This window comes from Rhizobium sp. BK602, from assembly GCF_014195095.1.
Classification (GTDB): Bacteria; Pseudomonadota; Alphaproteobacteria; order Rhizobiales; family Rhizobiaceae; genus Rhizobium.
The window spans coordinates 53,798-109,721 of the sequence record NZ_JACIBC010000006.1 but is presented as its reverse complement, the minus strand read 5'-3'; the positions used below and the strand labels follow the sequence as shown (position 1 = coordinate 109,721).

Below are 55,924 nucleotides of genomic sequence, written 5' to 3'. Positions count from 1 at the left end.
GGATGCGCAGGTCGACCTTGTTCGACAGCATGCCGGCAAGCGGCGCGGTGAAGAACATCGCCAGACCCGAAACGAACATCGTCTCGCCGATCTGCAGGGAATCATAGCCGCGAATACGGGCGAGATAGAGCGGATAGATATAAGTCAGGCCATAAAGACCGATCCCCATGACAAAGGAGAACATCGAGCCGAAGGAGAAATTCTTGTTGGTGAAGGCCCTGAGGTCCACCACCGGGAACTCCACGGTGAAGGCGCGATAGAAGAAGACGATCGCGCCGACGGCGGAAGCGATGGCGCCCGCCACGATGTAATTGTCATTGAACCAGTCGTTGGTGTTGCCCTCTTCCAGCACATATTCCAGCGCGCCGAGGAAGACGCCCATCGAAAATAGGCCCCACCAGTCGAACTTCTTCATCAGCGACAGCTCGGGCTTGTCGAAATCGATGAAGTTCCAGGTGACGATGGCGACGACGATGCCCGGCGGGATATTGACCAGGAACAGCCAGTGCCAGGAGAAGGCGTTGGAGAGATAGCCGCCGACGGTCGGGCCGATGGTCGGCGCCAGCGTGGCGATCAGGCCGATGATCGGCGAAACGACGTTGCGCTTCGACGGCGGGAAGATGGTGAAGGCGGCCGCGAAGACCGAGGGGATCATGCCGCCGCCGATGAAACCCTGGATCGCGCGGTAGATGATCATCTGGTCAATGTTGGTGGCGGTCGCCGCCAGCGCGCTCGCCGCGGTGAAGCCGGCGGCCGAGATCGCGAAGAGATAGCGCGTCGAGATGATGCGCGCCAGCGTTCCCGACAGCGGGATCATGATGACTTCGGCAATCAGATAGGCCGTCTGCACCCAGCCGATTTCATCCGAGCCGGCGCTCAGGCCGGCCTGAATTTCGCTGAGCGAGGCGGACACGATCTGGATGTCGAGGATCGACATGAACATGCCAAGCACCATCGCCAGGAAGGCGATGAGCTTTTTCGTATCGATGTGGTCTGCCGCGGGCGGCGCGGCGGGGCCGGCCGCACGAGGGGGCGACCCGGCTGTAGTGCTGGCGGACGACATGGCGCGTCTCTCCCGAGCTTGATCTCTTACTTGTTCGGCGCCGTGCGGGTGTCGACGTCGACAACGACGCTCAGGCCGGCGCGCAGACGACCGGTATCGAGTGCGTCCTGCGGCAGAGCGATGCGAACCGGCACGCGCTGGATGATCTTGGTGAAGTTGCCCGTCGCGTTCTCCGGCGGCAGCAGCGAGAAGACCGAGCCGGAGGCCGGCGAGATCGATTCGACGGTGCCGACGATCGGATCGTCGCTAAAGGCGTCGACATGGACCTTCACCTTCGAGCCGGGAACCAGATGCTGGATCTGCGTTTCCTTGAAATTGGCATCGATGTAGAGCTGCCGGGTCGGAACCAGCGCCATCAGCTTCTGGCCGGGCGACACGAGATCGCCTTCCTGGACCGAGCGGTTGCCGACGATGCCGTCATAGGGCGCCTTCAGGACGGTGAAGGAAAGGTCGCGCGCAGCCTTGTCGCGAGCGGCCTCGAGGCCCTTGATCGTGCTTTCGGCCTGGCGGCGCTGGGCCTGCAGCAGGTTGATGTTGGCCTGTGCCGAGGCGATGGCGGCATCGCCGCCGACGAGGTTCGCCTTGGCCTGGTCGAGCGCGATATTGGCGCTGTCGAGCGAGGCCGTGGTGCCGACCGACTTGGCCTGCAGCTCGGCGGCGCGGGTCTGGGTGATCTGCGCGCCGCGCACCGTCGCCTCAAGGGCGACCTTCTGGGCCTGCGACTGCGCAAGCGTCGCTTGCGCGGCGGCAATCTGCGCGTCGATCGTGTGCAGCGAAAGCTGTTCGGTGTCGAGCGAGGCCTGCGCCTGTTCCAGCGCCAGCTTGTAGTCGCCATCGTCGAGCACGGCGAGCACGTCGCCGGCCTTGACCTGCTGGTTGGCGACGACATTCACCTTGGCGACGTAGCCGGTGACCTTCGGCTGGATGATGGCGATATCGCCGCCGATATAGGCATCGTCGGTGGAGACCATGAAGCGGCCGGTCGTCCACCAGTCATAGCCGTACCAGCCGCCGCCGACGAGCGCCGCAACGATGATGATCGGCAAGACCAGGCTGCGCCGCTTCTTCTCGGCCGGCGGTGGGGCCACCTGTGCCGGAGATGCAGGCGCAGCCTGGGCGGGGGCTGGATTGCCGCGCGTCTCGGCGGAAGGCGCTTCGGCGGCTCCGCCGACCCCCCGCACATCCACTTCGGCATCAGCGGAATCGTTGACGATGCGCGCTACGTTGTTACCATGACTTGACGACATTGCCTTACCACCGGAAAATCTGGGTAGAATAAATCGAACTGAACGGTTCGGTTCAGTTGACATAGAGCCTTTTTCTATCCATATCAAGTGGTATCGAACCGCCCGGTTCGATTTAATTCGGGAATCTGATTAAGATTCTCAAAAAGTGATCGAGTGAAGGAGCCGATGAAAGACGAATCGCAAACTGCCGCTGTCCTGAACGCACCCGCTTCGGGCGGACGCTTCGCCGCCGGCGAAGATCCGGCCAAGCGCCAGCAGATTATGGACGGCGCCAAGCGTGTCTTCATGAAAATGGGCTTCGATGCCGCAAGCATGAACGACGTCACCCGCGAGGCCGGTGTCTCGAAAGGCACGCTCTACGTCTATTTCGCGAACAAGGAAGACCTGTTCTCCGCGATGATCGACAACGAGCGCGCGCATTTCGTCGCGAACATCCGCACGGCGCTGGCGGATGACGCCGATGTGACGGCCAGCCTCTACGAATGCGGCATGGTGTTCGTGACCCATATTACCTCCGACAAGACCATCAACGCCATGCGCACCGTCATCGGCGTGCGCGAACGCATGCCGTCCCTCTGTCAGGGCTTCTTCAAGGGCCCGGAGAACCTGCGCACCGTCCTGCGCGACTTTCTCCAGCGCCAGGCCGCATTGGGCCGCGTCGAGATCGAGGATTTCGACATGGCCGCGCGTCAGTTCCTGGAAATGGCCGGCGGCGGCTATTTCAAGCTGAGGCTGTTCGGCGACCTGGAAGCGCCTCCCGCCAAGGAGGAGATCGATTATGTCGTGCGCGGCGCCCTGCGCGTCTTCATGAAAGCCTACGGCACCCAGCCGTAAGCCCCTGCCTGACGGATCGCCGCCGGCCGCTTGAATTCCAATCCCGCAATTGCGATCAAATCTCCCGCCCGGCCGGCGTCTAGGAATGAGCCGGCAACCAGGGAGTAAAGCATGAGTGCGATCGCAAGAGCGATATGGTTCATCGAAAGCCATTTCGCATCGGATATCTCGCTGGACGAGATCGCCGACACGGCCGGCCTGTCGCGCTACCATCTCTCGCGCGTCTTCGGACTGATCACCGGCCACTCGATCAGCGGCTATATCAGGGGCCGGCGCCTCAGCCGGGCCGCTCTCGCATTGATCGACGGCTCATCGACCATTCTCCAGGTTGCCCTCGACGCGGGCTACGGCTCGCACGAGGCATTCACCCGTGCCTTTCGCGAGCAGTTCGGCATGACGCCGGATAGCTTGCGCAAACAGGGGCACGTCCGAAACCTTGTTTTGCTGGAGCCTATCAGAATGGACGATAACCGCCTTCCCAAACTCGACGCGCCGCGTTTCGAGACCCGCGCCGCAATGCTGCTTGCCGGCCTTGCGGAAACCTATGCCCATGAAGCCACACAGGGAATTCCCTCCCTATGGCAGCGGTTCAACCAGCATTTCGGCTTCATCCCGGATCAGATCGGCAACGTTGCCTACGGGGTCTGTACCCAGGAACCGGGTTCGACCGAAAGCTTCCGCTATATGTCCGCCGCCGAGATCGGCAGTGCCGACAACTTGCCGGAGGATTTCACCACCCTGCAACTGCCGGCACAGCGCTATGCCGTCTTCACCCATCGCGGCCATATTTCCGGCATCTCCGCTACCGTGCAGCAGATCTTCGGCGAGTGGCTGCCGCAATCCGGCCACCAGCACGGCGGCACCCCCGACATGATGGAACGCTACGACGATCGCTTCGATCCGCGTACCGGCATGGGCGTGACGGAAATCTGGATACCCCTGAAGGCATGAGGCTGCGGGCACCGCCGTGAAAATGGTGGCGCCGCTTGCACCGGCGATTTCGCTCCTTACATTACCGACCATCATGAGAGAGCCGGAGCTGGGGGTCAGCGTCGGCGACGCTGGCCAGAGGGAAATCGTTTATGGATATTGTAGGCTTGCTGCAGGACCCGAGCGCATGGGTCGCGCTCGTCACGCTCGTCGTCATGGAGGTGGTCCTCGGTATCGACAACCTCATCTTCATCTCGATCCTGACCAACAAGCTGCCGCCCGAACACCGTGAGAAGGCCCGCAAGATCGGCATCGGCCTCGCGCTCATCATGCGCCTCGCTTTGCTCGGCACCGTTGCCTGGATCGTGCAGCTCACGCAGCCGGTCTTCGAACTCTTCGGCCAGGGCTTCTCCTGGAAGGACATGATCCTGATCGGCGGCGGTCTCTTCCTCGTCTGGAAGGCGACCAAGGAAATTCACCACAATGTCGATCCCGCCGAACATGGCGAGGACTTCATCGCCAAGTCGACCACGTCGACTTTCGCCTCGGCCATCGGCCAGATCCTGCTGCTCGATCTGGTTTTCTCGATCGACAGCATCATCACCGCCGTCGGCATGACACCGCACCTGCCGATCATGTTCGTCGCCGTCATCGCCGCCGTCACGGTCATGCTGGTGGCCGCCACGCCGCTTGCCAACTTCATCGAGAAGAACCCGACCATCGTCATGCTGGCGCTGGCCTTCCTACTGATGATCGGCACGACGCTGATCGCCGAAGGCATGGGCTTCCATGTTCCCAAGGGCTACGTCTACGCCGCCATGGCCTTCTCGGCCCTGGTCGAGGTGCTGAACATGCTGGCGCGCAACAGACGAAAGAGGGCCGCCGGCGGCCATTGAGCAACCGGCCCGCACCCGCCTGAGGGTGCGGCGCCCCTTACTCCTGAACGTGGACGTCGACCCATTCGCCGACGTCGCCCCGACCGTAAATATCGACCGTGATCCAGACATTGCCGCGAACGATATAGTTTGCGGCATCGTCGCTGATGGTGCCGCCCGCGAGCATCGCTTCCAGACGCTGGCGGTTGGCGGGGTCCGAAAAGAAGCTGTCGCCCTGGTCGCCCCGGTCGCGGCGTCTGTAGGCATGGTAGTTGGCGCGATCCTGCCGGATGATCTGCCACGGCACCGTCAGCCGCTCTCCCTTGGAATTATAGAGGTCGTCGGAGCCGATATAGGCCTTGTAACTCTCAAGAAGACGGGCCGAACCATCGCGCGTGATCGTCGACTGCGCGGCAGCCGGGCAGATCATCGCTCCCGCGAACAAAAAGCTCAAAATGAATTTCTTCATCGCTTGCTCCACTGGTGAATTAAGGTCCTATTCTGCCACTATCGTAAAAATTGCAAATGGAAATTGACGCATGCGCCTCTCCATTTTGCACATTTCCAAAAGCGGTGACCGGCCTCGTGCCGGCCTCCGCTCCATGTCATCACGCAGTTTCCCTTGACGTCATCCATTGAATATGGCCTAAGGCCAGCCAAACGGAAAACGCGGAATTGAAGCGCAAGACGCCCTTTTCCGGCCAGTTTCCTGATCCAGATAAACATTTCCAGCCGGGCAGCGCTTATCCCAAGCAGCGGCCTGGCTTTTTCTGACGGGCAAACAAGATGAGCACTTCCGGCGTTCGCGTCCGCATCGCACCCTCTCCCACCGGCGAGCCCCATGTCGGCACCGCCTATATCGCGCTGTTCAACTATCTCTTCGCCAAGAAGCACGGCGGCGAGTTCATCCTGCGCATCGAGGATACCGACGCGACGCGCTCGACCCCGGAATTCGAGACCAAGGTGCTCGACGCGCTGAAATGGTGCGGCCTGAAATGGTCGGAAGGTCCCGACATCGGCGGCCCCTACGGCCCCTATCGCCAGAGCGACCGCAAGGACATCTACAAGCCTTACGTCGAACAGATCGTGACGGCCGGTCACGGCTTCCGCTGTTTCTGCACGCCCGAGCGCCTGGAAAAGATGCGCGAGGCGCAGCGCGCCGCCGGTCTGCCGCCGAAATATGACGGCCACTGTTTGAACCTTTCGGCCGAGGAAGTCTCGACGCGCGTCGCCGCCGGCGAGCCGCATGTCGTGCGCATGAAGATCCCGACCGAAGGCTCCTGCAAGTTCCATGACGGCGTCTATGGCGATGTCGAAATCCCGTGGGATGCGGTCGACATGCAGGTCCTGCTCAAGGCCGATGGCATGCCGACCTATCACATGGCCAACGTCGTCGACGACCACCTGATGAAGATCACCCATGTCGCGCGCGGCGAAGAATGGCTCGCATCGGTGCCGAAGCACATCCTGATCTATCAATATCTCGGATGGGACGCGCCGCAGTTCATGCATCTGTCGCTGATGCGCAATGCCGACAAGTCGAAGCTGTCGAAGCGCAAGAACCCGACCTCGATCTCCTATTATACCGCGCTCGGCTATCTCCCCGAGGCGCTGATGAACTTCCTCGGCCTGTTCTTCATCCAGATCGCCGAAGGTGAAGAGCTGCTGACCATGGACGAGCTTGCTGCGAAGTTCGACCCGGAAAACCTCTCCAAGGCCGGCGCGATCTTCGACATCCAGAAGCTCGACTGGCTGAACGGCCGTTGGCTCCGCGAGAAACTGTCGGAAGAGGAGTTCCAGCAGCGAGTTCTGAGCTGGGCGATGGAAAACGATCGGCTGAAGGCCGGCCTGAAACTGTCGCAGTCGCGCATCACCAAGCTCGGCGAACTGCCCGATCTCGCCGGCTTCCTGTTCAAGTCCGACCTCAACCTCGATCCCGCCGCTTTCGCCAAGATCAAGTCGACGCCGGAAGAGCTGCTGGAGATCCTGAACACCGTGCAGCCGGACCTCGAAAAGATCCTCGAATGGAATGTCGAGACGATCGAGGCCGAGTTGCGCGCCATCGCCGACCGCATGGGCAAGAAGCTGAAGGTGATCGTCGCCCCGCTCTTTGTCGCGGTTTCGGGCTCCTCGCGCTCGCTGCCGCTTTTCGATAGCATGGCGATCCTCGGCCGCTCCGTCGTCCGCCAGCGGCTGAAACTGGCCGCCCAGACCGTTGCGACCCTCGTCGGCCCGAAGAATTGAACCGGACTTTAAAACCATGAACGACAAGACCGAAGCATCCGCCCTCTCCTCCGACGCAACGGAAGTCCGCCGCCAGAAGCTGAAGCTGCTGCGCGAGCAGATCGGCGACGTCTATCCGGCACATTTCCACCGGACGCTGACCAATGCCGAACTGGCCGCGAAATATGAGGGCCTGGAGCCGGATACCGAGACCGGCGATGTCGTTACCGTTGCCGGCCGCGTCTATTCCTCGCGCAATTCCGGCATGTTCATGGATATCCATGACGCTTCGGCCAAGATCCAGATCTTCAGCCACAAGGACGTGACCGGCGAAGAGGCCCGTGCCCTCCTGCCGATGATCGACCTCGGCGACATCATCGGCGTCACCGGCGTCGTGCGCCGCACCAAGCGCGGCGAGCTGACGATCAACGCCCAGCAGATCACCATGCTGACCAAGTCGCTGCTGCCGATGCCTGAGAAGTGGCATGGCCTGTCCGACATCGAGCTGCGCTACCGCAAGCGCCATCTCGACATCATGACCAATGAGGAATCCAAGCTCCGCTTCCAGCAGCGCAGCCGCATCGTCTCCGGCATCCGCCGCTTCATGGAAAATGACGGCTTCATGGAAGTCGAGACGCCGATGCTGCATTCGGTCTATGGTGGCGCCACCGCCGAACCGTTCAAGACGCATCACAATACGCTGAAGCTCGACATGTACCTGCGCATCGCGCCGGAACTGTTCCTGAAGCGGACGCTGGTGTCGGCGCTTGCCGACAAGGTCTTCGAAATCAACCGCAACTTCCGCAACGAAGGCGTCTCCACCCGGCACAATCCCGAATTCACGATGATGGAGTGTTATTGGGCCTATGCCGACTACGAGGACATGATGGACCTCGTCGAGCGGCTGTTCTCGACGCTCGCCATGTCGATCCATGGCAGCACGGAATTCGCCTTCGGTGACAAGCAGATCTCCTTCAAGGGTCCGTTCCGCCGCGTACCGATGCCCGACGCCGTCAAGGAAGCGACCGGCATCGACTTCCTGGCGATCAAGACCGACGAGGAAGCCCGCGCCGCCGCCAAGGCCGCCGGCTTCGCCGTCGAGAAGGACGCGACCTGGGGCGAATGCCTGGCCTTCATCTTCGAAGAGAAGGTCGAGGGCACGCTGATCCAGCCCGCCCACGTCACGCATTTCCCGAAGGACATCTCGCCCTTCGCCAAGGAAGTACCGGGCGAGCCGCGCCTCGTCGAGCGCTTCGAGACCTATTGCAACGCCTGGGAACTCGGCAATGCCTTCTCGGAACTCAACGATCCGGAAGAGCAGCGCGCCCGCATGGTCGAGCAGCTCGAGCAGGCGCATGCCCGCGGCGAGAAGCAGAAGGAACTGGACGAGGAATTCCTCGACGCCATCGATCAGGGCATGCCGCCGGCAGGTGGTCTCGGCATCGGTGTCGATCGCCTCATCATGCTTCTGACCAACTCGCCATCGATCCGCGATATCATCCTGTTCCCGGCACGGCGCGCCAAGGCCGATTGAGGCGGCTTCGCCGTCCGGACATCCGGGGCGCAAGACACAAGCGAGGAAGAGACCATGACCACGGACGCCGACAACGAACGACAGAGACTGGCCGATCTTGCAGAGATCGGCGACATCGACCTGTCGCAATACGCGCCGGGAACATTCGGTTGCCACGAGGCGATGCACACCGCATCGCTGATGCTCGACATGACCGACGATCAGCTGCTGCAACACCCGGCGATCCTTGCCAATCCGGAGTTCTACCGCCTCGCCGGCGAGGTGCACGAGGCCCTCTTCGCGCTCTATCAGGCGATCGGCGAGAAGCATCTGGCCGATTGAGGATTGCTGTTCCTCGCCGTCAAAAAAAGATGGTGCCGGGATCAGTTCGTCACCGGTGATCGCCGGTTGCTGGCTCCCGTCATGGTCGGATCCAGGCCTGGCGATGGCGGCTCCTTCCCGTCGCTGGCGTCCGCGCCGATGAATTCGCCATTCTTGTCATAGCCGGCCGGCACATTGCCGGTCGAGGCCGGCTCGGGAACCCTATGCTCCTTGGGCTCCTGTGCGGTCGCCTTTTCCTCGGCGGCGACGGCTGCCTTCAGTTTTTCCGCCTTGGCGCTGCCGCGCGCATCATTTCCGGCCGTCAGCGCATTGTCGCAGTCGGTATAATCCTTCAGGGCCGCCAGCGCCGTATCGATATCCTCGGGCAGCATGTTGACCTGTTCGCCGAAGAACAGGCCCTGCGCGCTCGCGCCGCCATTGTAATAGCGCGCCGTCACCGGCGCCTCGGCAACGCCGCCGGCGATCTTTTCCGGGTGGGGCACATAGACGACATCGGCGCCAAGCGCCCGGCCGCGAATGTCGGAGCGCAAGGTCGGGCCGTTCGCATCGAGAACCACCACCTGAACGAGATCCGGCTTCTGCTCCGCATAGACGGCCTTCGCGACCCTGAGCGCCGTCTTAACGCGTGTCAGGCCGTCCGTCGGTTCGGTGCGGATGTATTTGCGCACCCAGAATCGATTCTCCTTGCGGATGGTCACCAGGCTGACGTCCCGGCAGGCCAGTCCGTTCGGCGAAGCCGCAACGAAACCGAGGAGCCTGTCCTTGCCCATATAAAGCGCGAACGCGCCGGAAGAGCCTATCAGAGAGGCCGCGCCGGCGACGATGATGACAAGCTTCCGGGGTGACCGGAGCATATGCAGTAAGGCGCTCACGCCAACTGCTCCAGCATAGAGCACTCCAACGCGACAAGGTGAACAGTCCTCACGTTAGAGATGTGGCGTTTCGGAATGCTTAAAGGAGAGGTGAAACTTTTTTTGCCCGCGCATTTATTACCAAAAAAGGTCCAGGCCTTTCAGGCCGATACCGATGCTTGCCATGCCCAGCGCGACCATGCTCTAACGACCTCATGGCCTTCACCTTGAGACAGCTTCAATATTTCGTCGCCGTGGCCGAGCAGGGCTCCATCACCCGCGCCGCACAGAACCTGTCGATCTCGCAATCCTCGGTCACCGAAGCCCTGAAGGAGCTGGAAAGCGACCTTGGCGTCGAACTGTTCGATCGCCATCCGCGCGGGCTTACCATCACCCATAATGGCCATCAGTTCCTGCGTCACGCGACGAAGATCCTGGCGACGGTTTCCGACGCGCGCACCAGCTTTTCCGGCCAGCAGAATGCCGCCGGCGGCACCTTGAACATCGGTGTCACCTCGCTGGTCGCCGGCTATGTGCTCTCCGACCTGCTGGCGCGCTATCGCCGCGCCTGCCCCGGCGTCGAGGTCAGCGCCATCGAGGACAATGGCGGCTATCTGGAGCATCTTCTGGTCGGCGGAGAGCTCGACGTCGCCGTCATGGTGATCTCCAACCTGCGCGACCGCATGGCCCTGCAGGCGGAGATCCTCGAAACCTCCCCCTACCGGCTCTGGCTACCCATGGGCCATCCGCTGGTCTCCGCCGATATCATCAGTGTCGCCGACATCAGCCGCGAGCCGCTGATCATGCTGACCATCGACGAAATCGAGGAGAATACCGGCAAGCTGCTGACAGCGCTCGGCGCCCGCCCGCATGTCGCCTTCCGCACCCGCTCGGTCGAGGCGGTGCGCAGCCTGGTCGCCACCGGCGCCGGCGTGGCGCTGCTGCCGGATCTCGTCTACCGCCCCTGGTCGCTGGAAGGCGACCGCATCGAAAGCCGCGACGTCTCCGGCTCGCTGCCGGTGGTGCAGGTCGGCATGGTCTGGCGCAAGGGCTCCAGCCTGCCGCAGGCCGCTCGCGATTTCGTCGGCGTGGCCGAAAGCATGCGCTCGGGGCGGCAGAGGTAGCAGGCAGTGCCCTTCCGATCCGGCTGGCGGACTGCAATCGAAGATTGCTGCAATGGAGGGTTAGTTATGAAGAGTGCAATCATATTCGACTGCGAATTTCTTTGCCTCGAAGGGTCACAGCGCCGGTTCTGGTGTGCCGCGCATGATCCCGATCCGGTCATCGCACAAGTCGGGGCCGTCAAGCTCAGCCTTGAAGGCGATTTCGCGATCCTGGACAGCTACAAAGCCTATATTCGCCCGATCGATCGGTTCGGCGAGCAATATGCGCTCGATCCGTTCTTCACCGCATTGACTGGAATCACCGAAGAAAACATCAAGGTGAAGGGAATAGCCCTGCAAGACGCCATTGCCGGCCTGGATCGTTTCTCGGACGGTGCCCGCCTCTGGTCCTGGGGCAAGGACGAGCTGAACATGATGGCGATCAGCTGCTATGTCGCCGGTATCCAGCCCTCAATCCCAGCGCATCGTTTCGACAATGCCGTCAAGCTGCTGCTCGCGGCAGGAATGCCGGTCGAGGATCTGGCAAAGACGCCAAGCAACAAGCTTTCCCACTACTATGGCGTGCAGCATCCGCCGCTCAAAGGTCATGACGCACTCGATGATGCCCTTTCCATCTCCTACACGCTGCAACATCTCATGAGGACCGGAAACCTGGGGCCGGAGGCTCTCGATCTCTCACGCACACACAGCTAGGAATCGGAATTTCCGATATCGACTTTCTGATAAATGAATTTGCGAATACGGCAAAATCGCGTCACCTTTTTCTCCGGGAACAAAACGCCAGATACTGGCAACTGGCTCAGAACCGGGAGACTCCGATGAAGCATCTGCTGAAATCGTGCACTGCTGCACTCGCATGCCTAAGCTTCGCCACGCAGGTCATCGCCGCCGAGCCGCTGAAGGCGCTCGGCAAGGGCGAAGGCGCCGTCAGCATCGTTGCCTGGGCCGGCTATATCGAGCGCGGCGAAACCGACAAGAATTACGACTGGGTGACCGGCTTCGAGAAGGAAACCGGCTGCAAGGTCAGCGTCAAGACCGCCGCCACCTCCGACGAGATGGTGGCGCTGATGAATGAAGGCGGCTTCGACCTCGTCACCGCCTCCGGCGACGCCTCGCTGCGCCTCGTCGCCGGCAAGCGCGTCCAGCCGATCAACACCGACCTGATCCCCAGCTGGAAGACCCTCGACGAGCGCCTGAAGAATGCGCCCTGGAATACCGTCAACGGCGTCCATTACGGCGTGCCCTATCTCTGGGGGCCGAACGTGCTGATGTACAATACCGACGCCTTCAAGGATCAGGCGCCGAAGAGCTGGAACGTCGTCTTCGAGGAGATGGCGCTGCCGGACGGCAAGTCCAACAAGGGCCGCGTACAGGCCTATGACGGGCCGATCTATATTGCCGACGCGGCCCTTTATCTCATGGCCCACAAGCCCGAACTCGGCATCAAGGATCCCTACGAACTCAACGAAGACCAATACAAGGCCGCGATCGAGCTGCTGCGCGGCCAGCGCAAGCTCGTCAGCCGTTACTGGCACGATGCCATGATCCAGACCGACGACTTCAAGAACGAAGGTGTCGTCGCTTCCGGCTCCTGGCCCTTCCAGGTGAACCTGCTGCAGGCCGACAAGCAGAAGATCGCCTCGACCTTCCCCGAGGAAGGCGCAACCGGATGGGCCGACACCACCATGCTGCACGCCGACAGCGAGCATCCCAACTGCGCCTATATGTGGATGGAACACTCGCTGCAGGCCAAGGTTCAGGGCGATGCCGCCGCCTGGTTCGGTGCCGTGCCCTCCGTTCCGGCAGCCTGCAAAGGCAATGAACTCTTGACCGACAGCGGTTGCGCCACCAACGGCTACGATCACTTCGACAAGATCAAGTTCTGGAAGACGCCGGTCGCCAAGTGCACGACGCAGAGCGAATGCGTGCCCTATCACCGCTGGGTCTCCGACTATATCGGCGTGATCGGGGGACGGTAACGCACACGGAGGTCATTCCTTCTCCCCTCGGGGAGAAGGTGGCCCGAAGGGTCGGATGAGGGGTGGCTCGGCATAGGAAGAGTTGCCTTTCGCTTGCCGCTCAAAGCCCTCGTCGCTGCGCTCCTCGCCCCCTCATCCGCCCTGACGGGCACCTTCTCCCCGTTGGGGAGAAGGAGTAAACAAAATCCGGAGCAACCCAATGACCGCCGTCCGTTTCCAGCAGGTATCGCGCCATTTCGGCCAGGTCCGCGCCGTCGACCGCGTCGATCTGGAGATCGCGCCCGGTGAATTCTTTGCGATGCTCGGGCCTTCCGGTTCCGGCAAGACCACCTGCCTCCGCCTGATCGCCGGCTTCGAGCAGCCCACAGGCGGCCATATCGAGATTTTCGGCGAGACCGCCGAAGGCGTGCCGCCCTATCGGCGCAACGTCAACACGGTCTTTCAGGACTACGCCCTGTTCCCGCATCTCAACATCCTTGACAACGTCGCCTACGGGCTGATGGTCAAGGGCATCGGCAAGACCGAGAGGTTGAAGGCTGCCGAACAGGCATTGGAGCTGGTGCAACTGCCGGGCTATGGCGCCCGCCGCCCCGGCCAGCTCTCCGGCGGCCAGCGCCAGCGCGTGGCGCTCGCCCGTGCCCTCGTCAACAAGCCGAAGGTGCTGCTGCTCGACGAACCGCTCGGCGCGCTGGACCTGAAATTGCGCGAACAGATGCAGGAGGAGCTGAAGAGCCTGCAGCGGGCGCTCGGCATCACCTTCGTCTTCGTCACTCACGACCAGGGCGAGGCGCTGTCCATGGCCGACCGCGTCGCCGTCTTCAACAATGGCAGGATCGTGCAGGAAGGCACGCCGCACGATATCTATCAGCGGCCGAAGACCCGTTTCGTCGCCGATTTCGTCGGCTCCTCGAACGTCATCGCCCCCGAGACCATGTCGGCGCTCGGCGGCGAGCGGCGCTGGGCGAGCCTGCGCCCCGAGGCCATCCGTCTAGGCGACAGCGCCGGCCTTGCCGCCATCGTGCGGGCGACCAGCTTCCTTGGCGCCGCCACCCGCCTCTCCGTCGAAGCCCATGGCACGCGGCTGCACGTCACCGTGCCGGCCGGCCAGCCGATCCCGGAAGCCGGCGCGTCGATCCGCCTCGCCTGGGCGCCCGGCGACGTACATTACATGGACGACGCGGCATGACGATGGCAAGCATCACCACGGCCGCGCCTGCGCCCGCCTCGATCCTTCCGAGCCGTGGCGGTTTCTTCGGCCGGCTTTCGGATCTCTTCTGGCGCCACCCGAAACTCTTGCTGTTCCTGATGCTGACGCCGCCGCTGCTCTGGCTCGGCATCGTCTATATCGGCTCGCTGATCGCACTGCTGCTGCAGAGCTTCTTCTCGATCGACGACTTCTCCGGGATGGTGAACTACGAATTCACGCGCGCGACCTACGCACAGCTGTTGAATTCCGCCAATTTCGACATCATCCTCCGCACCATCGTCATGGCGGCGCTGGTGACCGTCGCCTCTGCTTGCGTCGCCTTCCCGATCGCCTATTATGCGGCCCGCTATGCCAAGGGAAAATGGAAGGCGCTGTTCTATCTCGGCGTCATGTTGCCGCTCTGGTCGAGCTATCTGGTCAAGGTCTATGCCTGGAAGCTGATCCTCGCCAAGGAAGGCATCCTCACCTGGATCTTCGACAGGCTGCATCTGAGCTGGCTGCTCGACGGCGTGCTCGCTTTGCCCATTGTCGGCGGCAATTCGCTGTCGGTGAGCTATATCGGCACCTTCCTCGTCTTCGTCTATATCTGGCTGCCCTATATGATCCTGCCGACGCAGGCAGCACTTGAGCGCGTCCCGGCAAACTTGCTCGAAGCCTCCTCCGACCTCGGCGCCACGCCGAACCAGACATTCCGCACCGTGCTGCTGCCGCTGGCGCTGCCAGGTGTCGTCGCCGGCTCCATCTTTACCTTCTCGCTGACGCTCGGCGACTACATCATCCCGCAGATCATCGGCTCGTCGCGCCTCTTCATCGGCCAGGCCGTCTATGCGCAGCAGGGCACGGCCGGCAACGTGCCGCTCGCCGCCGCCTTCTCGGTCGTACCGATCGTCATCATGGCCATCTATCTCTGGATCGCCAGGAAACAGGGAGCTTTCGATGCGCTCTGATCGTGGCCAACGCGCCTCCCTGCCTCTGAAGATTGCGGCCGCCGGCGGTCTGCTCTTCCTGCACCTGCCGATCCTGCTGATCTTCGTCTACGCCTTCACGACGGAGGAAAAGAGCTATCAATGGCCGCCGCCGGGCCTCACGCTGCAATGGTTCGGCATTGCCTGGAACCGGCCGGATGTCTGGTCGTCGCTGGCGCTGTCGGTGCAGGTGGCAACCATCGCCACCGCCATCGCCCTGGTGCTCGGCACGCTCTGCGCCGCCGCCGTCAGCCAGACGAAATTCTTCGGCCGCGAGGCGATCTCGCTGCTGGTGATCCTGCCGATCGCGCTGCCCGGCATCATCACCGGTATCGCGCTGCGCTCCGCCTTCAGCCTGTTCGACATTCCCTTCTCGGTCTGGACCATCATCCTCGGCCATGCCACCTTCTGCGTCGTCGTGGTCTATAACAACGCCGTTGCCCGCTTCCGCCGTACCTCCGGCTCGCTGATCGAGGCCTCGATGGATCTCGGCGCCGACGGCTTCCAGACCTTCCGCCATGTCATCCTGCCGAATATCGGCACGGCGCTGCTTGCCGGCGGCATGCTCGCCTTCGCGCTCTCCTTCGACGAAGTCATCGTCACCACCTTCACCGGCGGCCAGCAGATGACCTTGCCGATCTGGATGCTGCAGGAGCTCATTCGCCCACGTCAGCGCCCCGTCACCAACGTCGTCGCCATGGTCGTGGTACTCGTCACCTTCCTGCCGATCCTGGCAGCCTATTATCTTACCCGCGACGGCGACCAGATCGCCGGCGGTGGCAAATAAAGGGAGATAAAGATGGACACCCAAATGCTGATCGGTTCCCGCTTCGAGGCCGGCACGGAGACGGAGGAGCATATCCTCAACCCGAAGACCGGCGAGACGGTGCTCAACCTGCCAGAGGCATCGCTCGGCCAGATCGACGCCGCCGTCGATGCCGCCGAAAAAGCCTTTACCAGTTGGTCGCAGACGACACCCAGCCAACGCTCGGCCTATCTCCTCAAGATCGCCGACGCGATCGAGAAAGACGCCGAGGGTTTCGCAGCGCTGGAAGCCTTGAACTGCGGCAAACCGATCAACGCCGTCCTCAATGATGAAATCCCGGCGATCGTCGATTGCTACCGTTTCTTTGCCGGTGCGGTGCGCAACCTGCATGGCCCCGTCGCCGGCGAATATCTGCCCGGCCATACCTCGATGATCCGCCGCGACCCGATCGGTATCGTCGGCTCCATCGCGCCGTGGAACTATCCGCTGATGATGATGGCATGGAAATTGGCGCCGGCCATTGCCGGCGGCAACACCGTCGTCTTCAAGCCCTCGGAACAGACACCGCTGACGGCGCTGAAGATGGCGAAACTGCTGGCGGACATGCTGCCCGAAGGCGTGGTCAACGTCATCCTCGGCCGTGGCGAGAGCGTCGGCAATGCTTTGATCAACCACCCCAAGATCGGCATGGTCTCGATCACCGGCGATGTCGCCACCGGCAAGAAAGTATTGCAGGCCGCCGCCAAGACGGTGAAGCGCACACATCTCGAGCTCGGCGGCAAGGCCCCCGTCATCGTCTTCGACGATGCCGATATCGACGCCGTCGTCGCCGGCATCCGTACCTTCGGCTATTACAATGCCGGCCAGGACTGCACCGCCGCCTGCCGCATCTATGCGGACGCCAAGGTCTACGACAATTTCGTCGCCGACCTCACCTCCGCCGTCTCCAGCATCAAGTTCAATCTCGCCGACGACACCGAAAACGAAATCGGGCCGCTGATCTCCAAGCGCCAGCGCGACCGTGTCGAAAGCTTCGTCACCCGTGCCGCCGAACACAAGCACATGGAAATCACCACCGGCGGCAAGATCTCGGGCGAACGCGGCTTCTTCTACGCCCCGACCATCGTTGCCGGCGCGACACAGGACGATGAGATCGTCCGCCGCGAGGTCTTCGGCCCTGTCGTCTCCGTCACCCGCTTCACCAATGCCGACGATGCCGTCGCCTGGGCCAATGATAGCGACTACGGCCTCGCCTCCTCCGTCTGGACGAAGGATATCAGCCGCGGCATGCAGACCGCCGCCCGGCTGCAATATGGCTGCACATGGATCAACACCCACTTCATGCTGGTCAACGAGATGCCGCATGGCGGCCTGAAGCAATCCGGCTATGGCAAGGACATGTCGGTCTACGCGATCGAAGACTATACCGCGGTGCGGCATGTGATGATCAATCATGGATGAGGCGCAGTTTGGCGCAGCCGAAGCAATCGATCCAGCGGGTCGATTGCAGCGCCGAACGCCGTGAGCCATACGAAGGGCCGGCTGGTGCGGCGTAGGCAGCACTTGACCTCGCTCTTAGTACCGCGGAATCAGCGCTAACCAAAACGGCGACGGAACAATCTCCCATTTAATGCGTCTTATCAATTGCAACGCAGAGGAGATTTTCAAATGTTGAAGTGGGCCATTATATTCTTCGTGATTTCCCTGATCGCCGGCTTTTTCGGCTTCTCGGGCGTCTCGGCCGCGACGGCGACGATTGCCCGCGTGCTGTTCGCCATCTTCCTCATCGTCTTCCTCGTATTCCTGATCCTGGCGGTCATGGCCGGCAACGCGGTGCTGTAGCACCTCCAGTATATTTCCGGAGGGCGAGCTATATCAGGCTCGCCCCGACATTAATGGCCATAGCCAGGATCGTCGTGTTGAACAGGAACGACAGGATGGAATGCAACAGCACCAGCTTGCGCATGCTGATGGAGGAGACGCCGATATCGGCGGTCTGGGAGGCGACGCCGATGGTGAAGGAGAAATAGAGGAAATCCCAGTAAATCGGCTCCTCCACCGGCGCGGCAAACACCAATCCCTCCCCCTTGCCCGGACCGCCATAGAAGCGGTGCGCATAGTGGATGGTGAACATCGTATGCAGAAACACCCAGGAGATCATGATCGTCACGATCGCCATCCCCAAGCGGAAAAATGCGACCTCGGGCGGCGCATCTTTGATACCAAGCAGATCCAGGAGGATGCCGCCGATGCTGGCGACCGCCGCCGCGCTCGACAGGAACAGCAGCAGCACATCGGAGAAATCAAGGTCGGCGGAACGCTTGCGAATCAGGCGCGCATCGGCCGTCAGCATGCGATAGAGGCTGAACACGATATAGGTGACGGCGGTCGCATCCCAGGCGATGAGCAAATTGCTCGCATTCAGGGCCCGCGATGTCACAAGCAGAAAAACCGCCACGCCGATAATGGTGGCGATCAAGATCACCTGATGCTTACGCAGCAGCACCAAGCCTCTGGAACGATGCAAAAGTCCGTTCGCATCCATGCCGCTCTCCCGATCGCAAATCGCCCGTCGCAAACCGATTCGCAAACGAGAGTGGCAAATAAAAGGAGGCCTCGCAACACGAAGCCTCCGACTGCAAAAATGCGGCTTCAGCCCGTCCAGCCGCCGTCGATGACGTGGATTTGGCCGGTGGTGAAACCCGCCTCGTCGCCGGCCAGATAGGTCACCAGTGCGGCGATCTCTTCGGCATTGGCGATGCGGCCCATCGGCTGGCGCGCGATGAAATCGGCCATCGCCTTTTCATAATTGCCGGTGGCGCGCAGGCGATCATGCAGCGAGGGGCTGTCGACGGTGCCGGGGCAAATGGCGTTGGCGCGGATGCCCTTGGCAACGAAATCGGCGGCGATCGACTTGGTCAGCCCGATCACGGCGGCCTTGGAGGCGCAATAGGCGAAACGGTTCGGCACGCCCTTCACGCTGGAGGCGACAGAGGCCATGTTGACGATCGAGCCCTTTCCCTTTTCCAGCATGCCCGGCAGGAAGGTGCGGCAGGTGGTGTACATCGCCTTGGCATTGAGGTTGAAGGAGAAATCCCAGTCCTTCTCCTCGCAGTCGAGGATGGTGCCGGCATGCACGAAGCCGGCGCAATTGAAGAGCACGTCGATCGGGCCGATCTCGCTGGCGTAAGCCTTGACCGCAGCACTGTCGAGCACGTCCAGAACATGCTTGCTGGCGCCGTCCAGCGTCGATAGCGTCTGCTCGTTGATATCGGTGGCATAGACATGCGCGCCGAGCGAGATGAAACGTTCGGCCGTCGCCCGGCCGATGCCCTGACCGGCCGCCGTAATGACGACCTTCTTGCCTTCCAATCCGTGACCCATAATCCTGATCCTTCCTCCATGGCTTGTTTCCGATCCCGAGCGGCCCGAGCCGATCCACGGATAAGAACAAGCAAAAACAGACAGCTAGGGCCGTTCCGCCCTAGCCTTCGAACGACTGCGCGAAGCGCCGGTTGAGTTTGTCGACGAGGACTGTATGCCGCTCTGCGGTGCGCAGTCCATCGCTAATCATCTCCGGTACCTCGCTTTGAACGTCATGTAGCCACCATGCCGCGACCACACGGAGGAACCCTCCAGCGTGGCACGCGAGTTGCGGCAAATCGAGCGCCATGGCGTCCGAATGGACCGGGCTGGATTGATAGCTCATATACAAATAGATTATTTATTAATCGTCAAGCCGCGATCCGGGATGCTTGCAAAACGCTTTTATTCACATATGAATGACGGAATGCATTTTCCGTTCCGAGGCCAACCATGACCGCAGAAGACGACAGCGACCGATATCGCGCCCCGGCGCTGGACAAGGGTCTCGATATTCTGGAACTACTAGCACGCATCGATGGCGGGTTGACGCAGGCGGAAATCGCCAAGGCGCTCGGCAAGAGCCCGAACGAATTCTACCGCATGCTCGACCGCCTCGTCCGGCGCGGCTACGTGCAGCGGCAGGACGGCGACCGCTTCTACCTGACGCTGAAGCTCTTCGGCCTCGCGCATTACCACGCGCCGGTGCGTCGGCTGGTGTCCTTCGCCACGCCGCTGATGCGCGAATTTTCCAACCGCGCGGAGCAGGCCTGCCATCTGGCGATCTTCGATCGCGGTTCGGTCGTGGTCATCGCCCAGCAGGATTCGCCGACCTATTGGGGCATCTCGATCCGCGTCGGTGCTCAGATCCACCTGTTCAACACGGGGTCGGGCCATATCCTGCTTGCCTTCCGCGACGAGAAGCAGCGCCAGATGATGATCAACGAGCAGCGCCGGCAGCAGGAGCAGGACGACGACAGACCGCCGGCCGATCTCGATGACCGGCTGCGAATGATCCGCGACAAGGGCTTCGAGACCATGGACAGCCTGCAGACCAACGGCGTGCGCAACATCTCCGCGCCGATCCTGGCGATGGACGGCAACGCGCTGGCCGCGCTCACCTGCCCCTATATCCAGCCGGTCAATCGCAACGCACCGACCTATGATCAGGTCATCGGCCATGTGCGGGACGCGGCAAGGCAGATTTCGGAAACCGTGGTCGGCACGGTCGACAGGGCCGAACTATAATTTCTTTTTGAATAAACTATTCTTATGTGAGTATATGTTGAGCAAGCAGGTCTGGGAGGATCACCATGCTTTTCGACAGCCATCTGCACATTGTCGACCGCAAAGAGCTGACCTATCCCTGGCTGGAAGGGGCTGGCGCCCTCAATCGCGACAGTCTCTACGAGGACTATGCCCGTGAAGCGCGCCGCCTCGGCATTACCGATGTGCTGCACATGGAGGTGGATGTCGCCGAAAACGAGATCGAGCGGGAGACGGCCTATGTCAAAGGCTTGAGCCGGCAGCCCGGCAGCCTGCTGCGCGGCGCCATCGCCGCCTGTCGGCCGGAGGATGCCGGCTTCCCCGCCTATCTCGAGCGCGTGCTCGCCAACCCCTTCGTCAAGGGGTTCCGACGCGTCCTGCATGTCGTGCCGGATGATGTCTCCGAGAGTGCGCTGTTTCGCGAGAACATCAAGCGGCTCGGCAATACGCACCTTACCTTCGATCTTTGCGTGCTGCCGCACCAGATATCCAAGGCAATCGCGCTCGCCGACCTCAATCCCGACGTCCGGTTCATTCTCGACCATTGCGGTGTGCCCGCCATCCAGAAACAGCTCAGCGAAGTCTGGTCCGCGGGCATAACGGAGATCGCCAAGCGGCCGAACGTCATCGTCAAGATTTCCGGCGTCGTCGCCTATGCCGATCCCGACAGCTGGACGCCCGAAACGCTGCGCCCCTTCGTCGAACATTGCATCACCCGCTTCGGCTGGGATCGCGTCATCTGGGGCAGTGACTGGCCGGTCTGCACGCTAGGCGGCAATCTCTCCACCTGGGTCGCCGCCACCCATGCGCTGATGCATGGGGTGAGCACCGACGAGCGCGACCGGCTCTACCGGCTCAACGCCAAGCGCCTTTGGTCCCTCTGAACGGCCGGCAACGCACGAGACGGGCTGCAGGCAAAAGCCTACTTGCCGGACCTGGCCCCAATCATCAAAAAAGGGCGCCGCATCCCTGCGACACCCCTCTTCAAAATCGAGACGCCAATTCGCCTCAGGCAGCAGCGAGCTGCAGTTCCTTGCCGACCATGGCGCGAAGCGTGCCAAGGTCCTTGGCGAAGGCGCGGATGCCTTCCGAGAGCTTCTCGGTCGCCATCGCGTCCTCGTTCATCATCCAGCGGAAAGTCTTCTCGTCGACGGCGATCTTCTCGACGGCGGTCTTGTTATCCGGCGAAAGCTTGCGCTCCAGCTTGCCTTCGTCCTTGGCGAGTTCGTCGAGCAGGTTCGGGCTGATCGTCAGGCGATCGCAGCCGGCCAGCGCTTCGATTTCGCCGGTGTTGCGGAAGGAGGCGCCCATGACGATCGTCTTGATGTCGTTGGCCTTGTAGTAGTTATAGATGTCGCGAACCGAGACGACGCCCGGATCTTCCTCGGCCGTGTAGTCCTTGCCCGTCGACTTCTTGTACCAGTCGAGGATGCGGCCGACGAAGGGCGAGATCAGGAATGCCTTGGCGTCGGCGCAAGCAATCGCCTGGGCCTTGCTGAAGAGCAGCGTCAGATTGCAGTCGATGCCTTCCTTCTGCAGCACTTCGGCGGCGCGGATGCCTTCCCAGGTGGAAGCGAGCTTGATCAGGATACGGTCACGCTCGATGCCACGCTCCTTGTAGGCGGCGATGATGGCGCGGGCCTTGGCGAGCGATGCTTCGGTATCGAAGGACAGGTCGGCGTCGACTTCGGTCGAGACACGGCCGGGAACGAGGCCGGACAGCGCGGCGCCGACGGAGATCGCCAAACGGTCGGCGACGGCGGCGGCAACGGCATCCGGCGTGCCACCCTGCTTCTTGCCCCAGGCGACGGCTTCCTTGATCGCGTCGGCGAACATCGGCGTGCCGAGCGCCTTCAGCACGATGGTCGGGTTGGTGGTGCAATCCACCGGCTTCAGGCGGGCAACCGCCTCGATGTCGCCGGTATCGGCCACGACCGTGGTGATGGCGCGGAGTTGGTCAAGCTTGGATGTCATAATACATATCCTTGTTGAATGAAGCCCATTGGATGGGAGATGTTGACCGGCGATACCGCCCGGTTGATGGACGACACGAAGACCGCAGACGCATTACGCCCTACCGTCTCCTTTGACTGGATAACGGGAGAAAAACCGCGAAAGTTCCATTTCCGGCCTACGGTCGACGCCATGACGGGACGACTGTCCGGGGAGAGGCTGTTCTCCGGGCGAGAGCGCCCTATATGGCTCCCTGTCCAGCCAGACACGTCCACGGCGCAGCGCTCGCACATTGTCCTCCTCGCTTGGACAAAGACCGAATTCCTTGAGGCGACTATCATCAATCTCGCCGCGAAAAGTCAAGGACATTTGTGCATTTCAATTGACATAAGTTTCAAGCCATAGAATATCTCTATGATCTTGCAGCCCGCCGCCGCCCGATCGCCGCAACCTTTGCCGCTCGCGATCATTCATGTAAGGGCGGGCGTACATCTTGCCGGAGGACCTGTGGCCAAACTCAGACGCGGGACACACACTGCCTATTCCGAGACGGCTTCCTTGCGGCTGCGCGCCGCCTGGCTCTATTACAATCAGGGCCTGACGCAGAAGGACGTCGCCGAGCAGCTCGGCATCAGCCGCACCACCGTCATCCGCCTGCTGGACGAGGCGATGCGCCGCAGCGAGGTGCAGATCTGGATCAACGAGGGCATCGACGATTGCGTCGAGCTGGCGATCAAGCTGGAGCGCACCTATGGGCTCGACGAGGCGATCGTCGTTCCGGCACCGGCCGGCGGCGACGTCAACGCGCAGGCAAAAAGCGTCGGCCTGGCGCTCGGCCAGTTCCTGACGGAAGCGATCCCGGACAGCTATACGATCGGCGTCGGCTGGGGCCGGACGATGACGGCCTCGCTCGCCAGCTTCCGTCCCCCTCATCGCGACAATTGCAAGGTGGTCTCGCTGCTCGGCGGCATCGTCGCCGTCCACCAGACCAACCCGATCGACTACACCTGGCGGCTGGCGAGCCAGCTCGGCGCCGAATGCTACATGTTCCTGGCGCCGCTTCTGGTCGATTCCATCGAGACCAAGCGCAATCTTATCGAAAAATGCGGGCTGGAGGCGATCTACCGGCTGGCCGAAAGCCTCGATCTCGCCATCGTCAGTTGCGGCGACATCGGCCCGCACTCCACGTCGCTGTCGGAAGGCTTCATCTCGAAACGCGAGCTGGACCAGCTGATCGAAGCCGGCTGCGTCTGCGACACCATGTTCAATTTCCTCGATGCCGAGGGCAATTCCGTCGACCATCCGATCAACAAGCGCGTCATGTCCGTCGACCTCGACACGCTGAAGAAAGCCAAGCACATCGTCATCGCCTCCGGCGGCGCCCACCGCGCGCTCGCCATCAGCGCCACCATCAAGCGCATCGGCTGCAATACGCTGATCACCGATGAAAGTGCCGCCAAGGCGCTGCTGCAAATGGCGATGGCGAAGGCGGCTTGAGGTCCGGCTCCGAATTCGCTCAGAATGCGTAGCCCACGGATCTGTTTCTAAAGCCGAAATGGATTGCTAGCCACCTTGCCGCCGCCGCGCCGGCTCGCTCTGGTGAAGATAGACGGCAAAGGTGTCCCAAGGCGGCGTGACGGAAAGTTGCCAGAGCATCCGTCCGACCTCGCCCCGGTGGTAGCCGCCATGCAGGGCAACATGGGTCAGCATTTCTTCTCTGGTCATATAGCCCTTGTCGCCATCCGTGAAGGTGAACGGGACCGCCTCGGCCAGCGTCTCGGACGAGCTGCCGCGAAGATAATCGAGATACCACTGATCGGAAGAGGCTACGGCCGCACGCAGATCGCCCAGAGTTGGCGTCTCGTCGGTGTTGTCGGAAGTATAACCGTGCTGCGAACCGGTTAGATGTGCGGCAAAGATTCGAGCCACGACATAATAATGGTTGATCAGTCGCAAGGCGGTGTGCAGCTCGGTCTTGTGCTGCTCCTGATCCAAAGCCCCCAATTTGTCGAACAGGTCATGATTGGCCCAAGCATGATAGGCGTAAAGTTTTTGCAGGAATGTACTCATGAGGACGGCCCTTCCAAGTTTTCGGAATGTGAGTAAATTACTCACATTCTGTACGAGGGGAGTCCTTTGTCTACTCGCATTGCAAAGCAGCCGCCGGTAATGCGCAAGCGGCCGCGACAGGCCCGTTCCCGCGCGACGGTCGAAACGATCCTTCAGGCTGGCGCTCGCATTTTGAGCGATGAAGGATGGGCGGGGTTCACGACCAACAGGGTCGCAGATTTGGCCGGCGTGAGCATCGGCTCGCTATACCAGTATTTTCCGGACAAGCTTTCTCTGGTCGATGCCATCCGCCAGCGGCATCTCGACGACTGCCTCGCCGTCATGCGGAAATTCAAAGCCAAAGGGTTGTCGCCCGTGCAATTCGCAACGAGCCTCGTTCACGCCATGATCGCCGCCCATAGCATCTACCCCGGACTTCACAGGGTATTGCTCGATGAAGCTCCGAGCTCGGACGACTATCGCAATCCCAACAGTGCATTCGAAATCGAATATCTCGGCTACTATGCAGAGGCTGTCGCTATCTATCGAAACCACCAGCCTCGCAGGACCGATCAAACCGCTGCGCTGATCATTTCCGATGCGATTGACGGGGTGATACACAATGCCGCGCGCCGTAACATGTTGGCGAGCCCCATAGTGCAGAGCGAACTTATCCGGCTGGTCAGCCTGTACCTGGATGACGCTGGCGGCAGCGCCACAGTTCAAGCCGAATAGATGGCTCGATTTCACAAAACTCCAGAGTATAAGACCCGAGAGTAAAATCAGAATTCAGAAGCTCGGCAAACCAGCATCTCTGAAGTGCGCCCCCCTCAAGCCTTCCCCGCCTCCCAGCCCAGCATCGCCCGCTTGCGCGTCAGGCCCCAGTGATAGCCGGTGAGATCGCCATTCTTGCCGAGCGCCCGGTGGCAAGGGACGACGAAGGAGATCGGGTTGCGTCCGACGGCGGCGCCGACGGCGCGCATGGCTGTGGGCTGACCGATATCCCGGGCGATATCGGAATAGGTGACGGCCCGGCCCATCGGGATCTTCAGCAGGCTTTCCCAGACACGCACCTGAAAATCCGTGCCGATCAGCACCACGCGCAGCGGCTGGTCGCTCGACCATTTCGACGGCTCGAAAATCCGCGCCGCATAGGGCATGGTCGCCTGCAGGTCCTCGACATATTGCGCATTCGGCCAGCGGCAGGTCATGTCCTCCAGGCAGGCCTTCTCGTCACCGGTGTCGCTGAAGGCAAGGCCGGCAAGACCACGGTCGGTGGCCATGATCAGGGCGTGCCCGAAGGGCGAGATATGGAAGCCGTAGCGGATGGTCAGCCCGCCGCCCTTCGCCTTCCATTCGCCGGGCGACATCGCCTCATGCGTGACGAAGAGATCGTGCAGCCGGCTTGGACCGGAAAGACCCACCTCGAACGAGGTTTCGAGCAGCGGCAAATCTTCCTGGCGCAGCAGCCGCTTGGCGTGATCCAGCGTGACGGCCTGCAGGAAGGCCTTGGGCGACAGGCCGGCCCAGCGGGTGAAGGTCTTCTGCAACTGCGTCGGCGACTGGCCGAGCTCCGCCGCGATCGTCTCCAGCGACGGCTGGTCGCGATAATCCTCGGTGATGAGCTCGATCACCCGGCGGACGATGTCGTAATCGGGGCCTTCCGGCGTGATGTCTTTCTTCAGCTGTGCGATGGCATTCATAATCTTTCTCCTTAAAAAGGAGAACACCACGAAGAGACGGGCAAAACCACCCGTTTCTTGCACAAGGGCGTTGCCAAACGAACTATATCCTTTGAGTCACGGTCGCCAAAGCGCGCTTGAAAGCCTTGGCGAAGCTCTCGCGGTCTTCCGGATTGAGGAAGGAGCCGACATCCGTGTCATGGCTGCGGTCACGGACATGCATCGACACGACGCCGATCTCGCTGTGGCGCTGAACGAGAAAGCGGGTCCAGAACGGATTGAAGCGATGCTCGACCATGCGGCCGGACGGCGAGAACTTGCGGATCGAGACATCGGTGCGCGACACCGTCACCTCCTCGCGCACCCGGCCCGACCGGTAGTTCAGCCAGAAGGCGCCGTAGAGCAGCAGGAAATCAGCCCCGAAGAAGATGCCGATCGGCCATGCGCCGCGAACGACGAAGACGATGCCATAGATCAGGCAGAAAACGCCCATCAGCGCCAGCATCACCTTGAAGCCCTTTCGCCCCAGCGAGCGATGGGGGAAGAGTTCCGCAGCGAAGACCGGTCTGTTGCTGTCGATCTCGGTATCGGCGTTGCGTTCGGTCATAGGACTTGAGTATAGGTCGTTCATGGCAAATCCCAAGATCAGATCCAGCGCCCAAAACGTGAAAAAGTCAAATGCGACCGCGGGCCGCAAGCCGGCCTTCAAGAGCCCCTATTCCAAGGCGGATCTCGAGGAGATCTTCCGCCGTTTCTCCGTCCAGCGGCCGGAACCGAAGGGGGAGCTGGAACACGTCAATCCCTTCACGCTCGTGGTCGCCGTGGCGCTCTCGGCGCAGGCGACCGACGTCGGCGTCAACAAGGCGACCCGCGCTCTCTTCGCCGCCGCCGATACGCCGCAAAAGATGCTCGATCTCGGCGAGGAGCGCATCCGCGACTACATCAAGACCATCGGCCTTTACCGCAACAAGGCGAAAAATGTCGTGGCGCTGTCGGAAAAGCTGATCCGCGATTTCGGCGGCGAGGTGCCGCGGACGCGCGAGGCGCTGATGACGCTGCCCGGCGTCGGCCGCAAGACCGCCAATGTCGTCCTCTCCATGGCCTTCGGCCAGGCGACACTCGCCGTCGACACCCACATCTTCCGCATCGCCAACCGCCTGCTGCTGGCGCCCGGCAAGACGCCGGACGAGGTCGAGCAGCGGCTGATGAAGGTGATCCCCGATCAGTATCTCTACCATGCGCATCACTGGCTGATCCTGCACGGACGCTATGTCTGCAAGGCGCGCAAGCCGGAATGCGAGCGCTGCGTCATCGCCGACCTCTGTCGCTCGCCGGAAAAGACCTGGGACATCCCCGCTCCCCTGGTCGAGCTGCCGCAGCAGGTGATCGGCACCCAGGCCGCCGACTAGAGCTGCAATCGCTGCAGCATTCAGGGAAGCGGCGCCGCTTCCTTCCGCGAGATCAGCTTGTGCAGATGCACCATCATTCCCGCCGCGAACAGCGGCGTCAGCAGATTGACGATCGGAATGGCCAGGAAGGCGGCGATCACCAGACCGGCGAGGAAGACGGTAAGCGCATGCTTGGCGCGGAACCGCCGCGCCTCTTGCGGGGAGCGAAAGCGCATGGCGGCGAATTCAAAGAATTCCCGGCCGAGCAGATAGCCGTTGACCAGGAAGAAGGCGACGAGATTGACGCCGGGAATGAACAGCAGAAACAGCGCCACGATGTTGCCGACGATCACCACGCCGAGGAACTTCAGCGACCCTTTCATCGCCGGCATGAAAGGCAGCGCTTTTCCCGGCGGCTCGGCCGGATAATCCCGCTTCTCCACCACATCGGCAACATCATCGAGAAACAGGCCCGCGATCAGCGCTGTCACCGGAGAAATCAGCAGCGCCAGGACCAATGCCAAGCCGATCCCCGCCAGAATCCCCAGGAGCAAGGTGATCCAGCTCGTCCAATCCGGCGCCGCCGGCATGAAGCTCTGCAACCAGGGAAGAGCAAAGGCGATGAAGGTGCCGCGCAGCGCAAACCAGAGGGCGACAAGCGCCAGCAGCGTCAGGCCGAGAACCTTCCAGAAAACCTTGCGCGTCTCGGCCGCAAAGAGATTCGCGATGGAAAGACGCGCGGCATCAAAGATCATTCGTCTACTATCTCCTGTGGATTGATCGGAGAGGTAGGTAACGGCGGCGGCCATATCAATAACTTCGCGCCATGCGAGCGTAACTTTCCACGAAATTGAGCTGTTGTAATAAAGCGTACCCTAATATATTGTGGGCGTCACATAAAAAACAACAACCTAGACATGATCGGCGACCATCGAAATCTGCGCTTGTCCTGATCCTCTTGACTTTCGGCACACCCGCAGACCTGGACGAACTTACGAAGTGAGGCATAACATTTGGAAGACCTTGGCCAGAAGCTTAGACAATATATCAAAATAGGCACTCCCGCCGAGCGCCGAATAGCCAAGTATTTTTCAGAGCACTTGAACGAATTGCCTTTCGAAACCGCATCCTCCGTCGCCGACAAGCTTGAGTTGAGCCCGATGACCGTGGGACGTTTCCTGCGCTTGCTTGGCTATCAGGGGCTGGACGGCATCAAGGTTCACCTGAAGGAAAGCGTGCCGCCCGTGGCGCTGCAACTGTCGAGTGTCCTCGAGCAACTGCAGAAAGATGCCGGAGACGGCCGCCCCCTTGCCGGGCAGATCGCCGAGCAGATCGAGATGCTGCAGCACATCTACAATCTCAGCGGCCACCCGCAATGGCAGGAAGCCGTGACTGCGATCCTCACCTCCAGCGAGGTCTTCGTCGCCACCCATCCGAGCTTCTCGGGCCTCGGCCGGCATTTGTGCGATCGCCTCGCATTCGCCCGCGACCATGTACGTTTCCTCGACGGCAGCAATGGCAGCTATATCGAAATGCTGGGCCGCCAGACGGACAGCGCGCTGGCTGTCATCATCGACTCGCCGCGTTTCAACACGTCGCGGCTGCTGGCCCGTTCCGCGCGCCGCGCCGGCTACAAGGTGCTGCTGATCACCGGCCAATATACCGAATGGGCGCATGAATTCGCCAATCTGACGCTCTCGCTGCCGCCCTCGCGCACCGGTTGTCGCGACAATCTCTCGGCGATGACGGCGCTTTTGGAATGTCTGACCGCCGCCGTCATCCAGGCGGCAGGCGAACAGGCGGAAGACCGCATGCGCAAGATCGAGGAACTGGAAGGCATGTTCGGTTACACGTCGATCCGGTAACAAATCGTGAAGCGGGCGAGACCGGACGGCGATGGCTTATTCCATCGAGTCCAGTTCGGCCCGGTGACGGTACATGGCAAGAAACCGGCGGTAATCGCGGTCGTAAAGCGCTTTCCTGCTCTCGTCCGGCAAGCGTTCGTAACCGCCGGGATACATAGCAGCCCCCGCCGCCGCCAGGGTCTTGTGAAGGCCGCAGGAAACGGAAGCCGCCATCGCCGTTCCCAAAAGCACCGCCTCGTTCATATCAGGCACGACAACCTTGCAGCCGGTGACATCCGAATAAAGCTCCATCAGCATGGCATTCTTCACATGGCCGCCGGCGACATGCAGCGTGTCGGGCACATAGCCATAGTCCCGCATGCGCTCGAGGATATGGCGAAGACCGAGCGCGATGCCGATGCCGGTGCGCCAATAGAGACGGCAGAGGCCATCGAAGGACGCATCGAGCGTCAATCCGCTGATCACGCCGACCGCATGCGGATCGGCAAGCGGCGAGCGGTTGCCATGAAAATCCGGCAGTACCTGGATGCGCCCGGCGAAAGCATCGCCCTCGGCGGCACGCAGCTCGGCGATCCGCCGGATGATACGGTCATGCAGGGCCGCGGTGGGCTCGCCACCGGCCGCGTGCATGCGCACGATATGATCGAGCAGCGCGCCGGTCGCCGACTGCCCGGCCTCGACGAGCCAGATGCCGGGAAAAACCGCCTCGTAATAAGGCCCCCACATGCCGGCGCTGCATTTGCGGCCGCGTGAGAAGGCGACGACGCAGCTCGACGTGCCGGCGATCAGCGCCAGCCGGCGCTCCAGCGCCTCGGGGTTGCCGGCATGGCTGCCTAGCGTGCCGAGCGCGCCGGCATAGGCGTCGATCATGCCGGCGCCGACATGGCATTGGCGATCGAGCCCCAGCGCCTCGGCCGCCTCCGCCGTCAGCATCCCAAGGCTCTGCCCAACCGGAACGCTGTCTTCCGGCAGGCCGCCGCGTTCGCGCAGATCCTCCAGGCCGATCACGGCAAGGAAATCGGCCTGCCAGCCGGGCTCCTCATGGGCGAGATAGTTCCACTTCGCCGTCAGCGTGCTGCGCGAGCGCGCCAGCGAACCCGTCGCCTTCCAGGTCACGAAATCGGCGAGATCGAAGAAATAGCCGGCCCTGGCCCAGCTCTGCGGCAGGTTCTTCTTCAGCCACATCAGCTTCGGCATTTCCATTTCCGGCGACATGAAGTGGCCGGAATATTCGAGGACCGGATGCCGCGTCGCCGTGCAGACATCCGCCTCGGCAAGCGCCCGGTGATCGAGCCAGACGATGGTATCGAACCGGTCCTCCCCGCCGGTCGAAACCGTCAGCGGCCTGCCGTCCCTGTCGCGCGCGACCAGCGAGCACGTGGCATCGAAACCGATGGCGGCGATAGAGGCGGGACCGACGCCGGAAGCCTTGACGGCATTGCGCACGGCCGCGCAGACCGCCGCCCAGATGTCTTCGGAACTATGCTCGGCATGGTTCTCCTGCGGGCGGTTCATGAGGATCGGATGCTCGCTCTTGGCCAGCAGCGCCCCGCGCGCCGTGAACACGCCCGCGCGCGCGCTGCCAGTGCCGATATCGACCGCAACCACGTGATCACGCATTCAGAAGGAGCCCCGTCCGCTTATCTTTTGTTCCGGACAAGGTGTATCAAATCCGGCATCGCGTCAAACACGACTTCGGGAGATAACCGCTCTAGTTCCGCGCGATAACTCGGCGAATGGGCATGCGAACCGCCGGTAAAAGCGAAGACCGTCATGCCTGCCGCCCGCGCCGCCATGATCCCCGCCGGACTGTCCTCCACGACGATGCAATCGCGCGGTTCGGCACCCATTTTCTCGGCGGCAAACAGGAAGAGATCGGGTGCCGGCTTGCCGCGCTTGACCATGCTGGCGCTGAAGATATTCGGCTCCAGCCGCTCCAGGAGCCCCGTGACGCCGAGCGAAAGCCGGATGCGCTCCAACTGGCTGGAGGAGGCGACGCAGCGCGGCACCGCAAGCGCATCCAGCGTTTCGGCAATGCCGTCGATCGGCTTCAATTCGCGGCGGAAGCGGTCATAAAGATCGTTGCGGATACGATCGAGGAAGGCCTGGTCGATGAAGACGTCGAACTCCGTCTCCAACGTATCGACCAGCGTGGCCAGGCTCTTGCCGAGGAAGCGGCTGTAGACATCCTCCTCGCTCATCTCCACGCCGACATCGCGCATGGCGTCGATCAATACGGCGACGGATAGCGGCTCGCTGTCGACGAGCACGCCATCGCAATCGAAGATTACGAGTCCCTTCTCCGCATTCGTCATCGCAGATCCAACCCGAATCCTGTTTGCGCGGCGCCGATTCAACCACCGCGTGGCCATTGAGAATTCGGCCGAAGGATGAACGCCCGGCCGATGAACAGTTATTCCGCGAGTTTGTCGTCGAGGTATAGCTGCAGCGTGGCGCGGGTCCCCTTTTCCCACAGCGTTTTCAGCGCATGCGCGAAGCGTTTGCGGAAGAGATCCGATTTTGCCACCGCGCCGAAGATGTCGTCGAAGACAAGGAAGGCGTCGGGATCGTCCTTGGCCTTCAGCGCGGCGGCATGCAGCCGGTCGGCGCTGGCATCGTTGAAGACGATATCCTGGCCGCTATCGGTCTTGCCGGCGAAATAGCGGCACCACAGCGCCGACACCAGCGCGAGACCGACGATATCCTCGCCGCGGGCCAGACGGTCGGCCGTCGATGGCAGGATGAATTTCGGCTGGCGGTTCGAGCCGTCCTGCGCCAGGCGCGGAATGGTGTCGGCGATCTTCGGATTGGAGAAGCGCCGTTCGATCAGCTTGAAATAGTCTGATAGCACCGTGTTCGGCACCGGCGGGATGACCGGAATGATCTCGTCGTTTTCGAGCTTGGCGAGAAAGGCGCGGATCAGCGGCTCTTCCATCGCCTCATGCACGAAATGCACATCCATCAGCGCCGCCGGATAGGCAATTGCCGCATGGCCGCCGTTGAGGATGCGGATCTTCATATGCTCATAGGGCGTGACATCCGCGACGAAGGTCACGCCGACCTTCTCCAGCGCCGGGCGGCCCGCCGGGAAATTGTCCTCCAGCACCCACTGCTTGAATTCCTCGCAATAGACCGGCCAATTGTCCTCGATGCCGAACACTTCCTTCAGCAGGTCGATCTCGCGGGCGCCGGTTGCCGGCGTAATGCGGTCGACCATGCCGTTCGGAAAGGCGACATTGGCGGCGATCCAGTCGGCAAAAGCCGGATCGGAGAGCCGCGCCGTGCCGACGACGGCGGCCTTGGTGACGCTGCCGTTGTGGGGGATGTTGTCGCAGGACATGACGGTGAAAGGCTGGATGCCGGCGGCACGCCGCGCCTTGAGGCCGGCGACGATCAGGCCGAACACGGTCTTCGGCGCATCAGGGTTCTGGCCATCGGCAACGATGGCGGGATGCGCCGGATTGAACTTGCCGGAGGCGTCGATGAAATATCCGCCTTCGGTGATCGTCATCGAAACGATACGGATCGAAGGGTCGGCGAGCTTGGCGACGATCGCCTTCACGTCGCCGACCGGCAGGATGTCGACCATCGGGGCGGTGACGCGGGCAGCGGTACGATTATTGTCCTGCTCGACCACCGTCGTCAGGAAATCCTGTGCCGCGAGCTTCTCGCGCATGGTCGCGTCGGACGGCAGCACGCCGGCGCCGATGATCGCCCAGTCATGATCCTCTCCGGCATTGAACAGGTCATCGAGATAAACAGCCTGATGGGCGCGGTGGAAATTGCCGACGCCGAAATGAACGATGCCCGCCGAAAGCGACTTCGGGTCGTAGGCGGGGATCGCAGCCGTGGCGGCCGCTTCCTGGAGCGTTGCCAGCGATAATTTGCACGTCATGTCTCAAGTCCTTCTGAAAGGTCTTCGGTCCGGTTGGCTGGGAGAACCGCCCCGGCGGGATGACCCCGGCCCGTCAGCATCGATGCATGCGGACCGGAGCTGAATGCTCACGCCATGTCCGCCCGCGGCGGGCACGGCAACGCAGCCTAGATTGCCAGCCCGTTTCCGTCGAAACGATGGAGACGAGCCTTGTCGGGCGTCAGATAAACGATATCGCCGGGACGTGCCGGAAAGTCGCCGGTGCCGCGTGCCGTCACCGTGCCGATACCGTCCGCCTCGATATGCAGGAAAGTATCCGAACCGTGATGCTCGGCGATGGTGACCCTGCCCTTCCAGTCTCCCGAGGTGGTCGACAGCAGCAGGTGCTCCGGGCGGACGCCGACCGTCTCGGCCCCGAGCCCCCCGGCATAGGCACCCTTGACGAAATTCATCTTCGGCGAACCGATGAAGCCCGCCACGAAGAGGTTGCGGGGGCTGCGGTAAAGCTCCAGCGGCGAGCCGACCTGCTCGACATTGCCGCGGTTCAGCACCACGATCTTGTCGGCCATGGTCATGGCTTCGACCTGATCATGGGTCACATAGATCATCGTCGTCTTGAGCTGCTGGTGCAGCTCGCTGATTTCGAGCCGCATGTTGACGCGCAGCGCCGCGTCGAGATTGGAAAGCGGCTCGTCGAACAGGAAGGCCTTGGGCTGGCGCACGATGGCGCGGCCGATGGCGACGCGCTGGCGCTGCCCGCCGGACAGCTGTCGCGGCTTGCGGTCCAGATAGTCGGTGAGATTGAGGACGCGCGCGGCTTCCGACACTTTCCTGTCGATCTCGGCCTGCGGTAGGCTGGCCATCTTCAGCGGAAAGGCGATGTTCTTGCGCACGCTCATATGCGGATAGAGCGCATAGGACTGGAACACCATGGCAAGACCGCGTTCGGCCGGCGCCAGATTGGTGCCGTCCTTGCCGTCGATCAGGATCTGGCCGCCGGACACGTCTTCCAGGCCTGCGATCAAGCGCAGAAGCGTGGACTTGCCGCAACCGGACGGACCGACGAAGACGACGAACTCGCCCTCGCTGATATCGAGATCGATGGAAGGGATCACCTTGGCTTCGCCGAAGACCTTGGAAACCTTCTTCAGGACAATGCTACCCATGTTTCTCTTCCTTACTTAACCGCGCCGAAGGTGAGGCCGCGAACGAGTTGTTTCTGGCTGAACCAGCCGAGGATCAGGATCGGGGCGATCGCCATGGTCGAGGCCGCCGAAAGCTTGGCATAGAACAGACCCTCCGGGCTGGAATAGGAGGCGATGAAGGTGCTGAGCGGCGCAGCATCGACGGCCGAGAGATTGAGCGTCCAGAAGGCCTCGTTCCAGGCGAGGATGATGTTGAGCAGCATCGTCGAGGCCAAGCCCGGGATCGCCATCGGCGTCAGCACGTAGATGATCTCCTTGGCGAGCGACGCGCCGTCCATGCGAGCCGCCTCCAGGATCTCGCCGGGAATTTCCTTGAAATAGGTGTAGAGCATCCAGACGATGATCGGCAGATTGATCAGCATCAGCACGACGACCATGCCGACGCGGCTGGCGAACTGGTTGTTGAGCAGTCCGAAACTCTGGAACAGCAGGTAGATCGGGATGAAGGCGCCGACCGGCGGCATCATCTTGGTGGACAGCATCCACATCAGGACGTCCTTGGTCCGCCGGGTCGGCGAAAACGCCATGGCCCAGGCGGCCGGGACCGCGACAAGCAGGCCGAGGATCGTCGAGCCGAAGGCGATGATGACCGAATTGCCGAAATGCAGGAAATAGTTCGAGCGCGACTGCACCTCGAAATAATTCTCCAGCGTCCAGTGGAAGAACAGGAACTGCGGCGGCGAGGCGATGGCGTCGCCTTCCGTCTTGAAGCTCGTCAGGATCGTCCACAGGATCGGGAAGAAGATCAGGAGCGCCACGGCCCAGGCGGCGACCGATACGACGATCTTGCGTTGCGTGGTGATTTTGCGTGCCATCTCAAGCCTCCAGATTCTTGCCGACCGCGCGCATCACGAAGATCGCGACAATGTTGGCGAGGATGACGGCGATGATGCCGCCCGCCGACGCGCCGCCGATGTCTTGCGAGAGCACGAGCTGGGAATAGACGAGATAGGTCAGGTTGGTGGTCGACGTGCCGGGGCCGCCATTGGTGGTGACGAGGATCTCGGCAAAGGCCGACAGCAGGAAGATCGTCTCGATCAGGATGACGACCGTGATGGCGCGCGCCAGATGCGGCAGCACGATATAGATGAACTTCGACACCGGACCGGCGCCGTCCATCTCCGCGGCTTCCTTCTGCTCCTCGTCGAGCGACTGCAGGGCCGTCAGCAGGATGAGCGTGGCGAAGGGAAGCCACTGCCAGGCGACGATGATGATGACCGAGAAGAGCGGCACGGTCTCCAGCCAGGTCAGCGGATCGAGCCCGAACAGCTTGAAAAGATAGGCCAGAAGCCCGTTCACCGGGTTCATGAACATATGCTTCCAGATGAGGGCTGCGACCGTCGGCATCACGAAGAAGGGCGCGAGCACCAGCATGCGCACGATGCCCTGGCCGAAGATCGGCTGATCGAGAAGCAGCGCCAGAGCGATGCCGCCGATCACGGTGATGAGGAGCGCGCCGCCGACCAGCAGAAGCGTGACCACCAGCGAATTCCAGAAGGCAGGATCGGTGACGAAATATTCGTAGTTGAGCCAACCGATGAAATCATGCGCGCCGGGCGACATGAGATTGTAGTTCAGCGTCGAGAAATAGATCGTCATGACCAGCGGGACGATCATCCACGCGAAAAGCAGCAGAACCGACGGCGTCATCATGACGCGGGCTGTGGAACGGGTGTGCAACGTTGCCATGGCAAGTACCGACCTATCTATAAGCAGGAAGAGGTGGCCGTGGACCGGCTAAAAAGAGGCCGCCGAAGAGCAATTCGGGCACTCGGCGGCCGAAGGGAGGAAGCGCGCGAGGCGCTGTCCTCCAGACTCTGGGAGGTTGATTACTTCGGATAACCCGCCTTGGTCATTTCCCGCGAGGTCACTTGCTGTGCGGCCTTCAGGGCGGCGTCGACCGAGGTCTGGCCGGCAAGGGCCGCCGAGAACTGCTGGCCGACGGCCGTGCCGATGCCCTGGAACTCAGGAATGGCCACGAACTGGACGCCGACATAAGGAACCGGCTTGACGGTCGGATGCGTCGGATCGGCCGAGTTGATCGAGTCGAGCGTCATCTTCGCGAAGGGAGCCGCCTTCTGATAGTCCGCATTCGCGTAGAGCGACGAGCGGGTGCCGGGAGGTGCGTTCAGCCAGCCTTCCTTCTGGGCGACGAGGTTGGTGTAATCCTTGCTCGTTGCCCAGGCGATGAACTTCTCGGCCGCTTCGGTCTTCTTCGAGGAGGCCGGAATGGCGAGGTTCCAGGCCCAGAGCCAGTTGCCGCGCTTGCCGAGGCCCTTGTCCGGGGCGAGAGCGAAACCGACCTTGTCGGCGACCTTCGATTCCTTCGGGTCGGAGACGAACGAGGCGGCGACGGTCGCATCGATCCACATGCCGCATTTGCCGGTCTGGAACAGCGAGAGGTTCTCGTTGAAGCCGTTGGACGAAGCGCCCGGAGGGCCGGCGTCCTTCATCAGCTTGACGTAGAAGTCGAGCGTCTGCTTCCATTCCGGCTGGTCGAACTGCGGCTTCCACTTCTCGTCGAACCAGCGGGCGCCGAAGGAGTTCGACATGGCGGTCAGGAATGCCATGTTCTCGCCCCAGCCGGCCTTGCCGCGCAGGCAGATGCCATAGACTTCATGGCTCTTGTCGGTGATCTTGCGGGCCGCGTCGGCGATGAAATCCCAGGTCGGCGCGTCCGGCATCTTCAGGCCGGCCTTCTCGAACAGGTCCTTGCGGTACATCACCATCGAGCTTTCGCCGTAGAACGGCGCGGCATAGAGCTTGCCGTCGGTGGTCAGGCCACTGCGGATGGCCGGGAGAAGATCGTCCACGTCGTAGGTCTTGTCGGCGGTCAGCTTGTCGAGCGGCGCGAGCCAGCCAAGCTTGCTCCAGATCGGCACTTCATAGGTGCCGATGGTCAGTACGTCGTATTGGCCGCCCTTGGTGGCGATGTCGGTCGTGACCTTCTGGCGCAATACGTTTTCCTCGAGCGTGACCCACTGCAGGTCGATGTCGGGGTTCTTGGCTTTGAAATCGTCCGTAAGCTTCTGCATACGGATCATGTCGCCGTTGTTGACGGTTGCAATCGTGAGGGTTTCGGCGGATGCCATGCCGGCAAAGATCAGGGCCGAGCAGGCGCCCAGCAGGAAAGTTTTCAATTTCATATCTTCCTCCCAGAAGATCAAAACATGAGCATTCGCTTTGCTCGTGAGCAATTACCCACGCTTTGTCATGAAATGTCAATGCAAATTCGTTGCTGCGACGCCGAACGCGCAGCCTATCATGTTGTTTTCATGAAATAATTTTTTTGCTCAGTCTTTGAGCAAAAATTCAGCCGTCGCTTCGTCGGTGATCAGGCCATTGATCTGATGGCCGGTAACGGCGGCCTTGATGGCCTCGTATTTGCGCTTGCCCTTGGCAATGCCGATGACCGAGGAGGCATCGCGCGGCGGAATCGGCGCGCTGGCGACGCGGTCGTTGACGGCATCCTGCAGGAGCTTGCCGTCGCCATCGAAAACCCAGCCGCAGATCTCGCCGGCGGCACCGCGCTTCATCAGCGCCATCATCTCGTCCTTCTCCAGGAAGCCGTCGAGGCAGAGCGGCGCTTCGATGCCCATCTCGCCGACGCCGACGAAGGTCACGTCGGCCTGAGCGCTGACATCCAGCGTCGAGCGCACCAGCGCCTGCGCATGCAGCAGCTCGCGCTCTTCGGCCGAGGAGACCAGCACCGGCAGCGGCATGGGATAGTGCCGCGCCTTGATCGCGTCGGCCATGCTGAAGATGACGTTGTAATAGGCGGCGGATCCGTCCGGGCCGATATTGCCGGTCAGCGACACCACCCGGTGCTGCGGACATTCGATGGCCGGAAGCTGATCGACCGCCGCCTTCAGCGTGCGGCCGGTGCCGATCGCCAGCACGATCGGTTCGCTGCGCTTCAGCCAGCGCTCGATTTCGGCAGCACCCGCCTCGGCGATGCCGACCGTCGACGACGTGCCGCCGGGATCGCTCGGCACCACTTCCACATGCTTGAGCTTGAACTTCTCCCGCAACGCCGCCGCATATTCGAGGCAGACGGCGATCGGGTGATCCAGCCGTACCTTGATCAGCCGCTCGGCCACGGCGAGCGAGACGAGCCGCTGCGCCGACTGCCGTGAGATTCCCATGGCGGCGGCGATTTCGTCCTGGGTCCGCCCGGCCACGTAATAGAGCCAGCCTGCCCGCGCCGCATCGTCAAGCCGCCCTTGGGAATCCAACTTCCTGGCCATCACGTTCCTTTGCCGAAAAGAGCCTCTCGCCGGAGCGGGAAGACCCGGCGCCGCAGATCATTCAGTTTCCGGCGGGATGACGCCCTTGGTCAAGGTGAAACAACCATAGAAGCGGCGCTCGCCGGTCTGGATCACGCAATAGGCCTCTTTCGCCCGCTCATAGAAAGCGTAACGCTCGACCGGCACGAGCGGCCAGTGCTTGCCCTCGGCGCGATCGATCGCCGCCTGCACTTCATGCTGAACCTTCGGCACCTCCGCCGGCGCGCCCACCACTTCCATCCGCGTCGCGGCATCGTCGATGAAGGTATCGAGCGGCATCAGCGACAGCAGCGCCTCGACGGCCTCGGCCGCCGATACGTTGTCGATCCGCAGAAGATGGCCGAGCATCGTCTGCTGCGCGATCGACTCGGCCGGAAAATTCGTGTCGACCACGACAAGCATGTCGCCATGCCCCATCGATGCCAGTGCGTGCAGCACGTCCGCATTCAACCGCGGCGAAATTCCCTTCAACATGAGCGAGCTCCTCCAGATCCTGATTGGCGGCGATCTTCTCGCCGCGCTGTTCGCTTTGGGTGCAAACAAGTAATCGCGGTCACGGTCGCTGTCCATAGCCGCCGTGACGTGAGCCCAGGCCTCGGATAATTCGCGACGGAAACAGGCTTTCCACGCCGGCTTATTTCGGCCTTTATTGACCAGATAGGTTCGGCGGCATTAACTGAAAGCGCAGGCAATGGTTGCGAGGGACAGGTGAGAATTCTTCTGGTCGAAGACGATGAAACCATCGGCAGCGCGGTCCGCGATCATATTGCCGCGACCACCCACGCCATCGACTGGGTCAAGAATCTTGCGGATGCGACGGAAGTCACCAGTGCCGTGAATTACGGCCTGATCCTGCTCGACCTCCAGCTTCCCGACGGCATCGGCATCGATTTTCTCAAGAAGCTGCGCCGCAAGCCCGACGAAACGCCGGTGATCATCCTCACCGCTCGCGATCAGATCTCCGACCGCATCGAGGGATTGAACAGCGGCGCCGACGATTATCTCGTCAAGCCGTTCAATCTCGGCGAGCTCTCCGCCCGCATCCTGGCCGTGGCCCGGCGCTACAGCGGCAGCCCGCAGCCGACCATCCGCTTCGCCGATCTGGAAATCGACCAGCCGCAGCGGCGGGTGCGGCTCGACGGCAAGGATGTCGTGCTCACCGGCCGCGAGTGGGCGGTGCTCGACCTTCTGGTGACGCGGCCGGGCGCGATCATTTCCAAGGACCAGATCGAGGAGGCGCTCTACGCCTTCGGCTCGGAAATCGAAAGCAACACCGTGGAAGTCTATGTGAGCCGCCTGCGCAAGAAGATCGGCAAGGACCGCATCCGCACCGCCCGCGGCGTCGGCTATTGCCTGGGTGACCGATGATCCTGCGCCCCGCCAGCATCACACGCCGCCTGATCGCGGCACTCACCGGAACGGTCGTCCTCTTCTGGCTGATCGCCGTCGGCATCGGCGTCTATGTCGTCAATCACGAGCTTTCCGAGACCTTCGACGGCGCGCTGCAGGAAACGGCCGAGCGGCTGATGCCGCTAGTGGTCGACGATCTCGCCAACCGCGACGCCTCCAGCGATCCGCAAAGCCTGGAGGAGCTCAACAAGGGGCTGAACCGCGAATATCTCACCTATCAGGTGCTCGACGCGAGCGGCAAGGTCATCCTGCACTCCCATGATGCGCCGGCAACCGCCTATGACGTGCCGTTGAAGATCGGCTTCCACAACACGCCGAGATACCGGATCTATACCGAATCCTCGATGAACGGCACGATCTTCCTGCATGTCGCCGATGCCTTCAAGAACCGGCGCGAAGCCTCGCGCGAGAGCGGCGTCGCCCTGCTCTGGCCGCTGCTTGCCCTCATCCCGGCCAGCATCGTCGCCATCTCGTTCGCCGTCGGCCGTTCGCTGCGGCCGATCGATCGCTTGCGGTCGGACATCGCCACCAAGGACGGCGGCAACATGGCGCCGCTGCAGAGTGATACGCTCCCGCGCGAACTCCAGCCGATCGCCCGCTCCGTCAACCTGCTGCTGGAGCGCCTGCGCGCCGCGCTGGAGGCCGAGCGCGAATTCACCGCCAACAGCGCCCACGAGCTGCGCACGCCGATCGCCGGCGCGCTCGTCCAGACGCAGCGCCTCATCGCCGAGCTGCCGCCGGGACCGCTCACCGAGCGCGCCGGCCGGATCGAGACCTCGCTCTCCAATCTCGGACGGCTGGCGGAAAAGCTGCTGCAGCTTTCCCGCGCCCAGGCCGGTATCGGCGCCGGCGACAAGCCCGCCGACCTCATGGCCGTCATCGAAACTGTCATCGGCGATTACGACCGCGATACCGGCACGGCCGGTCGCATCCTGCTGGAAAGACAGGCGGACGAAAAGCTGGTCCGCAACGTCGATATCGATGCCTTCGCCATCGTCATCCGCAATCTGCTCGAGAATGCCCTGATCCATGGACCTGATGACGACGAGGTGACCGTCAAGATCGAGGCCGGCGTCATCCGCATCCTCAATGGCGGCCGCGCGCTTTCCACGGAAGAATTGACGAGCCTCAAGAAACGCTTCTGGCGCGGCAAGACGAAAGCCTCCGGCTCCGGCCTCGGCCTTGCCATCGCCGAACGCATCGTCAGCCAGATCGGCGGCCGCCTCGATCTCCTGTCGCCGGCCACCGGCCAGGCGGATGGCTTCGAGGCCAGGATCACCTTGCCCGGCGCCTGACCGCGCCGGGGCGGCGGACGGCCACGGATTGGCCTTGCAAAGAGCGGCAAAGGGTGCGAGCAAGTCCGCATGTTTCCCGCAGGCGAATATTCATGATCGTTTCCTTCGACATCGGCGGCTCCGCCATCAAGGGCGGCATCGCCCGCTCCGAGACGGATATCGTTCCGCTCGCCCGGCGCCCGACGCCGAAGCAGGATTTCGCCGACTTCGTCGCGACGCTCCGCGCCGTCGTCGCCGAGGCGGGCGAGACACCGGACTGCATCTCCTTTTCCATCGCCGGCGTCGTCGATCCGGACACCCAGGCGCTCATCTGCGCCAATATCCCCTGCATCCACGGCCGGCGGCTGGCCGCCGAGCTGGAGGCGGAACTCGGCTATCCCGTGCTGATCGCCAACGATGCCGATTGCTTCGCCATGGCCGAGGCGATGTCGGGTGCGGGACGCGGCCACCGCATCGTCTTCGGCGCCATTCTCGGCACCGGCGTCGGCGGCGGCCTGGTGGCGGATGGCCGCCTCGTCAACGCCGCCGGCGGCTTTGCCGGCGAGTGGGGCCACGGCCCGATCATCGCTTCCTTCGCCGGCAATCCTCCGGCCGCCATCCCGGCCTATCCTTGCGGCTGCGGCCAGAAGGGCTGCGTCGACACCGTCGGCGGCGCCCGTGGACTCGAGCGCCTGCACAAGACGCTGCACGACCGGGAACTTTCCAGCGAGGAGATCATCGGCCATTGGCTCGCCGGCGATGCCGAGGCGGAGCGGACGATCGACGTGATGGTCGATCTCGTCGCCTCGCCGCTGGCGCTCACCGTCAACATCACCGGCGCGACGATCGTTCCGGTCGGCGGTGGCCTTTCCAATGTCGAACCGCTGCTCGCGCGTCTCGATATGGCGGTGCGCAGCCGCATCCTGCGCAAGTTCGACCGGCCGCTGGTCGTCCCAAGCGAGTGCAAGATCGAGCCCGGCCTGATCGGCGCCGCATTGCTGGGGTTGAAATTCGCCGGGGAACGCGGCCATGCTGCTTGAAGTCTGCGTCGAGGACGTTGCCGGCCTTGCCGCCGCCATTGAAGGCGGCGCCGACCGCATCGAGCTGTGCAGCGCGCTTGCCGTCGGCGGCCTGACGCCGAGCGCCGGGTTGATGGCGGCGGCCGCACAAGCGCCGATCGCCGCCTATGCCATGATCCGCCCGCGTGCCGGCAGTTTCGTCTATTCCGCCGATGAGCTTGCCGTGATGAAGGAGGACATCGCCGCCGCCCGGCAGGCGGGTCTGGCGGGCGTGGTGCTCGGCGCGTCACTGCCGGATGGCCGCCTGGACCGCGATGCGCTCCAGGCCCTCGCCGCTCATGCCGACGGTCTTGGCAAGACCTTGCATCGCGCCTTCGATCTGGTTCCGGATATCGCGGCAGCGGTGGAACTCGCTATCTCCCTCGGCTTCGAGCGCATCCTGACCTCGGGCTGTGCAAAGACCGCCCAGGAGGGCGTTGCCATGCTGGAGCAAGCAATCGCCATCGCCGCCGGCCGCATCTCGATCATGCCCGGCTCGGGCGTCAACCCCGCAACGATCGGCACGTTCTGGCCGCGCCTGGCAATCAGCGAGGTACATGCCTCCTGTTCCGCCGCCCAAGCCGAAACCGACGCGCGGCTCCTCGCCTTCGGCTTTTCCGCCGCATCCGCCAGACGCACCGACACCGCGACCGTCAAGGCGCTCAAGGCGCATTTTGCCTGACCGGCAACTGCGAATTGACAAAAAATGGTAGAATGATCAATCGTTCATAAACGCATTGTCTGTAGCCATGGGATAACTGCGAAATGCGAGAGCAATTCCAGGAAAAGTGCGTAGCGGTTTTCCGTCCGGAATTGCGTCGAAACAGGACCCTGGAGCGCTCTAGGTCATTGCAGTTAAGCGGGTTTCCTCTGGAGTAGCTGTAGATCTGAACCATGTCGGTCGCGCCACCTCGCAAGAAAAGCAGGGCTGTCTTCTGGATTGCGGCGATCGTCATCGGCTCGATCATTTTGGCGACAGCGCTGCTTGCCAACGACATGCGCAATCTCAGGGCGCTCGATGCCCGTTACCATCTTAATCTGTTCAGCCAGCCGGCGCCTCCGCCTCCGGCTCCCGTCGTAGCGCCAGCCACGCCCCAACCCGCTGCTCCCGTGCCACCCCAAGAAACGACATCGCCACCCGCGCCCGCCGCCCCGGTAAAATCCACCTCCGCGCCTGCGAAGACGGCGAAAGCAGCGAAGCCGGCCCATGCCCACGCCTCCTCCCATATCTTCGATCCGCCGGTCGATGCCCTGCGCGGAGCTTTCCTCAGAAGCTGGCGCCTATCCGGACAGTCGCTCTGCGCCGCGCTGGTGAAGGCTGGCCTGCCGGTCGGGGAGTGGAAACAGGGCATCATGGCCACCGGCACGTTCGAATGCAGCCATCAGATCCAGAAAGGCGATTTCGGCAATCCGAAATCGGCATCCTTCTTCATCATCGTCCGTGGGGCGCCGACGGGAGAGCTCGACGGCATCCGGATGAAGGTGATCATGCCCGACAATCCCGATGGCCGCGCCGTCGGCGAGATGCTCATCGATACCGTCGTCCTGCTGCTGACGCAAACGCACTGGCTCGACTTCCAGACCGCGCTCGATCCGATCGGCAGGCTGCAGGACGTCACCCAGGAGGATTTCGGCGCAAAGCTCAGCTTCTTCCGTGAATTCCAGAACGACCGGAATTTCAATCTACAGCTGGAACTGCGCAGAAAGACGCCGGAACAGATCCGCACGGCCGTGGTGTTCGACAAGGCACGCTGGACGCTTCGCTCGCCCCTGCCCGCCAATTAACCGCTGACCTGTGTGCGGCGGCGATGCCGTTCCGATCCGAACGCGAACCGGGCCGCGCTCCTATGCCGCAAGCGATGACAGGCGCGGATGCGCGAGATGTTCCCGCAGCACCGCACCGGTGCCGTCGACTTCCTGCAGCAGCACGTCGTAGCTCCAGAGATCGGCGAGATGCTGCAGCACGCGCTTGGCGTCGATATCCTCGAGGAAACCGCCGTTCAGCACGGAATGCTTCACCAGCAGCCGGCGATCACCGGCGAGATCGACATCGACGATCTCGATATGCGGATCGATCCAGCCGACATCATATTGCCGCGCCAGTTCGCGGCGGATTCGGCGATAGCCGCGCTCGTCATGGATCGCCGCCACCCGCAAGCCCTCCTCCTCTTCCGGATCGTCGGTAAGATGGAACATGCGCATCTGACGCATCAGGTGCGGGCTGAGGAATTGCGATATGAAGCTCTCGTCGCGGTAGTTGGCCCAGAGATCGCGCAGGACGGCCATGGCATCGCCGGTGCCGGCGATGTCGGGGAACCAATGCCGGTCCTCGTCCTTCGGCTTGGTCACGATCCGCTCGATATCCTGCATCATCGCGAAGCCGAGCGCATAGGGGTTGAAGCCGGAAAAGCGTGGATCGTTGAAGGACGGCTGAAAGACGACATTGGTATGCGATTTCAGGAATTCGAGGAAATCGCCATCACCGATGCCACCCAGCTCGTGCAGCCGCGTCATGATGCGGTAATGCACATAGGTCGCCGTGCCTTCGTTCATCACCTTGGTCTGGCTTTGCGGATAGAAATATTGCGCGACATGGCGGACGATGCGCAGGATTTCCCGCTGCCACGGCTTCAACCGCGGCGCCATCTTCTCCAGGAAATAGAGGATGTTTTCCTGCGGCAGACCGGCAAGCGAGCGCCGGCGCTCGAAATCGAGATCGGGCTCGCTCCTGCCCTTGCCGACCGGAACCGTGCGCCAGAGGTCGTTGAAGATGCGCTCGTCATATTCGCGCCGTTCGCGTTCGCGCTTCTCCTCGTCGCGCAGGTCCGGCGTCTTCTTGCCGGCATAGCGATGCACGCCATGCGACATCAGCGCATGCGCCGCATCCAGCGTCCGCTCGACGGCGGTGTGACCATAACGCTCCTCGCAGCGGGCGATATAGCCCTTGGCGAAGTTCAGATAGTCGAGAATGCCTTCGGCATCGGTCCAGAGCTTGAACAGGTAGTTGTTCTTGAAGAAGTGATTGTGGCCGAAGGCGGCATGCGCGATCACCAGCGCCTGCATCGTCGCGGTATTCTCCTCCATGAGGTAGGAGATGCAGGGCGAGCTGTTGATGACGATCTCGTAAGCGAGCCCGCGCAGGCCCTTGCGATAGAAGGCCTCGTGATGGGCGAAATGCTTGCCGAAGGACCAGTGCTTGTAGAAGAGCGGCATGCCGATCGAGGAATAGACGTCGAGCATCTGCTCGGCGGTGATGATCTCGATCTGGTTGGGATAGACGTCGAGACCGAGTTCCTTGATGGCGATCTTCTCGCAGGCATCGTGGATTCGCTGGATGGTGGCGAAATCCCAGTCCGCACCCTCGAAGAGCCGCTCCATCGATGCCTTCGCCATTATCCGCTCCTTGTTTCCGCCGACCGGCGTTGAAAGAGATCATGGAAGACCGGGTAAATCTGGCTGCGATCGCTGACGCGGCGCATGGACAGCACCGGCCAGCCCAATTGTATCCGCTCGTAAAGCGACCATATGGCCGAGCCGGACGAGATCGCGACGCTGCGCGCCTCACCCACTTCCAGATAGGCGAAATACTGGCAGACGGGCAGGATCTGATCGGTCAGCAGCGCTGCCGTCGCGGCATTGTCCGAATAGGCGTTGTCGCCATCCGACGCCTGTGCGGCATAAATGTTCCAGTCCGAGGCGGGAAAGCGATCGTGCACGATGCGCCGCATGGCTTCGAGCGCGCTCGATACCTGCGTGCCGCCCGTCGCCGGGCTGCGGAAGAAGGTCTCCTCGTCCACCTCCTCGGCCACATCCGTATGGCGGATGAAGACGATCTCGACACGGCGGTACTGCCGGGTGAGGAAAATGTAGAGCAGCATGTAGAAGCGCTTGGCGAGATCCTTCATGTGTTCCGACATCGAGCCCGACACATCCATGAGGCAGAACATGACGGCCTGCGCCACCGGCTTCGGCTCGTTCTCGAAACGGCGGTAGCGGATGTCGATCGGATCGATATAGGGAATGCGCCGGACCTTCGATTCCAGCACCTTGATTTCCGCTTCCAACGCGGCCCGCCGCTCTTCGTCCTTGCACTCGGCCGCCTCGGCGGCAAGCTTGGCGACCGTTTCCGGCTTCGGACGATGCAGCGCGACGCGCCGCATCATGGCCAGCCGCATGGTGCGGTTGATGGCGAGATTGGCAGGCGATCCCGTCACCGAATAGCCCGACCGCACCGGATTGATCTGATCGGCCGAGACCAGCCGCTTCTTGGCGAGATCGGGGAGTTCGAGATCGTCGAGGAAAAGATCGAGGAATTCCTCGCGTGTCAGGATGAAGCGGAAGGCGTCCTCGCCGCTGCCTTCGCCACCGGCCTTCGGCTTGCCGCCGCCGCTCTCCGGCCGTGGAAGAATATCGCCTTCGAGGAAGTCCTTGTTGCCGGGAAGGATATGCTCACGCAGCCCTTCCGGACCGCGATGGAACCGAGGCTCCTCGGTTCCATCGAGAGGGATACTGATCTCGCCACCCTTCAGAATGTCCTGAATGTCGCGATTTTGAGAGGATTCGTAAACCGCTCTCTGCACCAGCGCTTTTGCTCTTCGCAAAAACCGTTGACGATTTTCCAGACTTTTGCCGCCTGGGTTCAGGCGTCGGTCAACAATGTGCATTCCTTCTTCCTTGGTGGCTCATCCCGCCTGTTTCACACGCATGTACCATTCCACAAGCCGCCGAACCTGACGCTCGGTATAGCCCCGCGCCATCATGCGCTCGACGAATTCGCCATGTTTCTTCTCTGTCTCGCCGTCCTTCTTGGACCCGAACGAGATAACCGGCAGGAGATCCTCGACCTGGGAGAACATCCGTTTTTCGATGACCTCGCGGATTTTCTCGTAACTGGTCCAGGACGGGTTCTTGCCGCCATGGCTCGCCCGCGCCCGCAAGCAGAACTTGACGATCTCGTTGCGGAAATCCTTCGGATTGGCGATGCCCGCCGGCTTCTCGATCTTGGTCAGTTCCTGGTTGAGAAGCTCGCGATCCAGAAGCTGGCCGGTGTCCGGGTCCTTGAAATCGACGTCCTCGATCCAGGCATCGGCGTAGTCGACGTAACGGTCGAAGAGATTCTGGCCGTAATCCGCATAGGATTCCAGATAGGCTTTCTGGATCTCATGCCCGATAAACTCCGCGTAACGCGGCCCGAGCTCGCTCTTGATGAACTCGATATAGAGCTTCTCGGTTTCAAGCGGCAGCTGCTCGCGGCGGATCGACTGCTCCAGCATATACATCAGATGCACCGGATCGGCGCCGATTTCCGTCGTGTCGTAGTTGAAGGTCGCCGCCAGCACCTTGAAGGCGAAACGGGTGGATGCCCCGTCCATGCCCTCGTCGACACCGGCCGCGTCGCGATATTCCTGCACGCTGCGCGCCCGCGGATCGGTCTCCTTCAGGCTTTCGCCGTCATAGACGCGAAGCTTGGAGAAGGCCGTCGAGTTCTCATGCTTGGCAAGCCGCGTCAGAACCGTGAAGCGGGCGAGCGTCTCCAGCGTCGACGGCGCGCAGGGCGCGTCGCTGAGTTCGGATTCCTCGATCAGCTTCTCGTAGATCTTCTGCTCTTCGGTCACCCGCAGGCAATAAGGCACCTTGACGACGCAGATGCGGTCGATGAAGGCCTCATTGTTCTTGTTGGCCTTGAAGCTCTGCCATTCCGACTCGTTCGAATGCGCGAGAATGATGCCGGAGAAGGGAATGGCGCCGATATTCTCGGTGCCGATATAGTTGCCCTCCTGCGTCGCCGTCAGCAGCGGATGCAGCATCTTGATCGGCGCCTTGAACATTTCGACGAATTCGAGAATGCCCTGGTTGGCGCGGTTCAATGCGCCGGAATAGCTGTAGGCATCCGGATCGTTCTGCGCCAGGCTCTCGAGCTTGCGGATATCGACCTTGCCGACCAGCGAGGAAATATCCTGGTTGTTCTCGTCCCCCGGTTCGGTCTTGGCGACGGCGATTTGCCGCAGCCTGGACGGCTGTATCCTGACCACCCGGAAGCGGGATATGTCGCCCTCGAACTCCTCGAGGCGCTTCAGGCACCAGGGGCTCATGAGACCGGTCAGGCGCCGGCGCGGAATGCCGTAACGCTCCTCGATCATCGGCCCCATGGTAACGGGGTCGAACAGGCTGAGCGGGCTTTCGAACACCGGGCTGAGCTCGTTGCCGGCCTTCAGCACATAGATCGGATGGACCTCCATCAGCGATTTCAGCCGCTCGGCAAGCGAGGATTTGCCGCCGCCGACGGGGCCGAGCAGATAGAGGATCTGCTTGCGCTCCTCCAAGCCCTGCGCCGCGTGGCGGAAGAAAGCCACGATACGCTCGATGGTCTCTTCCATGCCGAAAAAGCCGGCAAAAGCTGGATAAGTCCGGATGGTCCGGTTCATGAAGATACGCCCGAGGCGGGTATCCCTGGCCGTATCGATCAGCAGCGGTTCACCCATGGCGGCCAGCAATCGCTCAGACGCATTGGCGTACATGAGCGGATCGTCCCGGCACGCGTCCAGGTACTCGGAGAATGACATCTCGACTTCGCGCCGTGCTTCGAAAGAACGGGCGAACGTGTTGAACAGAACATCGTTGTTTAACATGGCGCCTCGATAGCTTGCTATTGCAATAAACGCCGGACTTAGCGAGACACTTTCCCGCTAGTATCTAAGGTGCGGTATCAGTCGCTTCGAATCAATAGGTGATCCGTACAATAATTGGTACGCTCGATTCTAAACGCCATCAATATCTTGAATAGGTCGTGCACCAAAATATTGAAGCAAAATCTTGTGATTGAGATTTTTCCGGCGTTTTAATCGCAAAGATTGCATTCGTGATCGGGAAATGACGCTCCCGATTCTTCCCGCGCGTCGGCCGCTACGAAACTGCCCGGCGGTCGGCGGCCACGCCGTCGGACCATCATGATGCTCCATTACCGGGCAGGCTTCAACTCCTTCCTATCCGGATCGGCTTCGCCATCGACCAGCCTTTTGCGCGGATCGGCAACAACCGCCGCCCGCTTCCGCCCCGGTTCCCACGTCTCCCCGCTCGCCCGGCTATGCTCGATCTTCGCAAGCGCCTGCTCGCCTTCCCGGCGCTACCCCGCGATCGATTGCCTGCCATGATGCGCTCCTTTCGTTCGAAAGGAAAACACGGCTGTCCCGATCATGTTCCGGATAAATGTCGGTATCGATGTCAGTTGGGGATTTTGATGGTGCCCAGAGCCGGAATCGAACCAGCGACACGCGGATTTTCAATCCTAGAAGAAATCCCACAAATCAGGGACTTTCAGCCTCTATGTCGCATCCTTGTCGCATTAACGCAAGAAAGAAGCCTCCGCCGCAGCCATCTCATCGGCATCATCACCACGCGGAAATAGGTGCCCATAAGTGTCGAGCGTCATGACGATAGTGGAGTGCCCGAGCCGCTCTTGGACTACCTTCGGAGGCAAGGCGAGGCCACCGTCTTCCTTACGGTTGATGCACCATGAGGCATAGAAGTGCCGGAGCGCATGCATGCCGCTGTATTTGGCCTTCAGGATCGGTTTCCCTTCCTCGTCAACCCCTCCTGTGTCGATCGCGACCCCGGCCTTTATCATCATCGGCACGAGCCCGCGGTTGATGATGTTCGCCAGGCTTTCGACCTTACCGCTGCCGTTCGGGAAAACCAGATCGAGCACGTAGCGAGTCTCGCCTTTTTCCTCGACCTTCAGCTTCGGGCAAGCCAACTTCCATTCCCTCAGGGCGTTCGCCACCATCGGCGGGATCGGGATGAAGCGTTCACCTGCAGCCGACTTCGGACGCCCCATGTCGTTGAAGCGATCGGCCCTCTCGACGACATGGATTTGCCGCTTGTCGAGATCGACACTCTGCCAACGCAGGCCGCGCAGCTCAGAGGCACGCATGCCGGTAAATGTGGCCGTCAGGAGCATCGGTCTCCATCGGCCCGTCAGGGCAGCCACAAAAGCCTTTGCTTCCTCTCTCGTGGGGATATCGACCCCGATCTTCAGCTTGCCCTTCTGGCGCTTCTCCTGAGCCTTCTCACGGCCGGTGCCACGCTTGGCACGCATTTCGCGGACCGGATTGCGGCTGGCAAGCCCCCGCTCCATGGCATCGGACATCAACGAGCTGAGGCTCGTCATCACCTTGCGCACCATGGCCGGCGATCGACCTTTCTCGCGGAGCTCGTCCTGGAAGGCTCGTGCGGCCGGCACAGAGAGCTTCGAGAGCAGCGTCTGACCGATCAACGGCACAATGTGTAAATCGATATGCTGGCGCCGCTGGTCGAGCGTGGAGCGCTCCAGCCCCTGGCGCTTTCCATCCTTCATCCAGAATTCGGCAGCCTTTTCGACGGTTACACTGTCCGAATCGGCGACGTGCGTCCCCTCCCTCACCTCTACCGTAGCCGTAGCGGCGAACTGGTCGGCCTCCTTCTTTTTAGCGAAGGTCTTGAGATGGCGTTTGCCCTGCTGGTCGCTATAGTCGACCACCCAGGCGGATTTCTCTTCGCCCTTAGGTGTGGTCCAGGTGCGTTTTCTGACGCTCATTTCGAGCTCTCCGGGTCCGATCGGCCATCGACCTTGCGCTCGATGCGATCGAGACGGTCGCGCATATCACCAAATAGCTTGTCGAAGAGCTCAGAGGACAGGGGCGTATCGCTGATGACTGGCTCGTCACTGGGCTTAGCCAAAGCCAGAAGCTCAGATTTAAGCTTTTCGAGGTACTCGATCTGATCTTTGAGCTCGCTGAAGCGCTTTTCGATGACGCTAATCGTTTCTTCATCTGCAACGGCGGCATCGTGATTCTCATTCAACAGATGGCGCAGAGCGGCATTATCTGCCAACGCCTTATCGCGAGAAATCCTAGCCTCGTCTATCTCGGCCCTCAGACGAGCGTTCTCCATCTTCAGATAGGAGACATCCATTGGGAGCGTAACAAGGCGAGGATGTTCTTCGAGAATCGCGACGATTTCGGCGTTCATGGAGCGACCGTGATTTTCGGCAGCCTCCTTGAGGCGATCCCGCATACCATCTGGGAAACGCAGCATAAACTGATCTTGCTTCGCGCTCGGGAAATCACCACGGGCCATTTCGATACTCCAATTCGATGCTAGTAATTAACTAGTTTTCCACTTGCGGCAAGAGAAGTAATTTACTATGTTTCTCTCGTAGTTAATTACTATGGGTGGAAATCAATGAAAATTCAGACCAACGAAATCGAGCTAGTCTGGGGTGCGGAGGCCATCGCGAAGCTAATTGGCCGAACTACGCGAGCCACTTTTCACATGCTCGATAACGGCGAACTCCCCGCCAAGAAAGTCGGCGGCCGATGGGTCGCAGAACGCAGCAAGCTCATCGCCTTTTTCATGGAGACGGCCGCATGACCGGCGCCGATCACCAACACAGCGAGAGCGTGGTTCAGGCAGCCCAATGGCTTGCCGACCAGAACCCGGCGCCTCAGCCGATCATTCCGGAGCTCCGCAAGCGGTTTCCGCTGTCGGCCGTCGAGGCATGCGAGGCCGCGGCGCTATCGCACCGGTACAGGATCGTCCGGAGGGCGCACGGTTGAAGGCTACCGGACGGAAGAAAAAGGAAAAGAATGGTGCCAGCTTCACGACATGGAAACTGAACCTGGAAAACACCGTCAATGCAGATCCTAAAGCTGACGGTGAATGCCTGCAGATCGTCCGGGCATATCTGGACTTCATGGGGTCACCAGACGCTCGTCCCTATCGATCGCTGATAGACCTGAAGATAGCGACTAGCCTTTCTGAAAACACAATTATTCAGCGCCGGCGCAAGCTAGTGGAATTGGGATATTTCACGGAGGACGGCAGGACCAGCGACGGTGCCACGCGCTATAAGATCGTGAATGCGAGAGAAAACATTGTTCTCGATCATCAGACTATAGCTCGGGAAACGCTGCGCAGGCTTGAGGCTGAGAAAAAGGAAAAGACCAGACAAAGGCGGAAAAAGGCAGGCTTGTCCCCCTCACCGCATGAAGGGCCTTTGTCCCCTGCACAGGATGAAGGGCTAAATGGTGTTTGTCCCCTCACGCCGCGCAGGGACAGCCCCTCACGGCATGAGGGTAATTACGTATATAATTCCGTAGAGCCTTATAGCTATGAAGAGGAAGAGGGCATTAATGATACCTTCTTTGATGATGTAGAGACAGTTTCTTTCATTGCAGAAACGACCCAAAGCAGCAGCACCCTAACGCCATCGGCAGCAACACCGTTGTCTGAACACGATGTCTATCCGATACCTGGCACACATTTCGATTTCGAGGCGACGATGTTCGAAATCCTGGGCGATCGCCAAGTTCATGACGCGACGGAACGGACATTGCGGAAACTCCTTTCCACCGGAGCGCTCACGAGAGGCATGGCCGAACGTTTAATCAATCCGCCGGCGCCGGTGATCCCCACAAGCGAATCCGAATTTGGCGCGTGGGTACGAACCAACATCCCGGACCCCACACGGCATCGCGAGGCATTTCGACTGCTGCGCGAGCATAAGATGACACCCGAGGCCCTTCGGAGGTTGGCAGCATGAAAATCGATCGGAAAGACCAACTCGACTTGTTCGCTTGGTCCGATAGCCGACCGTCGGCTCAGATCATCGACCTCGTGCCGATCATCGTTCGGAACATGCCTGACGAAGATCCGACATACCCGGAACCGGCAAAGGTGATCCGCCCGAGATTTGAGCGGAAAAGGAGCGTGGCGTGAGCGTTGAACTAATAGCGAGAAAGCCCCCTATCGTTGCGTCTTCCACGGACGAATCCAGGCTTGCGGCCATCGGCTGGGCCATGACCCACAAGCCGACGCAGGACGCCTATCGACGCTCGACCGGTGATGACGTCGGGCCGGCGCTCGACCGCTATCAGGTATGGCTTGCCGAAAACATCATCGGCGAAGGCGAGGCGACCGATTGCTGATGCCGATCAAGCCACCGCGCACCAGTGACGTGCAGCCGTCGTTCCACATAGACGATGACATGGCGCGCGGCCGAGATGGCGCTCGCAAGCTGCCGGTGCCGATGATGCCGTCGGAGATAGTGCGGATCGAGACGGCCATGTTCTTCGCTCAGGTGAGCGATAAGACGATACGGGGATGGGCCCAAAAAGACGGAATCGGCCGACAGGCGGGACGGCATGCACCACTGCAGATATCGCTGCCGGCGCTGCTGATGAAAGTGGACGGGGAGACCGGGACGTTGGAGCTTCTTCGCAGCGGCGACAGAGGCAATTCGGCCGTAAAGCTCTATATGAAGCGAGCCGTCGATCTCTTGGAAGAGTTGCGGTGTGGGAGTGGCTTTCGCCGTTAATCAAGACCGCAAAAGGCGAATGACAAATGACCGGCATTTTGTATTCTCAACTCATGAGTGAACAAAAGGCGTTACTAACCCTGAAACTGGACACCGATGAGCCCGTAGAATTGCGGGATTTCGTTGGCACCTTCACCTCGCTTGCAAATGAGTTCGAGCGATTCGTCGATCACCAGTTTCCGAAGGCTCACAGCGATCCGAAAATGTTCATTAGGGAGGTTCGCCGGGGCAGCATCGAGGCGGATATCCTGACTGGATTGACAGTGTATGCCTTGCCGACGGCCGCCGCTATGGTCGACCAGATCATGGTTTTGGAAGACTTCGTCCACCGCTGGGGCGCGCGCTTCAAAGCTATCGTGTCGGGGAATTTCGCGCCAGGCGAACTTGAGACCACTGCCGAGCTGAAGGACTGGGCCGATACCGTCCGGGCGATAGCATCCGATCCGATCGCCTCCCACAAACTTGAGGCAGCAACCTTCGTTGACGGAAAGAAGGATATCCGCGCGGCCTTCAAGTTTACAGCTGCGGAAGCCCGAACCGCTCTCCAAAATATAGATGATCGCCGTAAAGCCCTTTCAAAGCCTGAGCATGATGGCAATGAAAGAGTTCTGATGGTGTTCACCCGGACGGACGTGAATGATGCCGATGTAGGCAAGCCATCCGGCGAGCGAGTAAGGATCGAAGAGGTATCAGACCGCTCGCTGTCGCTAATGTATGGCTCTGAGGTGGCGGAGGCTCGGATTAAGCAGGAAATCCGTGATGCCGACGAGAACGTCTATAAAAAGGGTTTCGTGGTCGACGTGATCGTCAAGCTCCGCAACGGGAAGCCGGTGGCCTACTCGATCACCAATGTCCATGACGTGTTAGATCTCCCCGATTAAACGCCGCCGCACCGGCATATACTTCCACATAATTCCAAATTCTTCGAATACCGCAGCTTAAGCAGACATGGTCTCATCTCCTCAACAAAGGAGACCACCATGACCGCCGGAAAAGTCATTTCCATCCGAGAGGAAGCCACGGGCAAGCACAGCCTTGATTATCGCATTGCCGATGCCTTCGTGACCAATCCGACATCGGAATCGCTCGCCACCTTGCTCCGTGAGGTGCAGGAGAGCAACTCCGCTGCCCAGCAAGAGAGCAAGGAAGCGGAAGCGCGCGCACTCGATCCGAAGCTCAGACCGGCCGATGTCGCCATTGCCCGCCAGCAAATGGAGGACGCTGATTTCCGCAGCAAGCGTATGGATGCCGCCGCTGGCGAGCTTCAAACCCTCTTGAACAAGACAAAGGACCGGGAGGAAGCGGATGCACGGCGCCAGGCTCACGCTGCGGCAATTGTCGAACGCGACCAGCTCGTAAAGGACCTTGCAGCCTATGAAGAGCATGCCAATGCCATCGCCGAGCTTCTGACTCGGATCAGCGCCAATAACCGCAAGCTTCATATGGATGAGCACGCGGAACGCATCGCCCGCGGCGCGGCGCTGACTTGGAATGTCAACGATGATCCGCGGCTGCCGAAGCTGCTCACCTCTACCAGACTCCCTAAGTTCAAGGCCGATGGTTCGGTGCACGGGTACGTTTGGCCGCCGGAGGAAAAGGCATTCACCAGCATGATATACGGGAGTTGAACCGATGTTTTTCAATCGTAACAAGCCGCAGGATCGGCAGCCGGTGCCAGCGGGTTTGACGGATGGCATCGAGGGCAATGTTGCAGCTTTCGTCAAAGACTGGGGTGCCCTCAAGCGCGGCGAGCGTCAGCCCGTTGCCGACAGCAAAGATCCTGCGTTGCAGCTCCTTACCAGTGCCGACGTCGCTTATTTTGTGAAGGCAATGGAGGACGAGGCGGGCCGCATCGAAGCCGAGATGGATCAGATGATTGCCGATCGCAAGCGTCAGCATCAGGCCGAGATCGCACAGAAGGATGCCCAAATCGCGGCCATCAACCGCGAAATCGAGACACATCAGGCACGCCTTAAATC

General features: G+C 61.4%; 58 protein-coding genes (2 of these 58 cut by a window edge). 33 read left to right on the top strand and 25 right to left on the bottom strand.

All coding sequences use genetic code 11. The annotated features are described in order from the left end of the window. A protein-coding gene (locus FHX11_RS19695; protein WP_184359707.1) for a DHA2 family efflux MFS transporter permease subunit crosses the window boundary here: on the bottom strand, window positions 1–1,063 show its 5' portion. Its footprint begins 545 nt before the window's first position; 1,063 of the gene's 1,608 nt are visible here — the first part of the coding sequence; the start codon lies at window positions 1,061–1,063; its stop codon lies off the left edge, out of view. A 26-nt stretch (window positions 1,064–1,089) separates the two neighbouring features. After that, window positions 1,090–2,310, bottom strand: a complete 1,221-nt coding sequence (locus tag FHX11_RS19690) for an HlyD family secretion protein (protein WP_184359705.1) — start codon at window positions 2,308–2,310, stop codon at window positions 1,090–1,092. Window positions 2,311–2,475: 165 nt separating this feature from the next. On the opposite strand from FHX11_RS19690, the gene FHX11_RS19685 reads away from it, so the two are divergent. The 3 genes from FHX11_RS19685 to FHX11_RS19675 all read left to right on the top strand — a co-directional run bounded on the left by FHX11_RS19685 (window position 2,476) and on the right by FHX11_RS19675 (window position 4,970). Further along, window positions 2,476–3,144, top strand: a complete 669-nt coding sequence (locus FHX11_RS19685) for a TetR/AcrR family transcriptional regulator (RefSeq protein WP_184359703.1) — start codon at window positions 2,476–2,478, stop codon at window positions 3,142–3,144. A gap of 111 nt (window positions 3,145–3,255) precedes the next feature. Beyond that, a complete protein-coding gene (locus tag FHX11_RS19680; RefSeq protein WP_184359701.1) occupies window positions 3,256–4,095 on the top strand; it encodes a GyrI-like domain-containing protein in 840 nt (279 codons plus the stop codon). 131 nt (window positions 4,096–4,226) lie between these two features. Further along, entirely contained in the window at window positions 4,227–4,970 is a 744-nt protein-coding gene (locus FHX11_RS19675; protein WP_184359699.1) for a TerC family protein, read from the top strand. A gap of 37 nt (window positions 4,971–5,007) precedes the next feature. Here the strand turns inward: FHX11_RS19675 and FHX11_RS19670 are convergent, their stop codons facing one another. Further along, window positions 5,008–5,418 (bottom strand): hypothetical protein, encoded by a 411-nt coding sequence (locus FHX11_RS19670; protein ID WP_184359697.1) that lies wholly within the window; start codon window positions 5,416–5,418, stop codon window positions 5,008–5,010. A 317-nt stretch (window positions 5,419–5,735) separates the two neighbouring features. Between FHX11_RS19670 and gltX the strand changes: the two genes are divergently transcribed. The 3 genes from gltX to FHX11_RS19655 are packed head-to-tail and all read left to right on the top strand — an operon-like array spanning window position 5,736 to window position 9,027. Continuing rightward, window positions 5,736–7,193, top strand: coding sequence for a glutamate--tRNA ligase (gene gltX / locus FHX11_RS19665; protein WP_184359695.1), 1,458 nt, complete (start codon window positions 5,736–5,738; stop codon window positions 7,191–7,193). Between the two features lie 16 nt (window positions 7,194–7,209). Beyond that, window positions 7,210–8,706: a lysine--tRNA ligase gene (gene lysS, locus FHX11_RS19660; protein WP_184359693.1), complete on the top strand. Its 1,497-nt coding sequence runs from the start codon at window positions 7,210–7,212 to the stop codon at window positions 8,704–8,706. Between the two features lie 54 nt (window positions 8,707–8,760). Further along, window positions 8,761–9,027, top strand: coding sequence for a hypothetical protein (locus FHX11_RS19655; RefSeq protein WP_184359691.1), 267 nt, complete (start codon window positions 8,761–8,763; stop codon window positions 9,025–9,027). Between the two features lie 41 nt (window positions 9,028–9,068). Here the strand turns inward: FHX11_RS19655 and FHX11_RS19650 are convergent, their stop codons facing one another. Further along, entirely contained in the window at window positions 9,069–9,899 is an 831-nt protein-coding gene (locus FHX11_RS19650) for a hypothetical protein (protein ID WP_184359689.1), read from the bottom strand. Window positions 9,900–10,093: 194 nt separating this feature from the next. Here FHX11_RS19650 and FHX11_RS19645 point away from each other — a divergent pair, with 194 nt between their 5' ends. From FHX11_RS19645 to FHX11_RS19610, 8 genes are all read left to right on the top strand, one after another. Next, complete coding sequence (locus tag FHX11_RS19645; protein WP_184359687.1) at window positions 10,094–11,002, top strand: LysR substrate-binding domain-containing protein; 909 nt, start codon at window positions 10,094–10,096, stop codon at window positions 11,000–11,002. A gap of 66 nt (window positions 11,003–11,068) precedes the next feature. Then, window positions 11,069–11,695: a 3'-5' exonuclease gene (locus FHX11_RS19640; RefSeq protein WP_184359685.1), complete on the top strand. Its 627-nt coding sequence runs from the start codon at window positions 11,069–11,071 to the stop codon at window positions 11,693–11,695. 125 nt (window positions 11,696–11,820) lie between these two features. Further along, a complete protein-coding gene (locus FHX11_RS19635; RefSeq protein ID WP_184359683.1) occupies window positions 11,821–12,981 on the top strand; it encodes an ABC transporter substrate-binding protein in 1,161 nt (386 codons plus the stop codon). 199 nt (window positions 12,982–13,180) lie between these two features. Further along, window positions 13,181–14,167 (top strand): ABC transporter ATP-binding protein, encoded by a 987-nt coding sequence (locus FHX11_RS19630; protein ID WP_184359681.1) that lies wholly within the window; start codon window positions 13,181–13,183, stop codon window positions 14,165–14,167. Next, on the top strand, window positions 14,164–15,135 hold the full coding sequence (locus FHX11_RS19625) for an ABC transporter permease (protein ID WP_184359678.1): 972 nt from the start codon (window positions 14,164–14,166) through the stop codon (window positions 15,133–15,135). The genes FHX11_RS19630 and FHX11_RS19625 overlap by 4 nt, the downstream gene beginning before the upstream one ends. After that, window positions 15,125–15,940: an ABC transporter permease gene (locus tag FHX11_RS19620; protein ID WP_184359676.1), complete on the top strand. Its 816-nt coding sequence runs from the start codon at window positions 15,125–15,127 to the stop codon at window positions 15,938–15,940. Before FHX11_RS19625 ends, FHX11_RS19620 begins: the two co-directional genes overlap by 11 nt. Before the next feature lie 12 nt (window positions 15,941–15,952). Continuing rightward, entirely contained in the window at window positions 15,953–17,380 is a 1,428-nt protein-coding gene (locus FHX11_RS19615) for a gamma-aminobutyraldehyde dehydrogenase (protein ID WP_184359674.1), read from the top strand. 207 nt (window positions 17,381–17,587) lie between these two features. Next, complete coding sequence (locus FHX11_RS19610) at window positions 17,588–17,761, top strand: DUF1328 domain-containing protein (RefSeq protein WP_007700677.1); 174 nt, start codon at window positions 17,588–17,590, stop codon at window positions 17,759–17,761. A gap of 28 nt (window positions 17,762–17,789) precedes the next feature. Here the strand turns inward: FHX11_RS19610 and FHX11_RS19605 are convergent, their stop codons facing one another. Continuing rightward, the gene (locus tag FHX11_RS19605; RefSeq protein WP_184359672.1) at window positions 17,790–18,464 is read right to left on the bottom strand and encodes a DUF1345 domain-containing protein; all 675 of its coding nucleotides are present in this window, start codon (window positions 18,462–18,464) and stop codon (window positions 17,790–17,792) included. A gap of 107 nt (window positions 18,465–18,571) precedes the next feature. After that, window positions 18,572–19,303: an SDR family oxidoreductase gene (locus tag FHX11_RS19600; protein WP_184359670.1), complete on the bottom strand. Its 732-nt coding sequence runs from the start codon at window positions 19,301–19,303 to the stop codon at window positions 18,572–18,574. A 432-nt stretch (window positions 19,304–19,735) separates the two neighbouring features. Between FHX11_RS19600 and FHX11_RS19595 the strand changes: the two genes are divergently transcribed. Together FHX11_RS19595 and FHX11_RS19590 are read left to right on the top strand one after the other, a co-directional pair. Continuing rightward, window positions 19,736–20,530 (top strand): IclR family transcriptional regulator, encoded by a 795-nt coding sequence (locus FHX11_RS19595; protein ID WP_184359668.1) that lies wholly within the window; start codon window positions 19,736–19,738, stop codon window positions 20,528–20,530. 65 nt (window positions 20,531–20,595) lie between these two features. Further along, window positions 20,596–21,432, top strand: coding sequence for an amidohydrolase (locus tag FHX11_RS19590; protein WP_184359666.1), 837 nt, complete (start codon window positions 20,596–20,598; stop codon window positions 21,430–21,432). A 124-nt stretch (window positions 21,433–21,556) separates the two neighbouring features. On the opposite strand, the gene tal is transcribed toward FHX11_RS19590, so the two are convergent. Continuing rightward, on the bottom strand, window positions 21,557–22,522 hold the full coding sequence (gene tal, locus FHX11_RS19585) for a transaldolase (protein WP_184359664.1): 966 nt from the start codon (window positions 22,520–22,522) through the stop codon (window positions 21,557–21,559). Between the two features lie 486 nt (window positions 22,523–23,008). Between tal and FHX11_RS19580 the strand changes: the two genes are divergently transcribed. Continuing rightward, complete coding sequence (locus FHX11_RS19580; RefSeq protein ID WP_184359662.1) at window positions 23,009–23,998, top strand: sugar-binding transcriptional regulator; 990 nt, start codon at window positions 23,009–23,011, stop codon at window positions 23,996–23,998. 66 nt (window positions 23,999–24,064) lie between these two features. Here the strand turns inward: FHX11_RS19580 and FHX11_RS19575 are convergent, their stop codons facing one another. Then, window positions 24,065–24,571 (bottom strand): DinB family protein, encoded by a 507-nt coding sequence (locus FHX11_RS19575; protein WP_184359660.1) that lies wholly within the window; start codon window positions 24,569–24,571, stop codon window positions 24,065–24,067. Between the two features lie 99 nt (window positions 24,572–24,670). Here FHX11_RS19575 and FHX11_RS19570 point away from each other — a divergent pair, with 99 nt between their 5' ends. After that, window positions 24,671–25,285, top strand: coding sequence for a TetR/AcrR family transcriptional regulator (locus FHX11_RS19570; RefSeq protein WP_184360641.1), 615 nt, complete (start codon window positions 24,671–24,673; stop codon window positions 25,283–25,285). 95 nt (window positions 25,286–25,380) lie between these two features. Here the strand turns inward: FHX11_RS19570 and FHX11_RS19565 are convergent, their stop codons facing one another. Further along, window positions 25,381–26,253, bottom strand: coding sequence for a bifunctional helix-turn-helix domain-containing protein/methylated-DNA--[protein]-cysteine S-methyltransferase (locus tag FHX11_RS19565; protein WP_184359658.1), 873 nt, complete (start codon window positions 26,251–26,253; stop codon window positions 25,381–25,383). Between the two features lie 82 nt (window positions 26,254–26,335). Beyond that, window positions 26,336–26,839, bottom strand: a complete 504-nt coding sequence (locus tag FHX11_RS19560; protein WP_184359656.1) for a DUF2244 domain-containing protein — start codon at window positions 26,837–26,839, stop codon at window positions 26,336–26,338. Between FHX11_RS19560 and nth the strand changes: the two genes are divergently transcribed. Beyond that, window positions 26,838–27,641, top strand: coding sequence for an endonuclease III (nth, locus tag FHX11_RS19555; RefSeq protein ID WP_184360638.1), 804 nt, complete (start codon window positions 26,838–26,840; stop codon window positions 27,639–27,641). The two genes, FHX11_RS19560 and nth, sit on opposite strands and share 2 nt — an antisense overlap. 20 nt (window positions 27,642–27,661) lie before the next feature. On the opposite strand, the gene FHX11_RS19550 is transcribed toward nth, so the two are convergent. Continuing rightward, window positions 27,662–28,375: a sulfate transporter family protein gene (locus tag FHX11_RS19550; protein WP_184359654.1), complete on the bottom strand. Its 714-nt coding sequence runs from the start codon at window positions 28,373–28,375 to the stop codon at window positions 27,662–27,664. Window positions 28,376–28,633: 258 nt separating this feature from the next. Between FHX11_RS19550 and FHX11_RS19545 the strand changes: the two genes are divergently transcribed. Continuing rightward, on the top strand, window positions 28,634–29,485 hold the full coding sequence (locus FHX11_RS19545) for a MurR/RpiR family transcriptional regulator (RefSeq protein WP_184359652.1): 852 nt from the start codon (window positions 28,634–28,636) through the stop codon (window positions 29,483–29,485). A 36-nt stretch (window positions 29,486–29,521) separates the two neighbouring features. Here FHX11_RS19545 and FHX11_RS19540 read toward each other — a convergent pair whose 3' ends face one another. The 9 genes from FHX11_RS19540 to FHX11_RS19500 form a co-directional block, all read right to left on the bottom strand. Further along, window positions 29,522–31,105: an FGGY-family carbohydrate kinase gene (locus tag FHX11_RS19540; protein ID WP_184359650.1), complete on the bottom strand. Its 1,584-nt coding sequence runs from the start codon at window positions 31,103–31,105 to the stop codon at window positions 29,522–29,524. A gap of 20 nt (window positions 31,106–31,125) precedes the next feature. Next, window positions 31,126–31,800, bottom strand: coding sequence for an HAD family hydrolase (locus FHX11_RS19535; RefSeq protein ID WP_184359648.1), 675 nt, complete (start codon window positions 31,798–31,800; stop codon window positions 31,126–31,128). A 98-nt stretch (window positions 31,801–31,898) separates the two neighbouring features. Beyond that, complete coding sequence (locus FHX11_RS19530; protein ID WP_184359646.1) at window positions 31,899–33,380, bottom strand: mannitol dehydrogenase family protein; 1,482 nt, start codon at window positions 33,378–33,380, stop codon at window positions 31,899–31,901. Between the two features lie 146 nt (window positions 33,381–33,526). Next, window positions 33,527–34,525: an ABC transporter ATP-binding protein gene (locus FHX11_RS19525; RefSeq protein WP_184359644.1), complete on the bottom strand. Its 999-nt coding sequence runs from the start codon at window positions 34,523–34,525 to the stop codon at window positions 33,527–33,529. Between the two features lie 11 nt (window positions 34,526–34,536). Beyond that, window positions 34,537–35,379, bottom strand: a complete 843-nt coding sequence (locus FHX11_RS19520; RefSeq protein WP_184359642.1) for a carbohydrate ABC transporter permease — start codon at window positions 35,377–35,379, stop codon at window positions 34,537–34,539. Between the two features lies 1 nt (window position 35,380). Next, window positions 35,381–36,253: a sugar ABC transporter permease gene (locus FHX11_RS19515; RefSeq protein WP_184359640.1), complete on the bottom strand. Its 873-nt coding sequence runs from the start codon at window positions 36,251–36,253 to the stop codon at window positions 35,381–35,383. 140 nt (window positions 36,254–36,393) lie between these two features. Beyond that, entirely contained in the window at window positions 36,394–37,710 is a 1,317-nt protein-coding gene (locus tag FHX11_RS19510; protein WP_184359637.1) for a sugar ABC transporter substrate-binding protein, read from the bottom strand. A gap of 147 nt (window positions 37,711–37,857) precedes the next feature. Then, the gene (locus FHX11_RS19505) at window positions 37,858–38,811 is read right to left on the bottom strand and encodes a sugar-binding transcriptional regulator (RefSeq protein WP_184359635.1); all 954 of its coding nucleotides are present in this window, start codon (window positions 38,809–38,811) and stop codon (window positions 37,858–37,860) included. A 57-nt stretch (window positions 38,812–38,868) separates the two neighbouring features. Further along, window positions 38,869–39,324 carry an RbsD/FucU family protein gene (locus tag FHX11_RS19500; protein ID WP_184359633.1) on the bottom strand — a complete coding sequence of 152 codons (456 nt, stop codon included), beginning with the start codon at window positions 39,322–39,324 and terminating at the stop codon, window positions 38,869–38,871. 234 nt (window positions 39,325–39,558) lie between these two features. Here FHX11_RS19500 and FHX11_RS19495 point away from each other — a divergent pair, with 234 nt between their 5' ends. From FHX11_RS19495 to FHX11_RS19475, 5 genes are all read left to right on the top strand, one after another. Then, window positions 39,559–40,218 carry a response regulator transcription factor gene (locus FHX11_RS19495; protein ID WP_184359631.1) on the top strand — a complete coding sequence of 220 codons (660 nt, stop codon included), beginning with the start codon at window positions 39,559–39,561 and terminating at the stop codon, window positions 40,216–40,218. Next, window positions 40,215–41,555, top strand: a complete 1,341-nt coding sequence (locus FHX11_RS19490) for an ATP-binding protein (protein WP_184359629.1) — start codon at window positions 40,215–40,217, stop codon at window positions 41,553–41,555. The genes FHX11_RS19495 and FHX11_RS19490 overlap by 4 nt, the downstream gene beginning before the upstream one ends. A 92-nt stretch (window positions 41,556–41,647) precedes the next feature. Then, complete coding sequence (locus FHX11_RS19485) at window positions 41,648–42,574, top strand: ROK family protein (protein ID WP_184359627.1); 927 nt, start codon at window positions 41,648–41,650, stop codon at window positions 42,572–42,574. Further along, window positions 42,564–43,274: a copper homeostasis protein CutC gene (locus tag FHX11_RS19480; RefSeq protein ID WP_184359625.1), complete on the top strand. Its 711-nt coding sequence runs from the start codon at window positions 42,564–42,566 to the stop codon at window positions 43,272–43,274. Before FHX11_RS19485 ends, FHX11_RS19480 begins: the two co-directional genes overlap by 11 nt. Before the next feature lie 212 nt (window positions 43,275–43,486). Next, complete coding sequence (locus FHX11_RS19475) at window positions 43,487–44,377, top strand: DUF6030 family protein (protein WP_184359623.1); 891 nt, start codon at window positions 43,487–43,489, stop codon at window positions 44,375–44,377. Between the two features lie 60 nt (window positions 44,378–44,437). Here FHX11_RS19475 and FHX11_RS19470 read toward each other — a convergent pair whose 3' ends face one another. The 5 genes from FHX11_RS19470 to FHX11_RS19450 form a co-directional block, all read right to left on the bottom strand. Next, on the bottom strand, window positions 44,438–45,985 hold the full coding sequence (locus FHX11_RS19470) for a SpoVR family protein (RefSeq protein ID WP_184359620.1): 1,548 nt from the start codon (window positions 45,983–45,985) through the stop codon (window positions 44,438–44,440). Further along, window positions 45,985–47,256 (bottom strand): YeaH/YhbH family protein, encoded by a 1,272-nt coding sequence (locus tag FHX11_RS19465; protein WP_184359618.1) that lies wholly within the window; start codon window positions 47,254–47,256, stop codon window positions 45,985–45,987. The genes FHX11_RS19470 and FHX11_RS19465 overlap by 1 nt, the downstream gene beginning before the upstream one ends. 18 nt (window positions 47,257–47,274) lie before the next feature. Then, window positions 47,275–49,221 carry a PrkA family serine protein kinase gene (locus FHX11_RS19460; protein ID WP_184359616.1) on the bottom strand — a complete coding sequence of 649 codons (1,947 nt, stop codon included), beginning with the start codon at window positions 49,219–49,221 and terminating at the stop codon, window positions 47,275–47,277. A gap of 713 nt (window positions 49,222–49,934) precedes the next feature. Then, window positions 49,935–51,164, bottom strand: a complete 1,230-nt coding sequence (locus tag FHX11_RS19455) for a site-specific integrase (RefSeq protein WP_184359614.1) — start codon at window positions 51,162–51,164, stop codon at window positions 49,935–49,937. Then, on the bottom strand, window positions 51,161–51,706 hold the full coding sequence (locus FHX11_RS19450; protein WP_184359612.1) for an Arc family DNA-binding protein: 546 nt from the start codon (window positions 51,704–51,706) through the stop codon (window positions 51,161–51,163). Before FHX11_RS19450 ends, FHX11_RS19455 begins: the two co-directional genes overlap by 4 nt. Window positions 51,707–51,811: 105 nt before the next feature. On the opposite strand from FHX11_RS19450, the gene FHX11_RS19445 reads away from it, so the two are divergent. The 8 genes from FHX11_RS19445 to FHX11_RS19410 form a co-directional block, all read left to right on the top strand. Continuing rightward, complete coding sequence (locus FHX11_RS19445) at window positions 51,812–52,000, top strand: DNA-binding protein (RefSeq protein ID WP_184359611.1); 189 nt, start codon at window positions 51,812–51,814, stop codon at window positions 51,998–52,000. Then, window positions 51,997–52,185 (top strand): hypothetical protein, encoded by a 189-nt coding sequence (locus FHX11_RS19440; protein WP_184359609.1) that lies wholly within the window; start codon window positions 51,997–51,999, stop codon window positions 52,183–52,185. Before FHX11_RS19445 ends, FHX11_RS19440 begins: the two co-directional genes overlap by 4 nt. Beyond that, window positions 52,182–53,171 carry a hypothetical protein gene (locus FHX11_RS19435; RefSeq protein ID WP_184359608.1) on the top strand — a complete coding sequence of 330 codons (990 nt, stop codon included), beginning with the start codon at window positions 52,182–52,184 and terminating at the stop codon, window positions 53,169–53,171. The genes FHX11_RS19440 and FHX11_RS19435 overlap by 4 nt, the downstream gene beginning before the upstream one ends. Window positions 53,172–53,343: 172 nt before the next feature. Further along, window positions 53,344–53,556, top strand: coding sequence for a hypothetical protein (locus FHX11_RS19430; protein ID WP_184360715.1), 213 nt, complete (start codon window positions 53,344–53,346; stop codon window positions 53,554–53,556). Beyond that, window positions 53,550–53,945 (top strand): hypothetical protein, encoded by a 396-nt coding sequence (locus FHX11_RS19425; RefSeq protein ID WP_184359606.1) that lies wholly within the window; start codon window positions 53,550–53,552, stop codon window positions 53,943–53,945. Before FHX11_RS19430 ends, FHX11_RS19425 begins: the two co-directional genes overlap by 7 nt. 26 nt (window positions 53,946–53,971) lie before the next feature. Further along, window positions 53,972–54,826 (top strand): hypothetical protein, encoded by an 855-nt coding sequence (locus FHX11_RS19420; RefSeq protein ID WP_246781092.1) that lies wholly within the window; start codon window positions 53,972–53,974, stop codon window positions 54,824–54,826. Window positions 54,827–54,925: 99 nt separating this feature from the next. Then, window positions 54,926–55,573 (top strand): hypothetical protein, encoded by a 648-nt coding sequence (locus tag FHX11_RS19415; protein WP_184359604.1) that lies wholly within the window; start codon window positions 54,926–54,928, stop codon window positions 55,571–55,573. Between the two features lie 4 nt (window positions 55,574–55,577). Continuing rightward, a protein-coding gene (locus tag FHX11_RS19410; protein WP_184359602.1) for a hypothetical protein crosses the window boundary here: on the top strand, window positions 55,578–55,924 show its 5' portion. Its footprint extends 337 nt past the window's final position; the window shows 347 of its 684 coding nt (coding positions 1–347); its start codon is at window positions 55,578–55,580; its stop codon lies off the right edge, out of view.

What these genes read in the sequence shown, in the direction of transcription:
- FHX11_RS19690 (WP_184359705.1), bottom strand. Translation starts at nt 2,310, where the DNA reads ATGTCGTCAAGTCATGGTAACAACGTAGCGCGCATCGTCAACGATTCC.
- FHX11_RS19685 (WP_184359703.1), top strand. Translation starts at nt 2,476, where the DNA reads ATGAAAGACGAATCGCAAACTGCCGCTGTCCTGAACGCACCCGCTTCG.
- FHX11_RS19680 (WP_184359701.1), top strand. Translation starts at nt 3,256, where the DNA reads ATGAGTGCGATCGCAAGAGCGATATGGTTCATCGAAAGCCATTTCGCA.
- FHX11_RS19675 (WP_184359699.1), top strand. Translation starts at nt 4,227, where the DNA reads ATGGATATTGTAGGCTTGCTGCAGGACCCGAGCGCATGGGTCGCGCTC.
- FHX11_RS19670 (WP_184359697.1), bottom strand. Translation starts at nt 5,418, where the DNA reads ATGAAGAAATTCATTTTGAGCTTTTTGTTCGCGGGAGCGATGATCTGC.
- gltX (WP_184359695.1), top strand. Translation starts at nt 5,736, where the DNA reads ATGAGCACTTCCGGCGTTCGCGTCCGCATCGCACCCTCTCCCACCGGC.
- lysS (WP_184359693.1), top strand. Translation starts at nt 7,210, where the DNA reads ATGAACGACAAGACCGAAGCATCCGCCCTCTCCTCCGACGCAACGGAA.
- FHX11_RS19655 (WP_184359691.1), top strand. Translation starts at nt 8,761, where the DNA reads ATGACCACGGACGCCGACAACGAACGACAGAGACTGGCCGATCTTGCA.
- FHX11_RS19645 (WP_184359687.1), top strand. Translation starts at nt 10,094, where the DNA reads ATGGCCTTCACCTTGAGACAGCTTCAATATTTCGTCGCCGTGGCCGAG.
- FHX11_RS19640 (WP_184359685.1), top strand. Translation starts at nt 11,069, where the DNA reads ATGAAGAGTGCAATCATATTCGACTGCGAATTTCTTTGCCTCGAAGGG.
- FHX11_RS19635 (WP_184359683.1), top strand. Translation starts at nt 11,821, where the DNA reads ATGAAGCATCTGCTGAAATCGTGCACTGCTGCACTCGCATGCCTAAGC.
- FHX11_RS19630 (WP_184359681.1), top strand. Translation starts at nt 13,181, where the DNA reads ATGACCGCCGTCCGTTTCCAGCAGGTATCGCGCCATTTCGGCCAGGTC.
- FHX11_RS19625 (WP_184359678.1), top strand. Translation starts at nt 14,164, where the DNA reads ATGACGATGGCAAGCATCACCACGGCCGCGCCTGCGCCCGCCTCGATC.
- FHX11_RS19620 (WP_184359676.1), top strand. Translation starts at nt 15,125, where the DNA reads ATGCGCTCTGATCGTGGCCAACGCGCCTCCCTGCCTCTGAAGATTGCG.
- FHX11_RS19615 (WP_184359674.1), top strand. Translation starts at nt 15,953, where the DNA reads ATGGACACCCAAATGCTGATCGGTTCCCGCTTCGAGGCCGGCACGGAG.
- FHX11_RS19610 (WP_007700677.1), top strand. Translation starts at nt 17,588, where the DNA reads ATGTTGAAGTGGGCCATTATATTCTTCGTGATTTCCCTGATCGCCGGC.
- FHX11_RS19605 (WP_184359672.1), bottom strand. Translation starts at nt 18,464, where the DNA reads ATGGATGCGAACGGACTTTTGCATCGTTCCAGAGGCTTGGTGCTGCTG.
- FHX11_RS19600 (WP_184359670.1), bottom strand. Translation starts at nt 19,303, where the DNA reads ATGGGTCACGGATTGGAAGGCAAGAAGGTCGTCATTACGGCGGCCGGT.
- FHX11_RS19595 (WP_184359668.1), top strand. Translation starts at nt 19,736, where the DNA reads ATGACCGCAGAAGACGACAGCGACCGATATCGCGCCCCGGCGCTGGAC.
- FHX11_RS19590 (WP_184359666.1), top strand. Translation starts at nt 20,596, where the DNA reads ATGCTTTTCGACAGCCATCTGCACATTGTCGACCGCAAAGAGCTGACC.
- tal (WP_184359664.1), bottom strand. Translation starts at nt 22,522, where the DNA reads ATGACATCCAAGCTTGACCAACTCCGCGCCATCACCACGGTCGTGGCC.
- FHX11_RS19575 (WP_184359660.1), bottom strand. Translation starts at nt 24,571, where the DNA reads ATGAGTACATTCCTGCAAAAACTTTACGCCTATCATGCTTGGGCCAAT.
- FHX11_RS19570 (WP_184360641.1), top strand. Translation starts at nt 24,671, where the DNA reads ATGCGCAAGCGGCCGCGACAGGCCCGTTCCCGCGCGACGGTCGAAACG.
- FHX11_RS19565 (WP_184359658.1), bottom strand. Translation starts at nt 26,253, where the DNA reads ATGAATGCCATCGCACAGCTGAAGAAAGACATCACGCCGGAAGGCCCC.
- FHX11_RS19560 (WP_184359656.1), bottom strand. Translation starts at nt 26,839, where the DNA reads ATGACCGAACGCAACGCCGATACCGAGATCGACAGCAACAGACCGGTC.
- FHX11_RS19550 (WP_184359654.1), bottom strand. Translation starts at nt 28,375, where the DNA reads ATGATCTTTGATGCCGCGCGTCTTTCCATCGCGAATCTCTTTGCGGCC.
- FHX11_RS19540 (WP_184359650.1), bottom strand. Translation starts at nt 31,105, where the DNA reads ATGCGTGATCACGTGGTTGCGGTCGATATCGGCACTGGCAGCGCGCGC.
- FHX11_RS19535 (WP_184359648.1), bottom strand. Translation starts at nt 31,800, where the DNA reads ATGACGAATGCGGAGAAGGGACTCGTAATCTTCGATTGCGATGGCGTG.
- FHX11_RS19530 (WP_184359646.1), bottom strand. Translation starts at nt 33,380, where the DNA reads ATGACGTGCAAATTATCGCTGGCAACGCTCCAGGAAGCGGCCGCCACG.
- FHX11_RS19525 (WP_184359644.1), bottom strand. Translation starts at nt 34,525, where the DNA reads ATGGGTAGCATTGTCCTGAAGAAGGTTTCCAAGGTCTTCGGCGAAGCC.
- FHX11_RS19520 (WP_184359642.1), bottom strand. Translation starts at nt 35,379, where the DNA reads ATGGCACGCAAAATCACCACGCAACGCAAGATCGTCGTATCGGTCGCC.
- FHX11_RS19515 (WP_184359640.1), bottom strand. Translation starts at nt 36,253, where the DNA reads ATGGCAACGTTGCACACCCGTTCCACAGCCCGCGTCATGATGACGCCG.
- FHX11_RS19510 (WP_184359637.1), bottom strand. Translation starts at nt 37,710, where the DNA reads ATGAAATTGAAAACTTTCCTGCTGGGCGCCTGCTCGGCCCTGATCTTT.
- FHX11_RS19505 (WP_184359635.1), bottom strand. Translation starts at nt 38,811, where the DNA reads ATGGCCAGGAAGTTGGATTCCCAAGGGCGGCTTGACGATGCGGCGCGG.
- FHX11_RS19500 (WP_184359633.1), bottom strand. Translation starts at nt 39,324, where the DNA reads ATGTTGAAGGGAATTTCGCCGCGGTTGAATGCGGACGTGCTGCACGCA.
- FHX11_RS19490 (WP_184359629.1), top strand. Translation starts at nt 40,215, where the DNA reads ATGATCCTGCGCCCCGCCAGCATCACACGCCGCCTGATCGCGGCACTC.
- FHX11_RS19485 (WP_184359627.1), top strand. Translation starts at nt 41,648, where the DNA reads ATGATCGTTTCCTTCGACATCGGCGGCTCCGCCATCAAGGGCGGCATC.
- FHX11_RS19480 (WP_184359625.1), top strand. Translation starts at nt 42,564, where the DNA reads ATGCTGCTTGAAGTCTGCGTCGAGGACGTTGCCGGCCTTGCCGCCGCC.
- FHX11_RS19475 (WP_184359623.1), top strand. Translation starts at nt 43,487, where the DNA reads ATGTCGGTCGCGCCACCTCGCAAGAAAAGCAGGGCTGTCTTCTGGATT.
- FHX11_RS19470 (WP_184359620.1), bottom strand. Translation starts at nt 45,985, where the DNA reads ATGGCGAAGGCATCGATGGAGCGGCTCTTCGAGGGTGCGGACTGGGAT.
- FHX11_RS19465 (WP_184359618.1), bottom strand. Translation starts at nt 47,256, where the DNA reads ATGCACATTGTTGACCGACGCCTGAACCCAGGCGGCAAAAGTCTGGAA.
- FHX11_RS19460 (WP_184359616.1), bottom strand. Translation starts at nt 49,221, where the DNA reads ATGTTAAACAACGATGTTCTGTTCAACACGTTCGCCCGTTCTTTCGAA.
- FHX11_RS19455 (WP_184359614.1), bottom strand. Translation starts at nt 51,164, where the DNA reads ATGAGCGTCAGAAAACGCACCTGGACCACACCTAAGGGCGAAGAGAAA.
- FHX11_RS19450 (WP_184359612.1), bottom strand. Translation starts at nt 51,706, where the DNA reads ATGGCCCGTGGTGATTTCCCGAGCGCGAAGCAAGATCAGTTTATGCTG.
- FHX11_RS19445 (WP_184359611.1), top strand. Translation starts at nt 51,812, where the DNA reads ATGAAAATTCAGACCAACGAAATCGAGCTAGTCTGGGGTGCGGAGGCC.
- FHX11_RS19440 (WP_184359609.1), top strand. Translation starts at nt 51,997, where the DNA reads ATGACCGGCGCCGATCACCAACACAGCGAGAGCGTGGTTCAGGCAGCC.
- FHX11_RS19420 (WP_246781092.1), top strand. Translation starts at nt 53,972, where the DNA reads ATGACCGGCATTTTGTATTCTCAACTCATGAGTGAACAAAAGGCGTTA.
- FHX11_RS19415 (WP_184359604.1), top strand. Translation starts at nt 54,926, where the DNA reads ATGACCGCCGGAAAAGTCATTTCCATCCGAGAGGAAGCCACGGGCAAG.